At 55.2% G+C, this 57671-nt stretch carries 41 protein-coding genes, 3 tRNA genes and 1 CRISPR repeat array (1 of these 45 running past the window's edge); of the genes, 31 read left to right on the top strand and 13 right to left on the bottom strand.

The window, feature by feature from the left end; translation table 11 throughout:
• Nucleotides 1-325 carry the 5' portion of a DUF1349 domain-containing protein gene (locus IAD09_01895; protein HIT80985.1) on the bottom strand. Its footprint begins 269 nt before the window's first position, so only the first 325 of its 594 coding nucleotides appear in the window; it begins with the start codon at nucleotides 323-325; its stop codon lies beyond the left edge, outside the window.
• Between the two features lie 117 nt (nucleotides 326-442).
• Entirely contained in the window at nucleotides 443-1015 is a 573-nt protein-coding gene (locus IAD09_01890) for a manganese efflux pump (GenBank protein ID HIT80984.1), read from the bottom strand.
• Between the two features lie 401 nt (nucleotides 1016-1416).
• Between IAD09_01890 and IAD09_01885 the strand changes: the two genes are divergently transcribed.
• The gene (locus IAD09_01885; protein HIT80983.1) at nucleotides 1417-2058 is read left to right on the top strand and encodes an HAD family phosphatase; all 642 of its coding nucleotides are present in this window, start codon (nucleotides 1417-1419) and stop codon (nucleotides 2056-2058) included.
• A 70-nt stretch (nucleotides 2059-2128) separates the two neighbouring features.
• On the opposite strand, the gene IAD09_01880 is transcribed toward IAD09_01885, so the two are convergent.
• From IAD09_01880 to IAD09_01865, 4 genes are all read right to left on the bottom strand, one after another.
• Nucleotides 2129-2764 (bottom strand): trimeric intracellular cation channel family protein, encoded by a 636-nt coding sequence (locus IAD09_01880; GenBank protein HIT80982.1) that lies wholly within the window; start codon nucleotides 2762-2764, stop codon nucleotides 2129-2131.
• Nucleotides 2765-2781: 17 nt separating this feature from the next.
• Complete coding sequence (locus IAD09_01875; protein ID HIT80981.1) at nucleotides 2782-3918, bottom strand: N-acetyltransferase; 1137 nt, start codon at nucleotides 3916-3918, stop codon at nucleotides 2782-2784.
• A gap of 156 nt (nucleotides 3919-4074) precedes the next feature.
• Complete coding sequence (locus tag IAD09_01870) at nucleotides 4075-4971, bottom strand: radical SAM protein (GenBank protein ID HIT80980.1); 897 nt, start codon at nucleotides 4969-4971, stop codon at nucleotides 4075-4077.
• A gap of 2 nt (nucleotides 4972-4973) precedes the next feature.
• Nucleotides 4974-5975, bottom strand: a complete 1002-nt coding sequence (locus tag IAD09_01865; protein ID HIT80979.1) for a prenyltransferase — start codon at nucleotides 5973-5975, stop codon at nucleotides 4974-4976.
• A 297-nt stretch (nucleotides 5976-6272) separates the two neighbouring features.
• Here IAD09_01865 and pckA point away from each other — a divergent pair, with 297 nt between their 5' ends.
• Nucleotides 6273-7874: a phosphoenolpyruvate carboxykinase (ATP) gene (pckA, locus tag IAD09_01860; protein HIT80978.1), complete on the top strand. Its 1602-nt coding sequence runs from the start codon at nucleotides 6273-6275 to the stop codon at nucleotides 7872-7874.
• 172 nt (nucleotides 7875-8046) lie between these two features.
• Complete coding sequence (gene eno / locus IAD09_01855) at nucleotides 8047-9324, top strand: phosphopyruvate hydratase (GenBank protein ID HIT80977.1); 1278 nt, start codon at nucleotides 8047-8049, stop codon at nucleotides 9322-9324.
• 164 nt (nucleotides 9325-9488) lie between these two features.
• Here eno and IAD09_01850 read toward each other — a convergent pair whose 3' ends face one another.
• Together IAD09_01850 and IAD09_01845 are read right to left on the bottom strand one after the other, a co-directional pair.
• Entirely contained in the window at nucleotides 9489-10103 is a 615-nt protein-coding gene (locus IAD09_01850) for an epoxyqueuosine reductase QueH (GenBank protein ID HIT80976.1), read from the bottom strand.
• 84 nt (nucleotides 10104-10187) lie between these two features.
• Nucleotides 10188-12701, bottom strand: coding sequence for a hypothetical protein (locus tag IAD09_01845; GenBank protein ID HIT80975.1), 2514 nt, complete (start codon nucleotides 12699-12701; stop codon nucleotides 10188-10190).
• A gap of 273 nt (nucleotides 12702-12974) precedes the next feature.
• On the opposite strand from IAD09_01845, the gene cas9 reads away from it, so the two are divergent.
• From cas9 to cas2, 3 genes are read left to right on the top strand one after another with little or no spacing between them, the layout of a single operon-like run.
• Nucleotides 12975-16394, top strand: coding sequence for a type II CRISPR RNA-guided endonuclease Cas9 (gene cas9, locus IAD09_01840; protein ID HIT80974.1), 3420 nt, complete (start codon nucleotides 12975-12977; stop codon nucleotides 16392-16394).
• Nucleotides 16391-17320 (top strand): type II CRISPR-associated endonuclease Cas1, encoded by a 930-nt coding sequence (gene cas1, locus IAD09_01835; protein ID HIT80973.1) that lies wholly within the window; start codon nucleotides 16391-16393, stop codon nucleotides 17318-17320. The genes cas9 and cas1 overlap by 4 nt, the downstream gene beginning before the upstream one ends.
• 35 nt (nucleotides 17321-17355) lie before the next feature.
• Complete coding sequence (gene cas2 / locus IAD09_01830; protein HIT80972.1) at nucleotides 17356-17661, top strand: CRISPR-associated endonuclease Cas2; 306 nt, start codon at nucleotides 17356-17358, stop codon at nucleotides 17659-17661.
• Nucleotides 17662-17769: 108 nt separating this feature from the next.
• Nucleotides 17770-19121: a CRISPR direct-repeat array (repeat unit 47 nt; unit sequence GCTGTATTCGGTAGAACAAAGATACAATTTTGAAAGCAATTTACAAC).
• Between the two features lie 188 nt (nucleotides 19122-19309).
• On the opposite strand, the gene IAD09_01825 is transcribed toward cas2, so the two are convergent.
• Nucleotides 19310-19381 (bottom strand) — tRNA-Arg (locus IAD09_01825).
• Nucleotides 19382-19548: 167 nt separating this feature from the next.
• On the bottom strand, nucleotides 19549-20274 hold the full coding sequence (gene recO / locus IAD09_01820) for a DNA repair protein RecO (protein HIT80971.1): 726 nt from the start codon (nucleotides 20272-20274) through the stop codon (nucleotides 19549-19551).
• A 161-nt stretch (nucleotides 20275-20435) separates the two neighbouring features.
• On the opposite strand from recO, the gene IAD09_01815 reads away from it, so the two are divergent.
• From IAD09_01815 to IAD09_01780, 8 genes are all read left to right on the top strand, one after another.
• Nucleotides 20436-20510, top strand: a tRNA-Glu gene (locus tag IAD09_01815).
• 35 nt (nucleotides 20511-20545) lie between these two features.
• Nucleotides 20546-20797, top strand: a complete 252-nt coding sequence (locus IAD09_01810; protein HIT80970.1) for a 30S ribosomal protein S20 — start codon at nucleotides 20546-20548, stop codon at nucleotides 20795-20797.
• A gap of 62 nt (nucleotides 20798-20859) precedes the next feature.
• A tRNA-Glu gene (locus IAD09_01805) sits at nucleotides 20860-20931 on the top strand.
• A 301-nt stretch (nucleotides 20932-21232) separates the two neighbouring features.
• The gene (gene gyrB, locus IAD09_01800; protein HIT80969.1) at nucleotides 21233-23200 is read left to right on the top strand and encodes a DNA topoisomerase (ATP-hydrolyzing) subunit B; all 1968 of its coding nucleotides are present in this window, start codon (nucleotides 21233-21235) and stop codon (nucleotides 23198-23200) included.
• A 273-nt stretch (nucleotides 23201-23473) separates the two neighbouring features.
• Nucleotides 23474-25735 (top strand): ribonuclease R, encoded by a 2262-nt coding sequence (gene rnr / locus IAD09_01795; protein HIT80968.1) that lies wholly within the window; start codon nucleotides 23474-23476, stop codon nucleotides 25733-25735.
• Between the two features lie 31 nt (nucleotides 25736-25766).
• Nucleotides 25767-27620: a type IIA DNA topoisomerase subunit B gene (locus tag IAD09_01790; GenBank protein ID HIT80967.1), complete on the top strand. Its 1854-nt coding sequence runs from the start codon at nucleotides 25767-25769 to the stop codon at nucleotides 27618-27620.
• Entirely contained in the window at nucleotides 27607-28083 is a 477-nt protein-coding gene (gene coaD, locus IAD09_01785) for a pantetheine-phosphate adenylyltransferase (protein ID HIT80966.1), read from the top strand. The genes IAD09_01790 and coaD overlap by 14 nt, the downstream gene beginning before the upstream one ends.
• Nucleotides 28084-28095: 12 nt before the next feature.
• A complete protein-coding gene (locus IAD09_01780) occupies nucleotides 28096-29748 on the top strand; it encodes a S41 family peptidase (protein ID HIT80965.1) in 1653 nt (550 codons plus the stop codon).
• A gap of 124 nt (nucleotides 29749-29872) precedes the next feature.
• On the opposite strand, the gene IAD09_01775 is transcribed toward IAD09_01780, so the two are convergent.
• The gene (locus IAD09_01775) at nucleotides 29873-30145 is read right to left on the bottom strand and encodes an HU family DNA-binding protein (protein ID HIT80964.1); all 273 of its coding nucleotides are present in this window, start codon (nucleotides 30143-30145) and stop codon (nucleotides 29873-29875) included.
• A gap of 269 nt (nucleotides 30146-30414) precedes the next feature.
• Between IAD09_01775 and IAD09_01770 the strand changes: the two genes are divergently transcribed.
• From IAD09_01770 to IAD09_01700, 15 genes are all read left to right on the top strand, one after another.
• Entirely contained in the window at nucleotides 30415-31125 is a 711-nt protein-coding gene (locus IAD09_01770) for a rhomboid family intramembrane serine protease (protein HIT80963.1), read from the top strand.
• The gene (locus IAD09_01765; GenBank protein HIT80962.1) at nucleotides 31112-31999 is read left to right on the top strand and encodes a rhomboid family intramembrane serine protease; all 888 of its coding nucleotides are present in this window, start codon (nucleotides 31112-31114) and stop codon (nucleotides 31997-31999) included. The genes IAD09_01770 and IAD09_01765 overlap by 14 nt, the downstream gene beginning before the upstream one ends.
• Nucleotides 31944-33116, top strand: a complete 1173-nt coding sequence (locus IAD09_01760; protein HIT80961.1) for an endonuclease/exonuclease/phosphatase family protein — start codon at nucleotides 31944-31946, stop codon at nucleotides 33114-33116. The genes IAD09_01765 and IAD09_01760 overlap by 56 nt, the downstream gene beginning before the upstream one ends.
• A 125-nt stretch (nucleotides 33117-33241) precedes the next feature.
• The gene (locus IAD09_01755; GenBank protein ID HIT80960.1) at nucleotides 33242-33904 is read left to right on the top strand and encodes a succinate dehydrogenase cytochrome b subunit; all 663 of its coding nucleotides are present in this window, start codon (nucleotides 33242-33244) and stop codon (nucleotides 33902-33904) included.
• 56 nt (nucleotides 33905-33960) lie between these two features.
• Nucleotides 33961-35955, top strand: a complete 1995-nt coding sequence (locus tag IAD09_01750; protein ID HIT80959.1) for a fumarate reductase/succinate dehydrogenase flavoprotein subunit — start codon at nucleotides 33961-33963, stop codon at nucleotides 35953-35955.
• An 18-nt stretch (nucleotides 35956-35973) separates the two neighbouring features.
• Entirely contained in the window at nucleotides 35974-36729 is a 756-nt protein-coding gene (locus IAD09_01745) for a succinate dehydrogenase/fumarate reductase iron-sulfur subunit (GenBank protein HIT80958.1), read from the top strand.
• 212 nt (nucleotides 36730-36941) lie between these two features.
• Nucleotides 36942-39332, top strand: a complete 2391-nt coding sequence (locus tag IAD09_01740; GenBank protein HIT80957.1) for a TonB-dependent receptor — start codon at nucleotides 36942-36944, stop codon at nucleotides 39330-39332.
• Between the two features lie 47 nt (nucleotides 39333-39379).
• A complete protein-coding gene (locus IAD09_01735; GenBank protein HIT80956.1) occupies nucleotides 39380-40825 on the top strand; it encodes a DUF4374 domain-containing protein in 1446 nt (481 codons plus the stop codon).
• Nucleotides 40826-40913: 88 nt separating this feature from the next.
• Nucleotides 40914-42095, top strand: coding sequence for a PepSY domain-containing protein (locus IAD09_01730; GenBank protein ID HIT80955.1), 1182 nt, complete (start codon nucleotides 40914-40916; stop codon nucleotides 42093-42095).
• A 160-nt stretch (nucleotides 42096-42255) separates the two neighbouring features.
• Nucleotides 42256-43152 (top strand): serine acetyltransferase, encoded by an 897-nt coding sequence (locus IAD09_01725; GenBank protein HIT80954.1) that lies wholly within the window; start codon nucleotides 42256-42258, stop codon nucleotides 43150-43152.
• Entirely contained in the window at nucleotides 43152-44792 is a 1641-nt protein-coding gene (locus IAD09_01720) for an RNA methyltransferase (GenBank protein ID HIT80953.1), read from the top strand. Before IAD09_01725 ends, IAD09_01720 begins: the two co-directional genes overlap by 1 nt.
• 12 nt (nucleotides 44793-44804) lie before the next feature.
• Entirely contained in the window at nucleotides 44805-46958 is a 2154-nt protein-coding gene (locus IAD09_01715) for a DPP IV N-terminal domain-containing protein (GenBank protein HIT80952.1), read from the top strand.
• 19 nt (nucleotides 46959-46977) lie between these two features.
• A complete protein-coding gene (gene purD / locus IAD09_01710) occupies nucleotides 46978-48246 on the top strand; it encodes a phosphoribosylamine--glycine ligase (protein ID HIT80951.1) in 1269 nt (422 codons plus the stop codon).
• Between the two features lie 23 nt (nucleotides 48247-48269).
• A complete protein-coding gene (locus IAD09_01705) occupies nucleotides 48270-49253 on the top strand; it encodes a hypothetical protein (protein ID HIT80950.1) in 984 nt (327 codons plus the stop codon).
• Nucleotides 49241-49690 (top strand): DedA family protein, encoded by a 450-nt coding sequence (locus tag IAD09_01700; protein ID HIT80949.1) that lies wholly within the window; start codon nucleotides 49241-49243, stop codon nucleotides 49688-49690. The genes IAD09_01705 and IAD09_01700 overlap by 13 nt, the downstream gene beginning before the upstream one ends.
• A 556-nt stretch (nucleotides 49691-50246) precedes the next feature.
• Here the strand turns inward: IAD09_01700 and secDF are convergent.
• Nucleotides 50247-53171, bottom strand: a complete 2925-nt coding sequence (gene secDF, locus IAD09_01695; GenBank protein ID HIT80948.1) for a protein translocase subunit SecDF — start codon at nucleotides 53169-53171, stop codon at nucleotides 50247-50249.
• A gap of 195 nt (nucleotides 53172-53366) precedes the next feature.
• Between secDF and IAD09_01690 the strand changes: the two genes are divergently transcribed.
• Nucleotides 53367-55310, top strand: a complete 1944-nt coding sequence (locus IAD09_01690) for an Ig-like domain-containing protein (GenBank protein HIT80947.1) — start codon at nucleotides 53367-53369, stop codon at nucleotides 55308-55310.
• Between the two features lie 123 nt (nucleotides 55311-55433).
• Nucleotides 55434-57122: a sulfate permease gene (sulP, locus tag IAD09_01685; protein HIT80946.1), complete on the top strand. Its 1689-nt coding sequence runs from the start codon at nucleotides 55434-55436 to the stop codon at nucleotides 57120-57122.
• A gap of 87 nt (nucleotides 57123-57209) precedes the next feature.
• Here sulP and IAD09_01680 read toward each other — a convergent pair.
• Nucleotides 57210-57671: hypothetical protein (locus IAD09_01680; GenBank protein ID HIT80945.1), on the bottom strand; the 462-nt coding region annotated here is incomplete at its 5' end.

Genomic DNA, 57671 nt, shown 5'->3' with positions numbered 1-57671 from the left:
TCACCACGCTGCCAAGCCGCTGGAAGCGGTCGTTTTCGTACTCGACCGAGGCTTTTATCCAGTTATCGCTATCCAAGTAGACGGCAATGCCGCACTGGTCGAACAGGACAGAGGTATTGAAAACCGTCTTGACCGTAAACGAGAAATATTTCTGTGTCGTCTTCATCTGCAACACGGGAGCATTGTCGTTCCGGAATCCGTAATAGGTCCGCTGCCAAAGGTCGGTATGAGGTTCGGTCTCTATCGTAATGAGCGCATCTGAGATAGAGTAGCGTCGAGGTTCATGTATCCAATAGAGGTTTTCTTGGGTAAATGTTTTCACGATAATAGTTTTTTAAGGAATAACATAAATTGGGGGCAGGAACTATCCAAAATGAGAAACGCCACCCAATATCCTTCTCGGGGGAAGAATAACTCTTCCACTCACACAAACGGACGACAATCAGGCCGAGAGGTGCTCGATGAGGACTTTGAGTCCGATGGCGAAGAGTATGATGCCGCCGAGCAGGTCGGCATGGATTTTCCGGGCATAACTGCCGCACTTCACGCCAAGTGAAACGCCCACGAGCGACATCAGAAACGACACCAGCCCGATGACGCCCAACGGATAGGGCAGGTCGCGCCAGTCGCTCATGCCCACGCACACAAACGATATGCCCACGGCCAAGGCGTCGATGCTGGTGGCGACGGCCATCATGAGTATCACTTTGAGGCTGGCGGGGTCGAAATGCTTTTCGTCTTCGGCCTTGAACGACTCGACAATCATGCGTATGCCCAGGAAAGCCAGTATCCCGAAGGCTATCCAGTGGTCGACACTCTCTATCAAGTGACGGAAATAACGGGTTCCCAACCAGCCGAGAAAGGGATTGAGGGCTTGAAACAGACCGAAAAAGAAAGCCATCGTCAACATGGGTTTCCATCGGAGTTTTCCCCAAATGATTCCGCTCGTAATCGACACGACAAAACAATCCATCGCCAGCCCTACGGCCAACGCCCAAATTTCTATTTCTGTCATAATGTAGTGTTCAAAAAAAATAAACGACAACCCGACAAGGACTTCCGCACAAAGGGTATAGTATCGCAGGATTGCCCGTACAAAGGTAAGCGATAGAGGTCTTGCCTGCAACTTTTGGCGGGAGAGATTATCGGGTCAAGGCTATATTACTCGTGCCCGATATGCTCTTTCCCACGCCGGGAAAAAGGGAATGTCCGCGATAAAGATAAAAAATTCGCGGGAGCCGAGACATCATAAAGGGGGGGCTTGGGTCCCCGATTGCGTCGGGAATGGAGGCACAAGAAAGGCATTCGGCCGAAGAAAACGGGCCGGCCGTGACATAAACAAAAAATCGGACGTATCTTTGCCGGGTAAAAACCGTTTTTCGACAAGTACAATTTCAGAACCCCTCCACACGCCGTATGATAAAAACTCTTATTTTCGATTTCGGTGGCGTCATCGCCACCCTCAGCCGCGAAAATGCCGTAGCGGCCTTTGCCCGCTTGGGACTCACCGACGCCGACACTCGACTCGACAAGTACCACCAGTCGGGCATCTTTCAGGAACTGGAAGAGGGCAAGCTCGATGAGGCCGGTTTCCGGGCCGAACTGGGTCGTCTCTGCGGCCGGGAACTGACGTTTGAAGAGGTCAAGAGCGCTTGGCTGGGATTTTTTGTCGAGGTGCCGACCGCCATTCTCGATTATCTCGAAACACTGAAAAAGCGGTATCGCATACTTATCCTGAGCAACACCAACCCCTATGTGATGTCTTGGGCTTGCAGCGCCGACTTCTCTCCCTCGGGAAAATCGCTCACCGACTACGCCGACCGCCTCTACCTCTCCTACCAAATAGGGTACACCAAACCGGCTCCCGAAATCTTCAAGCACCTCATCACAGCCGAAGGACTGCGTCCCGAAGAGGCGCTCTTTGTCGACGACGGCGCGTCGAACATAGCGCGAGGGGAAGAATTGGGGTTCCAGACCTTCTGCCCGGCAAACGGGAGCGACTGGCGTGCGAATTTGGCTACACGACTCGATGCCGACCGCGCAAAAACGTCGGAATAAAAAAGGGGAAGATGCGGCCTTGGGCCCGATCCGGCAAGGGTGTCGGGACAGAGGGAGAGGGTGACGAGAGTCAGTTTTCCTTTCTGTCTTCGCCGCCGGTTTCGCCCGAGAGGACAGGAAGACATATCTGGTACTTCACCGCGAGAATGCGGGTGACAAAGACCCCGACACCGCCCACAATCTGGCAGATGTACGGCTCCATGCCCAACAGGTCGAAGAACCAGTAAAACACCCCGCCCACGACACAGGCCATGGCATAAATTTCCTTTCGGAAAATCAGCGGGATTTCATTGATAAACACGTCGCGCAACACACCTCCGGCAGCACCGGTGATGCTGCCCATGATAATCGCCACCCAAAACGGGTACCCGGCCGTGAGGCTCTTGCCCACGCCGACCACCGTGAAGAGGGCCAAACCGATGGTATCGAAAATAAAGAACGTGATGTCGAGACGCACCAGCCGTTTTTCAAAGACAATGACCCACACCAACGCCAATGCCGTACAGATGAGATACATGGGATTCTCCATCCACGCCGGTGTAACATCGAGCAACAGGTCGCGTATCGTACCGCCGCCAATGGCCGTGACAAACCCCACGACATAAGCGCCAAACCAGTCGAACCGCTTGGCCGAGGCCAACCGTATGCCACTGATGGCAAAGGCAAATGTCCCGATAAAATCGAGAATCTGTACGAATGTAGGCATCAACATAGGGCAGGCCGCTAAATATCCTTGGCATAAGCACGGCGGCGCTTGTGCTGCTGCTGCTCAAAATATTGCCACTGTTGTTGCACCTTGTTGTTGGTGACAATTTCGGGATTACTCTCGGCATATTTGAAGCCGTCCTTGATAAAGTTGGGCAGAATATCGTCGAAGAGCAGGGCATTGGCTCCCAGGTTCTGATAGTTGGGGTGTATGGCCACCAAGAGCAAATCGACAATGTCGTTCTTCCCTTTCATGGCTTTGAGCAGATGGATAAATCCGAAGGGGAACAAGCGGCCTTTGGCTTTCTGCAATGCCCGACTCATCGAGGGCATGGCAATGCCCACACCTATCAACTCGTCTTTCTCGTTGACGATGAGCGAGAGGTGTTTAAGGCTCACAATCGGGATATACATCTTCACATAGTGCTCGATTTGCCGGGGCGTGAGCGTCGAGTAACCATACAGGTTCTTGTAAGCCTCGTTGATGAGCTCGAAAATCTGGCGGCCATAATCACGGGCCAACTTATGGATATTGGTATATTCCTTGATGATGCTGCGCAGATGATATTTCTGGCGCACGATTTCGGCAATGCGGGCATGCTTTTCCGACATGGTAGGGGGAACCGTGAGCTTGAACTCCACCCATTCGCATTCGGGGGTGAAACCGCGGCGCTCGATGTGGTCGACATAGTAGGGATAGTTGTAGATGGTCACCATGGTACCCAACTGGTCATATCCCTCGACGAGCAGCCCTTCGGGGTCCATGTCGGTAAATCCCAGCGGGCCCACCAGCCGATTCATGCCTTTGCCGCGCGCCCACGCCTCCACGGCATCGAAAAGGGCATCGCTCACACGGGCATCGTCGACAAAATCGACAAAGCCGAAACGGGCTTCGGACTTTCCGGTCTTCTTATTGAGGTTGTGATTGATGATACCCGTTATGCGACCCACCGGTTTCTTTCCTTCATAGGCCATGTAATGCACCGCTTCGCAAAAATCATAGGCCGGATTCTTGGCCGGTGTAAAAGTATCGAGTTCATCGACAATCAACGGTGGAACCTTGTAGGGATTGTTTTTATAGAGGTCGATATTGAACTGCACATATTTTTTCAGGGCGCGACGTCCCGTTATTTCACGAATCGTTATGGGTTCCATGCATACATTATTTTAGGCTGGCAAAAATAGCAAAAAAAGCAAACATAATGTCAAAAAACCTAATAAAATTTAAAAAGTGAAGGCCAAAGTACAAAGCGCCAGATGCCGGACGTCCAAGCCTCGATTTCCTGAATCAAGCAGACGCCCTTCCTCGGGTCACAAGCGAAGTTTGAGACCGGCCAAGACCGTATCGGGACGCAGGTTGAAGACGGCGTTCATCTCGCCGGCCATGCAGAGCCCGCAATCGTCGCAAATGCCGAGTTCTTCGCCGGCACAGTTCGCACGTCGATGGTCGGCATAGATAAAGTTGGTCACCCAGCAACGCCGCTTGAAGCGGTTGTGCTTCATTAGCCGCAGGCCCGAGACCGAGTTCATGACAGGATAACCCTGCCGCTTCATGGCGATGACGGTGTCGATGACGGCCTCGCGCTGTGCCTGCGTAATCATGAGATTCTCGGCGTCGGGGAAAGGGGTATAGAAATTGATGGAGATGCTCTCTATGGCGGGATTCTCCTTGACATAGCGTATCGTGTCGGCAACCGACTCCCAGTTGTACTTGTTCACCACCATGTTCACGCTCAGATGCGGGTGACCGCAGGCCGCAATATTTTTTTCGAGACGGGCAAAAGTGCCCTCGCCGCGTATCGTCTCGTGATACTTGCCATACCCGTCGAGACTCACCCAAATGCTGTCGGCCCGCACACCGGAGAAAGGCAACTGGGCATTGGTGGTAATCGTGGCCGAGAAAAAGCCCACCTCACGGGCCAGGTCGAGAAGGTCGTTGATGCGATAATCGCCATCGCGCCACAACATCACCTCGCCCCCCTCGAAGTCGACAAAACGGGAACCCAAACCGTAGGCATATTCCAATTCGCGACGCACTTCCTCATAGGACATGGTGTGCGGATTGGAACGGGCATAGACCGAGCAGTGCTTGCACGCCAGGTTGCAACGGTCGGTAATGAAAAGCACGGTTTGCAACGGCCGTTTCCGGCCCAAGAACCTGGCGCCGAAAAACCACCGGGCCAAATAGAACATCTGCGAGAGTTTCATCATCAAGCGGTTATTTGAAGAATTACATTTGCAAGCAACAGAAGCAACGCGAAAAAAGAAATCAGGTTACGAGCCATCAGCCAGCGGTACATAAACCAGTCGATGCCGGCTGCACGATAGGCATCGAAACGCCCCATAGGACCATACCACCAGCGCAGTCGCAGAGCGTCGTGACGGCCGGCCGTGAAACGGCAAATCGAGCGCCACAGGGTAACGGCCATCGGCAACAGGAGAAGGACGCAAAGGTATGCCCACGGCAGGACGCCCGCCGCCACGCCGGCCAGCACCAGCACAAAGGGAAAGAAGTTGAAGACCGCCGATGCGACCCGGCGAGCCCGGGGGGTCTTCAACAACGCGGCCAAGGTCGTCTTTCCCATGCGGGTATCGGCTTGCAGGTCGAGCACCGAATGCGAATAGAGGATATTGGTCACCAAAAAGCCCACGGCCACACCTACCAACACGAGCTCGACATCGACGACACCACATGCGGCACATTGCATGCCGGCCATGAGGAGCGGGCCAAAGATGAGCCCGATGAGCAATTCGCCATATCCGTAATAGCCCAACTGTAAAGGCTTTCCCGAATAAGAGATGCCCAAAACCACCGCAATCAAAGCAATGACAAGGGGCGTTTCGCCCCGCATGGCCACGATGACCACTCCCGCGGCAACAGCACAAGCGAAGAATACGGCAATGGCTCCCACGAGTTCCCTCACCGAAGCCAGCCCCAAGGTAAGATAGGGGTACTTCGCCACCCGGGCCCGTACACCGTCGGCCGCCAATCGGAGACGTTTTTCCCCGCTCCCCTCCCGGTAATCGAAATAATCGTCGAGAAGATTCATGCCCAGGTGCACGCATATCACACCAAATAAAGCGACACAGGAGAGCCCCCACGAAAACGACTCATGGGTCCACGACATACTCACGGCCAAAAGTGCAGGCAGGAGACTCTGCGGCAAGGAGATGTGCCGCGCGTTTTTTATCCAGAAAGCGACTTTGTTCATAAGGGGGGGGGCGAATGTACAAAAAAAGTATCGTATCCCCACCATCGACTCACAAAGTTTCACACAGCCCGCCTCGGGCAAGGAGACGCGACAGGCGATTGTCGCCCCCCGAAAGGAGGCGGATTTTGGCAGGTAAAGAGAGCAATTCGCGACAACAAAAACAAAAAATATCCTTGATTAGAGAAAAATTTCCTTAATATGACGATTCCGTATTGGAAAATAGATTACCTTTGTAGTCGATTTAGAAGAAAGAAATCGAATTTAAAATTTTCATAGGTCAAATTAATTTTAACAGCAATGAAATTGGACTTAACAAAGTATGGAATTGAAGGTGTAAAAGAGATTATCCACAACCCTTCGTATGACGAACTTTTCGCCGAAGAGACCAAACCGGGTCTTGAAGGTTATGAAAAAGGACAGGTTACCGAACTGGGCGCAGTAAACGTAATGACCGGTATCTACACCGGACGTTCGCCCAAAGACAAATTCCTCGTTATGGACGAAACCAGCAAAAATACCGTTTGGTGGACGTCTGACGAATACAAAAACGACAACAAACCCGTTACCGAAAAGGCTTGGGCTACCCTGAAAGAACTCGCCGTAAAAGAACTCTCCAACAAAAAACTCTATGTGGTAGACTGCTATTGCGGCGCCAACGAAGCTACCCGCCTGAAAGTGCGCTTCATCATGGAAGTAGCATGGCAGGCTCACTTCGTGACCAACATGTTTATCCGTCCCGCCAAAGAAGAGTTGGAAAACTTCGAGCCCGATTTCGTTGTTTACAACGCATCGAAAGCCAAAGTAGAGAACTATAAAGAACTCGGCCTCAACTCCGAGACCGCCGTTGTCTTCAACCTCACCACCAAAGAGCAGGTAATCCTCAACACCTGGTACGGCGGCGAAATGAAGAAAGGCATGTTCTCGATGATGAACTACTTCAACCCCCTGCGCGGCATCGCCTCGATGCACTGCTCGGCCAACACCGACATGGAAGAGAAGAGCTCGGCCATCTTCTTCGGTCTCTCGGGAACCGGTAAAACCACTCTTTCGACCGACCCCAAACGTAAACTCATCGGCGACGACGAGCACGGCTGGGACAACGAAGGCGTGTTCAACTACGAAGGCGGTTGCTATGCCAAGGTCATCAACCTCGACAAAGAGAGCGAGCCCGATATCTACAACGCCATCAAACGTGACGCCCTCCTCGAAAACGTTACGGTCGATGCCAACGGCAAAATCGATTTCGCCGACAAGAGCGTAACCGAGAACACCCGCGTTTCCTACCCCATCTACCACATCGAAAACATCGTTAAGCCCGTATCGAAAGGCCCGCACGCCAAACAAGTCATCTTCCTCTCGGCCGATGCCTTCGGCGTACTGCCCCCCGTTTCGATTCTGACTCCCGAACAAGCTCAATACTACTTCCTCTCGGGCTTCACCGCCAAACTGGCCGGTACCGAGCGTGGTATCACCGAGCCTACCCCCACCTTCTCGGCTTGCTTCGGTGCCGCCTTCCTTTCGCTGCACCCCACCAAATATGCCGAAGAACTCGTGAAGAAGATGAACATGACCGGTGCCAAGGCTTACCTCGTGAACACCGGCTGGAACGGTACCGGAAAACGTATCTCGATTCGCGACACCCGCGGTATCATCGACGCTATCCTCGACGGTTCCATCGAAAAGGCTCCGACCAAAACGATTCCCTACTTCGACTTCACCGTACCCACCGAGTTGCCGGGTGTTGACCCCAAAATCCTCGACCCGCGCGACACCTATGCCAACGCATCGGATTGGGACGTTAAAGCTCAGGATTTGGCCGGACGCTTCATCAAGAACTTCGCCAAATTCACCGGAAACGAAGCCGGAAAAGCTCTCGTGGCTGCCGGCCCGAAACTCTGATAAAAGAGATTCCCCATACCAAGGGCTGTGCTACAAAGCACAGCCCTTTTTATTTCTGCCAAGAGGAGAAAGCTCGGTCGCCAAAGGGCACAACACCCCTCAACTTCACTGCCGGGAACAAACATTCGGGGGCGCCGACTGTTATATCGGTAAGCGATAAATTTTTTATGTCATGAAAATCCAAAAAATCAAGAGCCGGGAAATACTCGATTCCCGGGGAAACCCGACCGTCGAGGTCGAGGTGTATGGCGAAAATGGGGTGATGGGGCGTGCATCGGTGCCCTCAGGAGCTTCGACCGGCAGCAACGAAGCCCTCGAACTGCGCGACGGAGACAACCGCCGTTACGGAGGGAAAGGGGTGGAACAGGCCGTGGCCAACGTCAACGGAGAGATTGCCGATGCCCTCGAAGGGTGTTGCCTCTTCGACCAAATGGGTATCGACCAGCGCATGGTCGAGCTCGACGGCACCCCCAACAAATCGCGACTGGGTGCCAACGCCATATTGGGCGTTTCACTGGCCACAGCCCGTGCCGCAGCCGCAGCCTGCGGACGTCCGCTCTATGCCTACATCGGAGGCATCGACAGCCATGTGCTGCCGGTACCCATGATGAACATCGTCAACGGGGGCTCCCACTCCGACGCCCCCATCGCCTTTCAGGAGTTTATGATAAGGCCGGTCGGAGCCCCGACCTTGCGCGAGGGGGTGCGCATGGGAGCCGAGACCTTCCACGCGCTGAAATCGACGCTCCACGACCGCGGTCTGAGCACGGCCGTAGGCGATGAAGGCGGATTCGCCCCGGCATTCCGGAGTACCGAAGATGCCATCGAAACAATCCTGGACGCCATAGAGCGTGCAGGATACCGCCCCGGCACCGACATGAAGTTGGCCCTCGACTGTGCCGCAACAGAATTTTACCACGACGGGCTCTACGACTACACGCGCTTCGAAGGCAAGAAGGGCGCCAAACGCACCCCGCAAGAACAGGCCGAATACCTGCACACGCTCATCTCACACTACCCCATCGACTCCATCGAAGATGGCATGAGCGAGAACGACTGGAAAGGCTGGCAACTCCTCACCGGCCTCATCGGCGACCGCTGCCAACTGGTGGGCGACGACCTGTTTGTCACCAACGTCACCTATCTCGAACGCGGCATACGCGAGCATTGCGGCAACGCCATTCTCGTGAAGGTAAACCAGATAGGCACGCTCACCGAGACCTTGCGCGCCGTGGAGATGGCACAGCGCAACGGCTACAACGCGGTCATCTCTCACCGCTCGGGCGAGACCGAAGACACCACCATCGCCGACATCGCCGTCGCCACCAACGCAGGACAGATAAAAACCGGTTCGCTCTCGCGCACCTACCGGCTGGCCAAGTACAACCGCCTGCTGCGCATCGAAGAAGAGTTGCAAGGCAATGCCACCTACGGATACCGTCGGTTGTAAAAGCGGGAACGGCGTGCCTCCGCACAGGAGACAGGGGTCGCGGCGGTCCCGAATTTGAGACCTCCCCGGCCGCAACCCTCCCGACATTCCTTCCACACAATAAGAAGAAGAGCCGAAAAATTCCTATTTCGGCTCATCTTCTTATTGTAATAAAACGGGAGAGATTACTTCTTGTCGGGTGAGATTGTCGGGTGATGCTCCGCCGCGCTGCGCATGCTGTATTCGCAGCCGCAATAGGTCTGATTGTAGAAGTCATAGGCGGCAATCAACTCGCGACGCCGCTCCTGCAAACCGCCCCGGCGCCAGTTCTGCTCCCAGAACACGACGCCCGGCACCTCGCCGGCCACCACGCGGCCGGCCATGTTGATTTGGTTCAGGTCTTTCCAGCGCGACGAAGCCAGGGTCGTCGTAAAGAGCGCGAACCCGTGGTCGGCCGCATATCGGGCCGCCCGACGCAGACGGGTGGTAAAACAACGCAGACAGCGGGCTCCCCGCTCGGGTTCCCCTTCGAGACCGCACATCTCGGCCACCCAGCCGTCGTGGTCGTAGTCGTCGTCGACAAAATCGAGCCCCAGCCGCCGGGCATGACGTATGCACTCGGTCTTGCGCCGCTCATACTCCTCGCGCGGATAAATATTGGGGTTGCAGAAAAAGAGGGTGGGGCGCACCCCGTTGTCGAGCAGGCACTCGACAATCGCCGACGAACACGGCGCGCAACAGCAGTGCAGCAGCACCTCCCGGGCATCGCCCGGCACTTCGAGATGAATCACAGGTTTCATGCCGCAAAAGTAATCATTTCTTTGCTCGGTTGTCATTGAAAAGCAGAACTACTGTCCACAGAAGCGGCGCCATGGGGCCATCGCTCACTCGCAGCAGCCGGGCACGCCGTCGGACGAAAGGGTCTCGGCCGAGATTCTCAGACGGGTCTCGGAACTGTTGTTGTAGAACGATACCCAGGCACGGCCCGTCGAGTCGGTCTTCACGTCAGGGTCCCAATAAAGGGTGCGGCGGAAGTCGCTCTCGTCGGGCAAAACACCCACACCGTAATCGACATGGAAAAATTCTTTCGGGACGGAGTATCCCTGCAACGTCGTGGCCCGATACCCTTTTTTATAGTTCTTGCGCTCTTGGGGCGGATAGGCATACAGACGAATCGCCACGTTTGTGGCATGCTCGACAATTTCCATCTTCTTCACGTCATCGAGCGAAATCTTGTCCAAGTCCCAATAATCCTTATCGAAATAATAATATCCGTCACTCCCGTACTGATAAAAAGCGAAGTAGGCTCTTTTGCCTTTGTACCAATACTGGGGAGTTGCCGTGTAGCCGTCTTTGGACCATTCATACGAAATGGTGAAAAACGGATTTATCTGTTCGAGGAAAGCCGGGAAATCATCGGTATAGTGGCGCACCTGCGAGTCGATGAGTTTGTCTTCTTCCTCGGCAACGACATATTCGACAGACGCGCGACGGTCAAGCCCCCGCACACGCAAGGCATTCACGTCGACCTCGGAGAGTTGATACACGATAGCATCATCATCAAGGTCGCTATTGTCGACGGTATCGACAGGGAAGGATCTCACCTGAATCTCTTCGAGCGGGTTCATCACCGTATCGGGCAGCGTCGTCATCAGCGGCGGATAGGCCAAGGCGGGAGGCGAGAAACTCCGGTCGAGCTCTATGCCATAGGGTTTGTTCTTTTTCTTGCCCCGACGATTTGTTATTTGGGTTTGCAGCACCAGGTTACTGCTTTCCCATATATCGCTGTCGGAGAGGAAAACAAATCCGCCGTCCTCATCGGTAAAGGCTTTTCCATGCCGACTGGTTACGGGCGAATAGATCCACACCGATACCTCTACACCGGCTTTGGCTTTTGCCCCGAAAAGGTGGTAATCATATACATTTCCCTTGACCACGATACCCTCCTCGACAAAATGCTCAGGCTCGAAAGGTTCCACTCCGGCCTGCTGGCGCCACTCGTAGCGGCGCCAGCCCTGCACCAGCATGAGCAGGTCGAGGTCTTCGCGGTGGCGGCGGTCGTCGGCCTCGAAATAGTAGGGAATGTCTTCGATGTAGCCTTTGAGGTCCGACTCCAACAGGAGATTGCTCACCACCTGGCTCTGGTAATAGGTGGGCACCTCGGTGGCATAATCGCGCACCGACAGGGAGAAGTCGCCCTCGACGGGATTGCCCCGCTCATCGCACATCGTAAAACCGAGGTTCACGCGCTCCATCGGCGCATAAAGAGGTTTCAGCGAATCGACCGTAATGACGATTTGCCGGTCGCCCCGGTGGAAGGCCAGCCGCTCGGCCAGGACTTCGCCCTGCGAGGTGAAAAGGGTGATTTGTTGTACCCCGGGCTGGAAATTCGCCTTCGGGAGCGCGAGCGACACGAGCGTGTCGCGCCGCATGTCGACCAGCTCAAACGCATGCGCCAGTCCGCGGCAAGCCACCATCAGTCCCACAAACTCCCCCTCGACCGCGGCACTGCGGCGCAGGGTGAGCGACATCTCTTCGCCATTCAGGTTATCGACCGTCATCGTATATCCTTGGGGCTTGGCCGCCGGCAAGGTAAACTGTTTCTGCGAACGGCCATCGGAAATCTTCACTTTACAGGGCTCGTTGCCGGGAGTGACGACAAAACGTCCCATGCCGTTGTGTTGCGTGGTAAACGTCGTCAGCACACGGTCATTGCTGTCGTAAACGCCGCCCGAGAGAGCCACGCCCCGCCCCAGCTTGTCGGTCGCCTTGAAGGCAACCACCGAGGGCAGCCCCTCTACCAGCACGCCTCCCTCGGGGTAGAACGAGAGGTTGAGGTCGTCCATGCCGGACTGCTTCGCACGATAGTTGGGAAGCCTGAACGAACGGGCATACTGGGTGATTCTGTGGTTATACTCGCCGTCTGTCTCCGGACGGTCAAAAACGGGAAAGACCCGCGAAAATACCGTACCTTCCCAGTTGAGCATGGCCCGTGTATAGGCCCGCACCTCATAGAATCCGCCGATGAGCGTCGACCCGGCGAGCAGGAACTCACCGTGGCACTTGCCATCGACAATTTTCAGCTTCTTGGTCTCGACAACGCGCCCTTCGGGGGTCAGCAGCTCGACATAGAGCACCCGGCTCATCTCGGTAGGACGCAACTGGGGCGCCGCCACCACATAAGCCTTGAACCACATGGTCTCACCGAGAAAATAACCCGTGTTGTCGAAGTGCAGATAGACCTTCTCCTGCACATTATAGCGACCGAAGTGATTATACGCCTCGACCAGTCGGGCCATGGCCGACAGCACACTGTCGGGGAAAGCCGACTGTGCCGAAGCCGACAAGGACGAAATAACAAGTAACGTCAGAATCCAAGAAAAACGCCGAAAATTCATAGGCAAACATTTTTCTTAAAGAAAAGAAAAAAATTTTACATTTTACACCTAAACTCCTCGAATTTATAAAATATTAATAATAAAAAGCGAGGGACACTGCAAGCAGCGCCCCCACTCAGAATGTTTTCACAACGGAATAATCCTTATTGTGAATTGCTTCAAAATTGTTTTCAAATATAGGTATATTAATTTATATTTCCAAACAAACAGCACCAGTATTTTGCATTTTATGCTATTCTTCGTATATTTGAGAAGAATATTTATCAATAAACCATGAAAAACATATTAGGACTGGATCTTGGCTCAGGCAGTATCGGGTGGGCCGTTATCAAAGAAGACGAAAACAACCGTGTCATTTTGGGATTAGGCTCCCGCATCATACCCCTGTCGGTCGACGACGCCACCCAATTTACCCAAGGGAAAAGCATTACCAAGAATGCCGACCGAACGGCAAACCGCACCCAAAGGAAGGGATACGACCGCCATCAGTTGCGCCGGAAGGCCCTCACTCAATATCTTCACCAGTTGGGCATGACACCCGACGAAACACTCATAAAGCTGCCTCAACAGGAGCTGTGGGCTCTACGGGCCAAAGCGGCAACCGAAGAGATAAGCCTCCCCGAATTGGGGAGGGTGCTCTACCACCTCAACCAAAAGCGCGGATACAAATCGGGGAAGGCCGATTTTCAGGACAAAAAAAGTTCGGCATATCTCTCGGCCGTGAGCGACCGCTACAAAGAGTTGCAGGAGTGCGGCCTCACCATCGGACAGAAATTCCACGCCGAACTGAAAGCCGACCCCACTTATCGCTGCAAAGACAGGGTCTATCCCCGACAAGCCTACATCGAAGAGTTTGACCGCATCATGGCCTGCCAGCGCCGCTACCACGACACGCTCACCGACGAGCACATCGACAACCTGCGCAACCGCATCATCTATTACCAGCGTCCCCTGAAATCGTGCAAGCACCTGGTGGGCAAATGCACCCTGGCACAGATGGTCTATACATTGCCCGACGGCTCGACAAAATCCCGACCGGTAAAAGTCGCCCCTAAAAGTTCGCCGCTCTTCCAGATCTGCAAGATATGGGAGAGCATCAACCACCTCACCCTGCAACGCGGACGGGAAACCCTGGAAATAACCCCGGCACAGCGACAAGCCCTCTTCTCGCACATGAACAACAACGAGAAGTTGAAACTCACCGACCTGCAAAAGATACTGGGCATCACCAAACGCGACGGCTGGTGGGCCGGCGAGTCGATGAAGGCCGGCCTGCAAGGCAACACCACGGTTGTCGCCCTGCAAAAGATTCTAAAATCCCACCCCGATGCCGAAGCATTGCTGCGCTTCGACCTGCATATCCGCACGGTAGAGATGGCCGACCCCGACACCGGCGAAATAGCCTCGCAACTCGTCGTCGACCCGGCCTTCGAGCAAGAGCCCCTGTACCAGCTTTGGCACACGCTCTACTCGGTGAGCGACATCGATACCCTCGACCGCATCTTGGAAAAGAAATTTCACATCGACGACGCCGCCATACGCGGAGAACTGATAAAACTCGATTTCACCAAAGCCGGCTACGGCAACCTGTCGAGCATCGCCATGCGGCGCATACTGCCCTACCTGCGGCAAGGCTATGTCTACTCCGATGCCTGTTTCATGGCCGGCTACAATCACAGCCAGTCGCTCACCCGCGAAGAGAACCTGACCCGGGAGTTAGCAACGCATCTGACCCCTCTGGCCAAAGGCGAACTGCGACAGCCCATCGTCGAGAAAATTCTCAACCAGATGGTCAACGTCGTCAATGCCCTCGTCGACCGATACGGGCCTTTCGACGAGATACGCGTAGAGCTGGCTCGGGAACTGCAACAGAGCCGGGAAAAACGGGAAAAAACTTACAAAAACATTCTGAATCGCCAAAAAGAGAACGAAAAAGCCGCACAGCGAATCATCGAGGAGGGAGTAACCCCCACTCGTGCCGGCATACAGAAATACCAGCTATACGAGGAGAGCCATCACCGATGCATCTACTGCGGTAAAGACATCAGCCTGAAAGCCTTTCTGTCGGGCTACGACACCGAGGTCGAACACATCATTCCCCGCTCGCTCTACTTCGACGACAGTTTCAACAACAAAGTGTGCGCCTGCCGTGCCTGCAACCAGGTGAAAAACAACCGCACCGCCTACGACTACATGAGCAGTCTGCCCGACAACCAGTTCCAAGACTATCTTTCGCGCATAAAAGAGATGCTTGAAAAACAGGAGATCTCCAAAGATAAATACAAGTATCTACTCATGCCCGAAGCGGAAATTCCGCAAGACTTTCTCAACCGACAGATGCGCGAGAGCCAATACATTTCGCGCAAGGCCCTTGCCATGCTGCACGAGATATGCCACCATGCCTATGCCACCAGCGGCTCGGTAACCGCCTTCCTGCGTCGGGTATGGGGGTGGGACACCGTCTTGCACGACCTCAACATAGAGCGATACCGCGCCGGTAACCTTACCGAAATGCGCACCATCAACAACCGCCCTACGGAGTGCATCAAAGATTGGACCAAGCGGCTCGACCACCGGCACCACGCCATCGACGCCCTGGCCGTGGCCTGCACCCGCCAGGGATACATACAACGCATCAACACCCTTGCCTCTCACAAAGACGAGAACCTGTCGCTCGAACGCTACATACAGCAACAACCCCACTTCTCCCATGCCGAAGTCTCTGCCGCCGTCGCGAAAATACTCGTCTCGTTCAAAGCCGGCAAACGGGTAGCTACCCCCGGGAAACGCTACATCTACCGCGGAGGCCGGCGCATCTTGGTCCAAGAAGGCATCGTCGTGCCCCGCGGAGCCCTGAGCGAACAAAGCATCTACGGGAAAATATCACAATACACCAAAAACAAAAAAGGGAAGGTCTCCTTCCGCGAAGAATACGTCTTTAAATATCCCGTCGAAGGCATCGACGCCAAAACGGTGGGCAGCGTGGTCGACGCCGGCATACGGCGGCTCCTGCAACAACGACTCGACGAGTATGGAGGCAACGCCAAGAAAGCCTTCGCCACCCCCGTCTACACGGCCAACGGATTTCCTATCCGCACCGTGCGCTGCTTTACCGGCCTCAAAGCCGTCGCCCCGGTACGATACAATGCGTCGGGAGAGGCCATCGGTTTCGTCAAGCCGGGCAACAACCACCACATCGCCATCTATGCCGACCGCGACGGCAACCTGCACGAGCATGTCGTTACCTTCTGGCACGCTGTCGAGCGCAAGATACATCGGCTGCCTGTCGTCATCGAACACCCCGATGCCGTGTGGGATTCACTGCCCGACGGGCTGTCGGAGGAGTTCATGCAACAGCTGCCCGACGCCACCTGGCAACTGCAACTCTCGATGCAACAAAACGAAATGTTTATACTCGGTATGCCCGACGATCTCTATGCCGACGCCATGGAAAACCGTGACCATGCCCTGCTGAGCCGCTACCTCTACCGGGTACAAAATATTGCAACAAACGATTACAATTTTCGCCTTCATATCGAAACCTCTGTCGACGATAAATACAATGGGGATGGGAACAAAAAATTGTCTCAACAAATGGGAAAATTAATACGTATACGAAGTATACGTGCTTTATATACGCAGAATCCCCACAAAGTGCGCATCTCCGCCATCGGCGAAATCGACGAAGCATGATAAAGAAGACCCTCTACTTTGGAAACCCGGCCTACCTGAGCCTCCAAAACGGCCAACTGGTGCTGCGCCTGCCCGAGGTCGAGAAAAACGACTCGATACCCTCAGCCTGGAAACAACATGCCGAGCGCACCATTCCCGTAGAAGACATCGGGGTGGTGCTGCTCGACCACCGGCACATCACCATCACCCAAGCCCTGCTCGCCGCCCTGCTCGACAACAACTGCGCCCTCATCACCTGCGACGACAGCCACTTGCCCACCGGCCTCATGCTCCCACTGTGTGGCAATGCCACTCAGAGCGAACGCTTCCGCGACCAGATAGAGGCTTCAATCCCCCTGCGCAAGCAGTTGTGGCAACAGACCATACAAGCCAAAATCGCCAATCAGGCCGCACTCCTGCACCGCCGCGGCGTCGAAAACCGCAACATGCTGCGATGGGTTACCGAGGTGCGCAGCGGTGATGCCGACAACCTCGAAGCCCGTGCCGCCGTCTATTACTGGGCCAACCTGTTCCCGCAGATACCCGCCTTCCGACGCAAGCGCGACGGAGTGCCGCCCAACAACCTGCTCAATTACGGATATGCCATACTGCGCGCCGTCGTGGCCCGGTCGCTGGTAGGCAGCGGGCTGTTGCCCACCCTGGGCATTCATCACCACAACCGCTACAACGCCTACTGCCTGGCCGACGACATCATGGAGCCTTACCGCCCCTATGTCGACGACGCAATATGCCGACTGCTCGACGAACGGACAGAAATCAACACCCTGTCGACCGCGACCAAAACCCGGTTGCTCACGTTGCCCACCACCGAAGTAACCATTGGCGGGCAACGCAGTCCGCTCATGATTGCCGTAGCCCAAACAACCGCATCGCTCTACAAATGCTTCTCGGGCGAATGCCGTAAAATCATCTACCCCGAAATGTGAACCGAGAACTCGACCGTTTCAGCGAATACCGTATCATGTGGGTACTTGTGTTTTTTGACCTGCCGACCGATACCAAGAAAGAGCGGAAAGCCTACGCCGACTTCCGCAAGAAACTTCTGCGCGACGGCTTCACCATGTTTCAGTTCTCCATTTATGTGCGCCACTGCCCCAGCCGTGAAAATGCCGAGGTGCATATAAAACGGGTAAAAATGTTTCTCCCACCACAAGGCGAGGTGGGCATATTGTGCATTACCGACAAACAGTTTGGCATGATGGAGATATTCTCAGCCCGAAAAATCATTCCCCCCAACGCCCCGGGGCAACAACTCGAACTTTTCTGAAAACCAAAAAGGCACCTTCCTTGCAAGGAAGGTGCCTTTTTATCGAATACTTTTTCTTTTCTAAATCTCCCCGTAAACAGCTGGGAAATAGCGCACTACACACATCGAGCTGTATTCGGTAGAACAAAGATACAATTTTGAAAGCAATTTACAACTTCCGTAATTACCATTATTATCCTGAATAAGCTGTATTCGGTAGAACAAAGATACAATTTTGAAAGCAATTTACAACAAAATTGAAGATGCTGATAAGTATGTCTTCGCTGTATTCGGTAGAACAAAGATACAATTTTGAAAGCAATTTACAACTAACTCTGCCGCTCAACAACGTCAACGTTTGCTGTATTCGGTAGAACAAAGATACAATTTTGAAAGCAATTTACAACACCTGACGAAGCAGAACCAGAACTGCCACCGCTGTATTCGGTAGAACAAAGATACAATTTTGAAAGCAATTTACAACGCGTGCCCAGGCACTTCGTAATATGTACTAGCTGTATTCGGTAGAACAAAGATACAATTTTGAAAGCAATTTACAACATACTCCGTATTGCTTCGAGCGTTATCAACGCTGTATTCGGTAGAACAAAGATACAATTTTGAAAGCAATTTACAACGCAGAGCCTGTTCGTCTTTCCAATGGCTGTGCTGTATTCGGTAGAACAAAGATACAATTTTGAAAGCAATTTACAACACGGGAGGTGCGCTCGCCACCTTCCTCCGGCTGTATTCGGTAGAACAAAGATACAATTTTGAAAGCAATTTACAACTTTCACATAAGCGCAAGCTTTTACAATTCGCTGTATTCGGTAGAACAAAGATACAATTTTGAAAGCAATTTACAACGTAAAGACAGTCTCATCGATTCGTTCACTTGCTGTATTCGGTAGAACAAAGATACAATTTTGAAAGCAATTTACAACGCAAATTTGCCAACTCGGAAAACTTCGGAAGCTGTATTCGGTAGAACAAAGATACAATTTTGAAAGCAATTTACAACTTAAACAGATATTGCATCCCTTACAACGAAGCTGTATTCGGTAGAACAAAGATACAATTTTGAAAGCAATTTACAACTTCTCGTCGTAGAGGTGGTAGAGCCATGAGCTGTATTCGGTAGAACAAAGATACAATTTTGAAAGCAATTTACAACGACATACGACGAATAAAGAAACTATCACCGGCTGTATTCGGTAGAACAAAGATACAATTTTGAAAGCAATTTACAACTGCAGGGTATAGCCTTTGAGCACCCCGGCGGCTGTATTCGGTAGAACAAAGATACAATTTTGAAAGCAATTTACAACTAAGCGTGTACGACTTCCGCGCCTTATTGTGCTGTATTCGGTAGAACAAAGATACAATTTTGAAAGCAATTTACAACCTGAATCATTAAAGGCTGATGCAAAGTCTGCTGTATTCGGTAGAACAAAGATATAAATTTGAAAGCAATTTACAACTTCTTCCGGCGTGATTCTCACCCTATTGATGCTGCATTCTGTAGAACAATGATACGAAGTCTTTATTGCATGGTCGACACATTTCAACACCCCTGCTTTAAGGAGTATGAACGATTATATCAAGAAGTGATGCGCCCGCGCAGACAATAAAATTGCCTGCCGACACGCCGCATCGGCAGGCAAGGGAGTACTCTCGCCGGGAATCGAACCCGGATTTAAAGTTTAGGAAACTTCCGTTCTATCCGTTGAACTACAAGAGCAGAAGCGATTCATGCGACAAAGGTAGGACTTTTGACATACTTTTCCAAATTTCGGCCGGCCGACTTGCTCACGGCGAAACGCAGGGAAAAGGCCGACACGGCGGAGGCGACTCCGGCACGAGAAGGGGCGTGTGGGCCCCGCGCGACCGATGGACAGCGGGCCGGCATCAGTCGAAGAGCTGCTGCATGACTTCGAGCGAACGTATCTCGGGCAGGTCGGGCTGGTGCAGGCGGTAGTAGTCGATGATGTGTTGGAGCACGGCACGCCGCTCGTCGCGCGAGAAACGGAAGAGGCTCATGTTGTGCGTGTTCATGCGCATGAGCCGGGCAAACGCCGAAGCCTCGTCGGGCAGCAGGAAATGGGGGTGCGCAGGAGCCCGGGTGACGAAAACGCCGTCGAGCATGTCGAAAAAAGCCCCTTCGGCATATTGCTCGGTGTTGGGCAGGAAACCCAAAAAGCCCGAAAGGCGGAGCAGGAACCAAAGGTGGAAATTGGCCTTCCCCTCTTCCATCAAGTCGAAGAGACGTATCGACTGGGTGAGGAAGTCGAAAAACGGAGGATTGGCCTCGGGCTCCCGAAACAGGCGGGTGAGCACCTCGGAGAGGAACAAAGCCACGGCCGTCTTCACCGGGTCGCCGTAGATGTGGTTCCACACCTCGACGGGACGCACGTCGCGCAAACGGAATATATCCTGGCCGGGACGCGCCTCGGAGTCGATTTCGAGATAAGAGAATGGGGCGAAAAGAGGGCGCAGGGCCCGCGACCGCCGGCCGTGCGACTGGGGCAAAAGATAAGCGGCGCGCCCGAACTGCGCGGTATAGACCTGCACGATCGACATCTTGTCGTTGTAGGCGACCGTGTGCAACACGATACCCCGGGTTTTTACTTGCATATTGGCGTAAAAAAGTGCCGTTAGAAGACACAAATTTGGGACAAAAAAAGGAGAAAGGCAATTTTTTCTCCAAATATTTTGCCAATTCAAAAAACAGCTCTATATTTGCACTCGCATTTTCGGAAACCCTCCTCTTTCATTGATAGGGATTTACGGAAAACGGCCCATTCGTCTATCGGCTAGGACGCAAGATTTTCATTCTTGAAAGAGGGGTTCGATTCCCCTATGGGCTACCAATCAGAAACAAAAAAAATTAAAGGAGATTTATTGAATGGCAAATCATCAATCATCCATCAAGAGAATCAGACAGACGCAAACCAGAAACTTGCGCAACAGATACTACGCTAAAACCGCCCGCAACGCCGTGCGCAAACTCCGCGCCATGACCGTGAAGGACGATGCCACCGCATTGTACCGCCAAGTTTCGTCGATGCTCGACAAGTTGGCTAAGAGAAATGTGATCCACAAAAACAAAGCCAGCAACTTGAAGTCGAAACTGGCTTTGCACATCAACAAGCTCTGATACCGCAGGCACCTCCGTGGTGAGGTTGCACGCCGGCCGCTTCGCACCGAGGCGGTAATCATGGCCCATTCGTCTATCGGCTAGGACGCAAGATTTTCATTCTTGAAAGAGGGGTTCGATTCCCCTATGGGCTACCCAGCGTTGAGGAAATCCTCAACGCTTTTTTCGTATCGGCACCTCGGCACAATAGCCCCGCCTCCCCGCACACGGCCGCACCCGACACAATCTGTCACGCCACCCGGCTTTTTCCCGCAATTCTCCCTCATCAACACATCGAAAAGATTGCTAAAAATTTCCCCACACCGAGTTTTTTTATTATCTTTGTCGTGAGGTTTTCCGCCTTTGCGGCCCGACTCCGCCACCCTGCAAGAGACGGCCGTTGCCAACCTTGCAGGACAGGAAAACACCATCAAACAGAATTAACACAGCAAATATATGTCAGAAGAAAACAACAAGCAGAATGCCAGCTACTCGGCCGACAGCATACAGGTGCTCGAAGGGCTCGAAGCCGTAAGAAAACGTCCCGCCATGTATATCGGCGACATCAGCATCAAAGGACTGCACCACCTGGTATATGAGGTGGTCGACAACTCCATCGACGAGGCATTGGCCGGCTACTGTACCCACATCGAAGTTTTCATCAACCCCGACAACTCCATCACCGTCACCGACAACGGCCGCGGCATACCGGTCGACATGCATGAGAAAGAGCACAAGTCGGCACTCGAAGTCGTCCTGACGGTATTGCACGCCGGTGGAAAATTCGACAAAGGCTCCTACAAGGTATCGGGAGGTCTGCACGGTGTAGGCGTATCGTGCGTCAACGCCTTGTCGACCTATCTGCGCGCCGAGGTGCACCGCAACGGGAAAATCTACATGCAGGAATACTCGTGCGGCAAACCCCTCCACGGGGTCGAGGTCATCGGCGAAGCGAACAACACCGGCACGACCATCACCTTCAAACCCGACGGCAGCATCTTCACCGACACGACCTATCAATACGAAATCCTGCAAAACCGTCTGCGCGAGCTGGCCTACCTCAACAAGGGTATCACCATCACCTTCACCGACCTGCGCGAGCAAGACGAGAACGGCAATCCGCGGAAAGAGACATTCCACTCCGACGAAGGGGTGAAAGAGTTTGTGCGTTTCCTCAACCGCAACAACGACCCGCTCATCAACGACGTCATCTATCTCAACACCGAGAAACAAGGCGTTCCCATCGAATGCGCCATCATGTATAACACGGGTTACCGCGAAAACCTGCACTCCTACGTCAACAACATCAACACCATCGAGGGAGGAACGCACGAAGCCGGCTTTCGCACCGCCCTCACCCGCGTGCTGAAAAAATATGCCGAAGACACGAGCGCCAAAGCCCTCGAAAAAGCCAAGGTAGAGATTTCGGGCGAAGATTTCAGAGAAGGACTTATCGCCGTCATCTCGGTCAAAGTCGCCGAGCCGCAATTCGAAGGGCAGACCAAGACCAAATTGGGCAACAACGAAGTGAGCGGTGCCGTGAACCAAGCCGTGGGCGAAGCCCTCACCAACTACCTCGAAGAGCACCCCAAAGAGGCCAAGCTCATCGTCGACAAAGTGATTCTCGCCGCAACCGCGCGCATCGCCGCCCGCAAAGCCCGCGAGTCGGTGCAACGCAAGAACCCCATGAGTGGCGGCGGACTGCCCGGCAAACTGGCCGACTGCTCATCGCGCAACCCCGAAGAGTGCGAGATATTCCTCGTCGAGGGAGACTCGGCCGGCGGATCGGCCAAGCAAGGACGCAGCCGTGCCACCCAAGCCATCTTGCCCTTGCGAGGAAAAATCCTCAACGTAGAGAAAGCCATGTGGCACAAGGCTTTTGAGAGCGACGAAGTAAACAACATCATCACCGCGTTGGGCGTGCGCTTCGGTGTCGACGGCGAAGACAACAGCAAAAAGGCCAACATCGAAAAACTCCGTTATCACAAAATCATCATCATGACCGATGCCGATGTCGATGGCAGCCACATCGACACCCTCATCATGACCCTCTTCTACCGCTATATGCCCGAAATCATCGAAGCCGGACACCTCTACATCGCCAACCCGCCCCTCTACCTGTGCAGCAAAGGCAACATCAAGGAGTATTGCTACACCGAAGAGGCCCGTCAGGCATTCATACAAAAATATGGCGAAGGGTCGGAGTCGGGAATCCACACCCAACGCTACAAAGGTCTGGGTGAAATGAACCCCGAACAGCTGTGGGAAACGACGATGAATCCCGAAACCCGCATACTCAAACAGGTGACCATCAACAACGCCGCCGACGTCGACTACATCTTCTCGATGCTCATGGGCGAAGATGTCGGGCCACGCCGGGAATTTATCGAAAAGAACGCCACATACGCCAATATCGACGCATAGGTCGGGCGCGCAAAACCCTTCACGCCCCACTATCGAGGCAGAAACGAGCAGCCCGGCCGCCTTGCGACGACCGGGCTGTCTGCTAAAAAGAGACCCCGCACGCCGCACACGGTGCAAGCACGACGGCCAAGCCCCGGAAACAGAAACCGGGCTTCTACCCCCAAAGAGGTTTGCGCCAAGCGCCACAAAGCACACCGATGCCAAAAACATAAAGCCAAGAATATTCCCGGAAAGGGAAATTTGCACAACCAACCACCAACAACGCCAACAGCCATGGTCAAACATCGCAAACTACGCCCCGAAGTCAAAGCCACCAAGCCCTTTGCCGAGCACATCAGGGACCTGTTCAACGAAAACTTCCGCACGGTCTACAACCCCCGACAGATAGCCCGACGGGTGGGCGCCAAAAACGAGATGCAGAAACGCGAAGTCGTCGTGCTGTTGGACAACATGGTAAAGGAAGGGTTCCTCCTGCAAGAAGGGCCGGGACGCTACCGCCGCAACGTGGCCGACCTCTTCCTCACCGGCACGTTCGTGCGCAACCACCACCGGCTCTCAATCACCCCCGACAACGGAGGCGACCCCATCGCCGTGAGCGAGAGCAACGCCCGCCACGCCCTCTCGGGCGACTCGGTCGAGTATCTGCTCATCAACCGAGGCAAATACAGCGGCGAAGCCGAAGTCACCGACATCACCCGACGCAACGGTGCCCAGCAAATCGTGGGACGGGTCGAAAAAATCGGCCCCCGCGAAACGGTGCTGTGGGTCGACAGCCGCACATTCGACCACTGCGTCTATGTCCCGGCACGCCTCACACACGGCGCGCAGGAAGGCGAAAAAGTCGTGGTGCGCCTCACCGACTGGCCCATGTATAACGCCAGTCCACAAGGCGAAATCACGGAAATACTCGGCAAGAGCGGCGAGAACGACACCGAGATGCACGCCATTCTCGCCGAGTTTGGCCTCCCCACCCGTTACCCCGAAGAGCTCGAACAGTTGGCCGACAAAATCGAAGAGACAATCCCGGCCGACGAAATAGCCCGACGCGAAGACTTCCGCAGCATCACGACATTCACCATCGACCCGGCCGACGCCAAAGACTTCGACGACGCCCTCTCCCTGCGCCAACTCCCCGACGGAGACTGGGAAGTGGGCGTGCACATCGCCGATGTGACCCACTACGTCAAAGAAGGAAGCCCCATCGACCAGGAAGCCTACCAGCGAGCCACCTCGGTCTACCTGGTCGACCGCACGGTGCCCATGCTCCCCGAACGGCTCTGCAACCACATCTGCTCGCTGCGCCCCGACGAAGAGAAACTCTGCTTCTCGGTCATCTTCACCCTCGACGACAACGGCAAGGTGAAACAATCGCACATCGCCCGCACGGTAATCCGCTCCGACCGCCGTTTCGCCTACGAGGAGGCACAACAGGTCATCGAAACGGGACAAGGCGACTGCGCCCGGGAGATACTCACGCTCAACCGTCTGGCAGCAGCCCTGCGCAAACAGCGTTTTGCCCACGGAGCCATCGACTTCGACCGCCAGGAAATGAAATTTGTCATCGACGAGAAAGGACGCCCCATCAGCGTCTACAACAAAGTGTCGAAAGAGGCCAACAAACTCATCGAGGAATTCATGCTGCTGGCCAACCGCACGGTGGCCGAAACGATAGGTCGCGTCCCCAAAGGGAAAACGCCGAAACCATTTGTCTACCGCGTGCACGACAACCCCGACCCCGAGAAGATGGCCACCCTGTCGGAGTTTGTGCGCCGGCTGGGACTGCAACTCAAAGCCTCGGGTACCCGGGCGGAAATCACCGACTCCATCAATCAGATGCTCAGCGAGATACACAACCGTCCCGAAGAAAACCTCATCTCGACCCTCACCATACGCACCATGGCCAAGGCCGTCTACACGACCGACAACATCGGGCACTACGGATTGGCATTTGACTACTACACCCATTTCACCTCTCCCATACGCCGCTACCCCGACATGATGGTGCACCGCCTGCTCGAACGCTACCTCAACCAAGGTCGCGCCGTCGACAAAGAGAAACTCGAAGAGAAATGCGAACACGCCTCCGACATGGAACAGCTGGCGGCCAATGCCGAGCGCGCCTCCATCAAATACAAGCAGGCCGAGTTCCTCAGCGAACGGTTGGGACAGGTCTATGACGGCACCATCTCGGGCATCTCCGACCGCGGGCTGTATGTCGAAATCGACGAGAACAAATGCGAAGGGCTTATTCCCATGCGCGACCTCGACGACGACTATTACGAGTTCGACGAGAAAAACTACCGCTTGGTCGGTCACCGCACCCGCCGGCAATACTGCCTCGGCGACCCGCTGCGCATCGTCATTGCCCGCGTCGACATGGAGCGCCGGCAAATCGACTTCGCCCTCGAAGAACGCGCCCTCTCCCACACCACCGCCACGTCACCGACCCGCACGCCGAAGCCGAAACCCGGCAAAGGACTCTCGCCGAAAAACTTCGGGCTGAAAATGGCTCGCCGACACAAACGCCGCAAATAAACAAAGACACCCCACATTAATCGCATACACCATGGCAGAAGACACCAAAGACGGAATCGAATACGGCTCAGACAGCATACGCACCCTCGACTGGAAAGAACACATACGCCGGCGTCCCGGCATGTATATCGGGAAACTCGGCGACGGCACGCACGCCGACGACGGCATCTATGTGCTGCTCAAAGAGGTCATCGACAACACCATCGACGAGTATATGATGGGCTATGGCAAACAGGTCATCGTCGACATCGAAGACGACCGCGTGTCGGTGCGCGACTACGGACGGGGAATCCCCCTCGACAAAGTGGTCGACGTCTCCTCCAAGATGAACACCGGCGCCAAGTACGACTCCAAGGCATTCAAGAAATCGGTCGGCCTCAACGGTGTGGGCATCAAGGCCGTGAACGCCCTCTCGTCGGAATTCCGCATCGAGTCTTACCGCGACGGCGAATGCAAAAGCGTCACCTATGCCTGCGGCAACAAAGTCGAAGAGAGCGCCATCATCCCTACCGACCAGAACAACGGAACCTGGGTGTGCTTCAAACCCGACGACACGATATTCGTCGACTACAAATACCGCGAAGAGTTTGTCGTCGCCCTCATCAAGAACTACACCTACCTCAACTCGGGTCTCACCTTCATCTACAACGGCGTGCGGTACACGTCGAAAAACGGCCTCGTCGACCTGCTCAACGAGAAGATGACCGCCACCCCTCTCTACCCGATGATACACCTCAAAGGCGACGACATCGAAGTGGTCATCACCCACAACGACCAGTATGGCGAGGAGTTCTACTCGTTTGTCAACGGCCAACATACGATACTGGGGGGCACCCACCTGTCGGCCTTCAAAGAGGCGGTGTCGCGCACCATAAAGGAGTTTTTCTCCAAGAACTTCGAATATGCCGACATTCGCAACGGCATGGTAGCCGCCATCAGCATCAAGGTCGAGGAACCGGTCTTCGAGTCGCAGACCAAGACCAAACTCAGTTCGCGCGACATGGGACCCGACGGCCCCACGGTGAACAAGTTCATCGGCGACTTCCTGAAAAAAGAACTCGACAACTACCTCCACCGCAACAACGAGACCAAAGAGATTCTCCTCAAAAAGATACAAGACTCCGAAAAAGAGCGCAAAGCCATCGCCGGCGTCTCGAAGATTGCCCGTGAACGGGCCAAGAAGGCCAACCTCCACAACCGCAAACTGCAAGACTGCCGCATACACTACAACGACCCCAAAGGCGACCTGCGCGACGAGACCTGCATCTTCATCACCGAGGGCGACTCGGCCTCGGGCTCGATAGGCAAGAGCCGCAACGCCGACACGCAAGCCATTTTCAGCCTGCGGGGCAAACCGCTTAACAGTTACGGGCAGACCCGCGAGGTAGTCTACGAGAACGAGGAGTTCAACCTGCTGCAAGCCGCCCTCAATGTCGAAGACGGTATCGAGGGGTTGCGCTACAACAAGGTGATCATCGCCACCGATGCCGACGACGACGGCATGCACATCAGGCTGCTCACGCTCACCTTCCTGCTGCAATTCTTCCCCGACCTCATCAAGAAAGGACACGTCTACATCTTGCAAACGCCGCTCTTCCGCGTGCGCGACAAGAAAGAAACCCGCTACTGCTACACCGACCAGGAACGCATCGAGGCCATCAGATATTTCGGCGAGAACGCCGAAATCACCCGTTTCAAAGGGCTCGGAGAGATTTCTCCCGATGAGTTCAAAGAGTTCATCGGCGAGAATATCCGGCTCGACCAGGTCACCCTGCGCAAAGAAGACTCGGTGAAAGAGCTACTCGAATTTTACATGGGGAAAAACACCATGGAACGACAGAATTTCATTATCGATAACCTGATTGTAGACGATGAAGACCTCTGAAAAAACAGCCTTTTATCCGGGCACATTCGACCCCTTCACGCTGGGCCACGAATCGGTGACGCGGCGCGCCTTGCAAATCTTCGACAAAGTCATCGTCGCCATCGGCATCAACGATGCCAAGCGCTGCCTCTTCACGCCGGGACAACGTGTGGAGATGCTGCAAAAACTGTTTGCCGACGAACCCCGCGTCGAAGTCATCACCTACGACAACCTCACCGTCATCGAGGCAAAAAAACGGGAAGCGACCGCCATCTTGCGGGGCATACGTTCCGTCGCCGACTTCGAATACGAGAAGACCATCGCCGACCTCAACCGCGATATCTCGGGCATCGAAACGCTCCTGCTCTTCACCGAGCCGCAATATGCCCACATCAGTTCCTCGGTCGTGCGCGAATTGCTGCGCTTCAACCAACCGGTGAAACAGTTCATACCCCAAAACCTCGTTCTCCCCGACCTCCGCTAACCCCACCGACCCATGAAAAGGCTCACGACACTCCTGCTGCTCCCCCTCCTGCTGCTGACGGGGACGGCAATGGCACAAACCCCGAAAGAAAACGACCGACGCGCATCGACCGAGAATCGTCGCGAGGAACAACCCCGCCGCTTCAATGCGCTCAACAAGATAAACATGGTGGCAGCCGCCGTCTCGCGTCTTTATGTCGACGTGGTCGACGAAGACACCCTCGCCGAAAAGACCATCGCCGCCATGCTCAAACAACTCGACCCCCACTCGACCTACCTGCCACCCCATGAAGCGAAGCAGACGCTCGAAACCCTGTCGGGCCGCTTCGACGGCATCGGGGTGCAGATAAACATGCTCAACGACACGCTGCTCGTCGTGCAGACCATCGTCGGCGGACCTTCGGAAAAAGCGGGCATCTTGCCCGGCGACCGCATCGTGACGGTCGACGACACCCTCGTGGCCGGCGTGAAACGTCCCATCAACGACATCATCACCATGCTGCGGGGCAAGCGGGGCAGCAAAGTCTCGGTAGGTGTCGTGCGGCGCGGCGTAAGCGAACCGATAACATTCAAAATCACCCGCGATAAAATCCCGGTAAACAGCATCGACGCCACCTACATGCTCGACGACTCGACAGGCTACATCAGGCTGAGCCGCTTTGCCGAAAAAAGCGCCGAAGAGATGGAAAAAGCGGTGAAATCGCTCCGCAAGGAGGGTATGCGCCGCCTCATTCTCGACCTGCAAGGCAACGGTGGCGGCTATCTCAACGTCGCCGTCGCCATCGCCGACATGTTCCTCGACAAAGACCAACTCATCGTCTACACCGAAGGACGCAACACCCGCCGGGCCCAAGAGAAAGCCTCGGGCAAACCCCTCCTTCCCGACGAACGGGTCGTGGTGATGGTCGATGAATTGTCGGCCTCGGCCAGCGAAATACTGGCCGGCGCGCTCCAAGACTGGGACCGCGCCGTGGTCGTAGGCCGTCGCACGTTTGGCAAGGGGTTGGTACAACGCCCCATCACCCTGCCCGACCAGTCGCTGCTGCGCCTCACCGTGGCCCGCTACCACACGCCCACCGGCCGCTGCATTCAACGCCCTTATGTCAAAGGCGAGAGCGAAGCATACGAACAGGATTTGAATGAGCGGTTCATACATGGCGAACTGATGAATGCCGACAGTATTCACTTCACCGACTCACTCACTTACAAGACTTTGCGCACCGGACGCACGGTCTATGGCGGCGGAGGCATCATGCCCGATGTATTCGTGGGCCTCGACACCACACGCTACACCGCCTACCATCGCCAACTCCTGCGCAGCGGCGTGCTGAACCGCAGCGTCTATACCTACCTCGACAGCCACCGCAAGGAGTTGAACGCCAAGTACCGGCGCGTGCAACGGTTTATCGACCAATATGTCATCGACGACGACCTGTTGAAATTGCTCGACGAACTGGCCGCCCGGTCGGGCATCACGCCCAAAGACGCCGCCGAGAGAGAGCAAGCCATGCCCCTCATCGCCACACATCTCAAAGCCTTGCTGGCCCGAGACCTCTACAACGACGCATCGGCGTTCTACAAGATTTACAACCCGACCGACCCGACCTATCTCAAAGCGGTTGAAATCATTAGGACCGAGGCATACCCCTCCTTGCTGGGCGAATAAGCACGGCCGCGACGTGCAGGCCATTACCGCTCGTCGGGGCCTATCTCTCACCCGGCTACACGAAAAAAGAAAAAACCTCTTCCCCGCGGGGAAGAGGTTTTTTCTTTTTCAATCCGTAAAACAATTATTTTACTTTGTCGGCCAATTCTGCACCGGCTTTGAATTTTACCACTTTCTTAGCCGGAATGGTGATGGTCTGTTTGGTAGCGGGATTGATACCGGTTCTTGCACTTTTCTCGCTGACAGAGAAAGTTCCGAAACCAATCAAAGCGATTTTTTCACCTTTTGCCAACTCTTCCGATACGGTAGCAACAAATGCTTCCAACGCCTTTTTGGTGTCGGTCTTGGCCAAGCCGGCTTTTTCTGCAACAGCAGCAATCAAATCTGTTTTGTTCATAATGTTTATTGTTAGTATTAAAATATGGTTTATCTTCTTCCTTTCTTCTATCCCGACAAGGGGAAAGAGCATCAACTTGTGGACAAATGTATAATTAAAAAACAAAAAAACAAAGGTTTAGGTCAAAAAAAAGACAAAAATATTTATCCTTTTCCCATTCTGTCCTTTTTTTATCTTTTCGGCAAAGAAATATTCCTTATTTTTGTGTCGCATAAAACTTTTCAACCCGAAACAGCCGTTATTGTTCGGCACACCATAAATAAACCCACATGATTGAAAACCGGTCAAATTTTCTCAGCAGCATTCCGCCTGTCACCAAAAACCTGATTATTATCAACTTGTTGCTATGGCTGGCAACCATTGTCTTCAAGAAAACCCTCGGTATCGACCTGGTCGAATACATGGGGCTGCACTACTTCCAGGCCGAACGTTTCAACGCCGCACAGATGGTGACCTACATGTTCATGCACGACCCCTATTCGTTCGGGCATGTATTCTTCAACATGTTCTCGGTCTTCATTTTCGGCCGCACGCTCGAAATGGTGTGGGGCGGGAAACGTTTCCTTGTCTTTTACATCATCACCGGCCTCGGCGCCGGGCTGATACAGGAAATCACCTGGTACCTCTCCCTGCATGAAGCCATTGCCCATACCGAAGCCGCCATCGGCTGGGAGCACACGCAAATGATGCTCAACAACATCATCACCATCGGAGCCTCGGGTGCCGTGTTCGGCATTTTGCTGGCCTTCGGCATGCTGTTCCCCAACGCCGAGCTCTTCCTGATGTTTATCCCTATCCCCATCAAGGCCAAATATTTCGTCATCGGCTACGGACTCATCGAGCTCTTCCTGGGTATTCGCAGCAGCAGCGGCGGCGGTGACAACATCGCCCACTTTGCCCACCTGGGCGGCATGCTCTTCGGCCTCATACTCATTCTCTACTGGCGCAAGAAAGGAGGCAGCCGCAATGGGTATTTTTGATGACCTGCGCCTGAAATACAACACGGGGCAACTGCCGATAAAGTTTATCTTCATCAACGTCGGCCTGTTCCTTGTCGTGCGGCTCTCCGACATCATCTGCACCTTGATGGGCAGTCCGTTCTCGGTAGCGCCCTATCTCGAACTGCCGTCCGACCCCACCCTCCTGCTGCATCGGCCCTACACGGTCATCAGCTACATGTTTTTCCAGTATGACCTGCTGCACCTGCTCTTCAACATGCTGTGGCTCTACTGGTTCGGGCAGCTCTTCCTCCTGTTTTTCAACGCCAAGCAGTTTGGCGGGGTCTATATCCTGGGCGGGTTGAGCGGAGCCGTGCTCTACCTGGCGGCCTACAACCTGCTGCCCTATTTCGCCGCCAGCCGAGGCATGCTGCTGGGCGCATCGGCCGCCGTACTGGGCGTCGTGTTTGCCGTGTCGGCCTACGCCCCCGACTATAAAATAAGGCTGTTCCTGCTGGGCAATGTCTCGCTCAAATACATTGCCCTGATCACCGTGCTGCTCGACCTGCTGAGCATCACGTCCCAAAATGCGGGCGGACACATTGCCCACATCGGAGGCGCCCTCTTCGGCTACCTTTTTGCCCGGCAATACAAAACCGGCCGCGACTTGACAAAAAGTTTCAACCGTATGGTCGACCAATTTGTTCTTCTCTTCAAACCGGGAACCCCAAGCAGCCGCCCGTTCAAAAAGAGCCGCCCAAACCGCACAAGGAATGTCAGCGACGAAGAATATTTGCGACGCCGGCAAGAGAAAACGGTCGAAATAGACCGCATTCTCGACAAAATAAAACAATCGGGATATGAATCACTCTCACGGGACGAAAAACGACAACTCTTCGAAGCCGGGAAAAAATAAGAAAAAGGGCGTAAAGATTTTTTCGGCCGCCTACCGGATACTGGCTCTGAGCATCAACCTCGTCGCGGGCGGGCTGCTGCTCGTAGCCGCATACAGCGACCTGATTCCGCCCGACCGTTTTGCACCGGCACTCTTCTTCACGCTGGCCTATCCCTTATTCTTTTTCCTCGAAGTGTCGCTCCTGCTGCTGCAACTCTTCATTCGTCCACGGAAATATGCCCTTCTTCCCGTGATTTTCCTGCTGCTTTCATTCGGGTCGGCCCGCAACTACTTTCCCGTGCACATAAACTGGGGAAGCCCCAAGGAGGGAATCACCCTGCTCACCTACAACATACAGAGTTTCGGCCAGGCCGCATCGACCAGCGGCGGGAAGAGCAACACGATTCTCGACCTGCTGCGCGACAGCGAGGCCGATATCATCTGCCTGCAAGAATACAGCAACCAACCGACCAAAAGGCAACAGCTCACCCAAAGAGGCATAGAACGGGTGCTGTCGGAATACCCCTACCACCACGTCTACAAACCCAGCCTCTACCACACGGGCATCGCCTGCTACTCGAAATACCCTATCAAGAAGGTCGAGACCATCTCTTTCGACGAATCAAGCAACCGGGCCTGCCTCTACCAGTTCTCCATCGACGGGAAGCCGCTCACGCTCATCAACTGCCATCTCGAATCGAACCATCTCGAACACAAAGACCGGGAACTGTATGAGCAGATAGCCAAACACCCGACCCAATCGACCGACCTCCTGCCCCAAGCCAAAAACCAACTCCTGAAAAAACTGGCCCGCGCAGGTGCCATGCGCGCCAAGCAAGCCCGTGCCATACGCGCGTTTGCCGAGGAGATACCGGGCGCCGTCGTCATCTGCGGCGACTTCAACGACACGCCCCAGTCCTATGCCTACCGCAAGATACGCGGCGATTTCGGCGATGCGTATGTGTCGACGGGATTCGGCCCGGGCATCACCTACCACGAGTCGGGAATGTGGTTCCGCATCGACCACATTCTGCACAACGACGCCCTGCGGGCGACCGACAGCCGCATCATACACAAAAGCTACTCCGACCACTACCCCGTAATGGCAACCTTGCAATGGAATCAACGGTCAGATTAGCGAAATTTTTCCTTAATATTTGCATACATATCGACATTCCATTAATTTTGCAAGCCGAAAAGAGATGTTTTCAATAGGCAATACATTATAAGACAAATATTAACTCAAAAAAAATCTCAAATCTTATGTGGTTATTAAACTCATCAATCGGGAAAAAGGTGGTGATGAGCCTCACCGGTCTTTTTCTTATCTTGTTCCTGACATTCCACATGTCGATGAACTTGGTGGCCATCTTCTCGGAAGAGGGCTACAACGCGGTGTGTGAATTCTTGGGAGCCAACTGGTATGCCTTGGCAGGTACCGCCGTCATCGCAGCCGGTGCAGTACTGCACATTCTCTTTGCCTTGTGGCTGACCTACATCAACCGTCGGGCCCGCGGAAAAGACCGTTACAAAGTGACCGAAAGACCCAAAGATGTCGAATGGGCCTCCCAGAACATGCTTGTATTGGGCATCATCGTCGTATTGGGCATCGCATTGCACTTGTACCAATTCTGGTTCAAAATGCAGTTCAACGAAATCACCGGCATTCTGCCCGAAGTGAACCCCCACGACGGATACGGTCTCATCGTCGAGACGCTCGGCAACCCCATCGTGGCCGTCATCTACCTGGTATGGTTCGTGGCCATCTGGTTCCACCTCACCCACGGTTTTTGGAGCGCCATTCAGACGCTGGGCTGGAACAACAAAATCTGGCTGTCGCGCTGGAAATGCATCTCCAACATCTACACGACCATTCTCTGCCTCGGATTTGCTGTGGTAGCCATCTATTTCGGTTTCATAGCATAACGTAACATCATCTAATCATATTGACTATGGCTAAAACAGATATAACCCCCGAAGCTATGGAGGCTAAAACCCAACAGGAAGCCCCGCAAGCTGCAACCCAACCGGCTGCAAAAAAAATCGACTCCAAAATTCCCGAAGGCCCCTTGGCCGAAAAGTGGACCAACTATAAAAGCCACCAGAAACTGGTGAACCCCGCCAACAAACGCCGCCTCGACATCATCGTCGTAGGTACCGGCCTGGCCGGCGCATCGGCTGCCGCATCGCTCGGTGAAATGGGATTCAACGTGCTGAGTTTCTGCATTCAAGACTCTCCCCGCCGCGCCCACTCCATCGCTGCACAAGGAGGTATCAATGCCGCCAAGAACTACCAGAACGACGGCGACAGCGTGTACCGCCTCTTCTACGACACCATCAAGGGCGGCGACTACCGCGCCCGCGAAGCCAACGTTTACCGTCTGGCCGAAGTGTCAAACTCCATCATCGACCAATGCGTGGCACAAGGCGTACCCTTCGCCCGTGAATACGGCGGATTGCTCGACAACCGTTCGTTCGGTGGTGCCCAAGTGTCGCGTACTTTCTATGCCAAAGGACAGACCGGCCAGCAACTGTTGCTCGGCGCCTACTCGGCATTGAGCCGCCAAGTGAAGAAAGGCACCGTGAAACTCTTCCCCCGCCACGAAATGCTCGACCTCGTCATCATCGACGGCCGTGCCCGCGGTATCATTGCCCGCAACCTCATCACCGGTAAGATAGAGCGCTATGCCGCCCACGCCGTGGTCATCGCCACCGGTGGTTACGGCCGCACCTTCTTCCTCTCGACCAACGCCATGGGCTCGAACGGCTCGGCAGCCATGCAATGCTATCGCAAAGGCGCCTACTTCGCCAACCCCGCCTTCGCACAGATTCACCCGACCTGCATTCCCGTACACGGCGAATTCCAGTCGAAACTCACCCTCATGTCGGAGTCGCTCCGCAACGACGGCCGCATCTGGGTACCCAAGAAAAAAGAAGACGCCGAAGCCATTCGCGCCGGCAAACTGAAACCCACCGACATCAAGGAAGAAGACCGCGACTACTACTTGGAGCGCCGCTACCCGGCCTTCGGTAACCTCGTGCCCCGCGACGTGGCCTCGCGTGCCGCCAAAGAGCGTTGCGACGCCGGCTACGGCATCGGTTCGACCGGCTTGGCCGTATATCTCGACTTTGCCTCGGCCATCGAACGCCTCGGTGAAGACGTGGTTCGCGCCCGCTATGGCAACCTCTTCCAGATGTACGAAAAAATCGTAGACGAGAACCCCTATAAGACCCCGATGAAAATCTACCCGGCCATTCACTACACGATGGGCGGTATTTGGGTCGATTACGAACTGAGCACCTCCATTCCCGGCCTCTTCGCCATCGGTGAAGCCAACTTCTCCGACCACGGAGCCAACCGTCTGGGAGCATCGGCCCTGATGCAAGGTCTCGCCGATGGATATTTCGTATTGCCCTATACGATACAGAACTACCTCTCCGACCAAATCACCGTGCCCCGTTTCAGCACCAGCCTACCCGAGTTTGTGCAAGCCGAGAAAGACGTAAACGCCCGCATCGCCAAACTGATGAACATCAAGGGTAAACGTTCGGTCGACTCCATTCACAAAGAGCTCGGCCACATCATGTGGGAATTCGTGGGTATGGGCCGCACCAAAGAGGGTCTCGAAATCGCCCTTGAAAAAATCAAGGAGGTGAAGAAAGAGTTCTGGACCAACGTGCATATCCCCGGCGAAGCCAACACGCTCAACGTCGAGCTGGAAAAAGCCCTGCGTCTGGCCGACTTCATCGAGATAGGCCACCTCATGGCCCTCGATGCCCTCAACCGCAACGAGTCGTGCGGCGGACACTTCCGTGAGGAATACCAGACCCCCGATGGAGAGGCTCTGCGTCAGGACGACAAATATATGTATGTAAGTTGCTGGGAGTACCAAGGCGACGACAAAGAACCCGTCATGTATAAAGAGGAGTTGAAATACGAAGCCATCAAGGTACAACAACGTAATTACAAACAATAATCTTATAGGCATACGATTATGGAAAAAAATATCAACATAACGCTCCGAATCTGGCGTCAGAAAGGCCCCAAAGAAAAAGGCGCTTTCAAAGAGTATTCGCTCCAAAACATCTCCACCGAGAGTTCGTTCCTCGAAATGCTCGACGTTCTCAACGAACAACTCATCAACAACGGTGAAGACCCCGTCGTTTTCGACCACGACTGCCGCGAAGGTATCTGCGGCATGTGCTCGCTCTACATCAACGGACACCCCCACGGGCCCGACGAAGATGTAACGACCTGCCAGCTGCACATGCGTAAGTTCAACGACGGCGATGTCATCACGGTAGAGCCGTGGCGTTCGGCCGGGTTCCCGGTCATTCGCGACCTGATGGTCGACCGCAGCGCCTTCGACAAAATCATGCAAGCCGGCGGTTACATCTCGGTCAACACCGGCGGTGTTCCCGATGCCAATGCCATACCCATTCCCAAAGCCAACGCCGATGAGGCCATGGACGCCGCTACCTGCATCGGTTGCGGAGCCTGCGTAGCCGCCTGCAAAAACGGCTCGGCCATGCTCTTCGTCTCGGCCAAGGTGAGCCAGCTCGCCCTGCTGCCCCAAGGCCGCATCGAAGCCGCCCGCCGCGCCAAGGCCATGCTCTCGAAGATGGACGAACTGGGATTTGGCAACTGCACCAACACCGGCGCCTGCGAAGCCGAATGCCCCAAAAACATCTCGATTACCAACATCGCCCGCCTCAACCGCGAGTTTATCAAGGCCAAACTGAAAGACTAATTTCTCCGCGCGGACAAGCGCTCTGCTCTCCGCCAAACATACGTCTTAAATCCCGACACAGAAATGTGCCGGGATTTTTTATTACGGTCGTTCACCTGCCTTTCATAAAATAGAGGTAGCCGCACGACAAGAAACCCCCTTTTTTCGGTATTGTCGCAGCAGGGCATAATACAGAAATTTGCAGTGATTTTTACAAGATTATATCATTGCAAATGAAGGCAAAAAAACTCTGTTTTCTCTTTTTCTTTTTTTTAGCCACCACACCTGTTTTCTGCGAAATAAAAGGAATGCTCTCGGGGCGCGTCGTCACCCGCGGCAACGAAGCCGTCACCTTTGCCACCGCCCACCTCAAAGGCTCTGGCCGTGGCAGCCAAACCGACAAAGAGGGGATTTTCCGCATCAAAGCGCCGGTCGGGAAATACACGCTGATTGTCACCGCACTCGGCTACAAGACAGTAGAGCGGGAGGTCGAAATCGTCGATGGAAAGAGGGTAAAACTCGACATCGTCGTCGAGCCCGAAGTCAAGGCGTTGCGCGAAGTTGCCGTAACCGGCACCAACGGGGTGAGCCGCATCAACCGCTCGGCCTACAACGCCGTGGCCATCGACGCCAAGGGGCTGCACAACACGACCCGCGACCTGGCCGGCACGCTGGCCAAAGTACCCGGCGTGAAGGTGCGCGAATCGGGCGGCGTGGGGTCGAGTACCGCCATCACGCTCGACGGGTTCAGCGGGAAACACGTCAAGGTATTCATCGACGGCGTACCGCAAGAGGGGGTGGGCAGCTCGTTCGGGCTGAACAACATTCCCATCAACTTTGCCGACCGCATCGAAGTTTATAAAGGGGTAGTGCCGGTAGGGTTCGGCACCGATGCCTTGGGGGGAGTCATCAACATCGTCACCAACCGCCAACGCCGGCGCTGGCATGTCGATGCCTCCTACTCCTACGGCTCGTTCAACACCCACAAGTCGCACATCGACTTCGGGCAACGGCTCGACAACGGCTTCGTCTATGAACTCACGGCATTCCAGAACTACTCCGACAACAACTACCGGGTCGACGCCCCGATAAAATATTTCAAGGACGACGGCACCACCGACTTCGATACCGAGAAGACCCAACGTGTGAAGCGGTTTCACGACACCTACCACAACGAAGCCGTCGTGGCGAAAATCGGCGTCGAAAACAAATCCTGGGCCGACCGACTGCTCGTCGGTTTCACCTACTCCAACATGTACCAGGAGATACAGACGGGCGTGCGCCAAAAGACCGTCTTCGGCGAGAAACACCGCCGGGGACACTCGTTCATGCCTTCGCTCGAATACAGCAAGCGCGACCTCTTCACGCCGGGCCTCGATGTCGTATTCACGGCCAACTACAACCGCAATGCCACCTTCAACGTCGACACCGCCCGTTACGAATACAACTGGCTCGGTGAGAAAAAGGTGATGAACTCCCGCGGCGAGCAGTCGTACCAACACACCCGCTCGGACAACAACAACGGCAACGCGACCCTCACACTCAACTACCGCATCGGCTCGATGCACCTGCTCACGTTCAACAACGTGTGGAACGCCTTCCGTCGTGACAACACCTCGCTGCTGGCCGAAGAGGAGGCTACCGACGCCATCGCCAAGGAGACCCGCAAGAACATCGCCGGCCTCTCCTACCGCCTCTCCCCTTCGAAACACTGGAACCTGTCGCTCTTCGGGAAACATTACCGGCAGCAGGTGGCCGGCCCCATGGCCGTCGACGACAACGCCAGCGACTATGTGCGCACCAGCCGCACCAGCAACAGCTGGGGATATGGCGTGGCCGGCACCTATTTTATTGTCAGTAAGTTACAAGCCAAAGCCTCATATGAGAGAGCCTGCCGGCTGCCCACCATCGAAGAGCTCTTCGGCGACGAAGACCTGGAAAGCGGCGAAGTAACCCTGCGACCCGAGAAGAGCCACAACGTCAATCTCAACCTGAGCTACAACCCGACCTTCGGCATGCACACCCTCTACCTCGAAGCGGGATTCGTCTACCGCAACACCAGCGACTACATTCAGCGCAACATACAAGACCTGAGCGGCGGCAAAGAGAACGCCACCTACATCAACTACGGCAAAGTCCTGACGCAAGGGGTCAACCTCTCGGCCCGGTACAGTTTCGACAAATGGCTCAGTCTCGGAGGCAACTTCACTCAGATGGACGTGCGCGACAACGAGAAGTACCAAATAGGCAGCACAGGCAAACAGGTCGAAAACATCGCCTACCGCTCGCGCATGCCCAACGTGCCCTATCTTTTTGCCGACAGCGACATCAACCTCTACTGGCACGACTTGTTCGGGAAAGGCAACCTGCTCACGGTAACCTACGAAAACCTCTATCTGCACAGTTTCTCCTACTACTCGCAGGCCGTGGGGAAAAAGAGCAACTTCGTCGTGCCCGACCAGTTCTCGCACAACCTGACGCTCACTTACAGTCTACGGAACGGGCGGTACAACTTCTCCTTCGAATGCCGCAACCTCACCGACGAACGGCTGTACGACAATTTCAGTCTGCAAAAAGCCGGGCGGGCCTTTTACGGCAAAGTACGCATCTGCTTCGGCAACTGACTTTCGGACATCATACACAAACATCATAAACTTTTAATTTCTGAAAAATGAGAAAGAACTTTTTGTTTGCCGGACTTCTCGCACTCGCTGCGGCCGGCATGGCTTCCTGCTCCGACGACGACGGAGGAAACGACAGCAACAACGGCGCCCTGGGCACGCTCACCGAGGCATCGAAAGGTAATTATGTGATTGCGGCCACGGTAGAGGCATCGGGCAACTCGACCAACGTCCTGCTCACGGCCGACCGGCTCGACGACCCTTCCTGCAAGGTATCGGCCACTACACAAGGGTTGGTCAATGAGGGTGCCTCCTACTGGATTTTCTACAACGACCAGATGCTCTATGCCCTCAACTATCACCAGGGCAATGCGGGGACGACTCAATCATTCACGCTCGATGCCGCCTTCGACATGAACAAGCGGGCCAAGGAGTATGAACTGAAACGCTTCACCACCTACGGCCTCTACAACCAGTATATCATGACCACCTCGTCGGGCGACGGCCCCACGGAGTGGAACGACGAGAACGGCTACACCCCCAAATCGTTCCTCATTTCGTATCTCGACGTGAACAACGAGAACGTCACCTCAAACGACACCGGGAACCCGGCCTACCTCTCGGAAAACTTCCTCGGCAACGGCGAGTATGTAACGCTGGCCGGTCTCGAACAGGTGGGCGACGCGGTCTATGCGGCCGCTGTGCCCATGGGACTGAGCCAATATGGCTGCATGCAGAAAGACGACAACGGCAACCCCCACAAGTGGGTGCGCAAGGACGGCGACTACGCCTCGCTCATCAAGACCGAGTCGGGTGGCAGCGGCAGCGGCGCCTACGACAAGGACGAACTGCAATGGACCCAGTATCCCGACGAATGCTGGGTGGCCATCTTCGACGACAACACGCTCACCGGCAAGAAACTCATCAAGACCGACAAGATAAGCTACGCCTGCGGCCGCAACAGATCGCAATACTACCAAATGTTGTGGAAGGCCGACGACGGCTATGTCTATGTCTTTTCGCCGAGCTACGCCAAGACCATGGCCAGCGAACTGCAACAAACCTCGCTGCCGGCCGGCGTGGTGCGCATCAACACCGCCACACAGGAGTTCGACGAGAGCTACTACCACGCCCTCACCGACGACAACGGCCGGGAGGCGGCCTTCCTGCGCAGCTGGTTCATTGCCGACGACTACTTCCTGCTGCTGATGTATGACAAGGAAATCACCGCCTCGGACAAGACGGCCAACCGCCTGGCCATCTTCAAAGGGTCGACCGGCTCGCTGACCTTCGTCTCGGGACTGCCCTCGACCGACCGCATTTCGGGATTCGGCAACACCCCCTTTATCGAGAACGGCAACGCCTACATCGCCGTCACCACCACCGACGACTATCCGGCCATCTACAAAATCGACCCGGTCTCGGCTTCGGCCTCGAAAGGAATCACCATCGTCGCCACCCAAGTGAGCGGTGTAGGGAAACTGGCGGTGCAATAAACCTTCGAACGGAGAAAAACATTTATCCTCAAAACAAGAGCCTGCCGGGCGTCAAGACCCGGCAAGGCTCTCCTGAACGACTATGCGCATGAGAAAAATCTTTCGCCACCTGCATCTATGGCTCTCGGTCCCCTTCGGATTGATCATCACGTTGATATGTTTCTCGGGAGCCATGTTGGTCTTCGAGACCGAAATCACGCAACTCTGCCGCCCCGACCTTTATTACGTCGAGGAAGTGAAGGCCGCGCCGCTGCCGGCCGACCGGCTCATGGAGATGGCGGCGGCCAAGCTGCCCGATGGCACCGAAGCCACGGGGCTCACCGTCCAAGCCGACCCGCGGCGCAGTTGGCAGGTATCGCTCTCGCAACCCCGCCGCGCCTCGCTCTCTATCGACCCCTATACGGGCGAAGTGCTGGGGCGGAACGAACGGACGCCGTTTTTCTCGGTCATGTTCAGGCTGCACCGCTGGCTGCTCGACAGCGCCCGCCCCGACGGAGGGCTCTTCGTGGGGAAACTCATCGTCGGCGTGAGTACGCTGCTCTTTGTCGTCATACTCGTATCGGGCATCGTCGTCTGGTGGCCCAGAAACCGCAAAGCGCTGACGAACAGTCTCAAAATACCCCTCCGAAAAGGTGCGGCGCGATTCCAATATGGTCTGCACGTCGCCGGAGGCATGTACACGCTGGTATTCCTGCTGGTCATGGCCCTGACGGGACTGACCTGGTCGTTCTCGTGGTACCGCGACGGGGTCTACAAAATTTTCGGTGCCGACGCATCGCAAAATCAAACACACGCGTCATCGGCCAACCGAGAGAAAGACACCGCCTCAGAGAGCGCAAAGGAGGTTTCCAGGAATCGGCGGGCAGAAGCCGACGGGCAAAGCCGGCGTCCCGGCGCCCGCACAACGACCTATGCCCACTGGCAACAGGTCTATGAGGAGCTGTCGGCGCAAAACAAAGGTTTCGAACAAATCACCATCGGCGACGGCAACGCCTCGGTCTCCTGGGGAAAGTGGGGCAACCAACGGGCGGCCGACCGCTATGCCTTCGACCCGGAAAGTGGTGAAATCACCTCCATCACACGCTACAAAGAGAGTCCCCGCACCAGCAAACTGCGCGGTTGGCTCTACACCCTGCATGTGGGGAGCTGGGGAGGCATGCCCACCCGCATTCTCTATTTCATCGCCGCCCTCGTCGGTGCCACCCTACCCTTGACCGGCTATTATCTGTGGATAAAACGGCTCCTGCGCCGGAAAAGCGGCCGGCAATAAGCGGCATGCCGCATCTTCCACCTGACCGACCCGCCCGGGAAACCCGAGGCGGGCCGGTCTTTTTTGAGGAAACAACGTATTACTTTCCCGGCGCAAAGCCGGCGATTGTCGGTAAATTGTCTTATCTTTGTCTCCTTAATCAGCATTGCACCTTACCGACATGACCTCTCACACCCATATCATCGCCGATGTCGTGGAGCAACTCTCCTACCGCGACCCCCAGAGCAAGCTGAGCTATCACGGCTCCGATGAGCAGCGCATGCCCTCGATAGAGAAACTCGATGAAATCATCGGGCTTTGCCGCAAGCTCCTCTTTCCCGGCTACTTCGGTCTCTCGGGACTCAACGGCCTCACCATCGGTTACCACCTCGGCACCGCCGCCGAGCGACTCTATATCCTGCTGGCCGACCAAGTCTTTTCGGTACTCCACTTCGACAATTCCGAAACCTGCGACGCGTCTTCGCTGGCCGAGCTGCATCGGACAGCCGAGGGACACGCCGCCCGATTCATCGAAGCACTGCCCGAGCTGCGCCGCCTGCTGTCGACCGACGTCATCGCCACCTACAACGGCGACCCCGCCGCCGAGAGCTATGGAGAGGTGATTTACTGCTACCCGGCCATACGGGCCATGATCAACTATCGTGTCGCCCACCAAATGCATCAGCAGGGAATCCCCCTTATCCCGCGTATCCTCACCGAGATGGCCCACTCCGAGACCGGCATCGACATACACCCCGCTGCCACCATCGGTGAATACTTTTCGATAGACCACGGTACCGGTGTCGTCATCGGCGCCACCGCCATCATCGGCAAGAACGTGAAACTCTACCAAGGAGTGACCCTCGGTGCCAAGAGCTTCCCCCTCGACGACGAAGGCAACCCCATCAAAGGCATACCCCGCCACCCGATTCTCGAAGACGATGTCATCATCTACTCCAACGCTACCATTCTCGGCCGCATCACGATAGGCCGTGGAGCCACCATCGGCGGCAACATCTGGGTCACCGAAGATGTCGCCCCCAATGCCCGCATTGTACAAAGTAAAGCCCGAAAATAATGGAATCTTCCACCACATTCATCGCAAAAACCTTTCAAGGTCTCGAAGAAGTTCTTGCCTCAGAAATTGCCGCCCTCGGCGGAGAAAACATCGAAACAGGACGCCGCATGGTGTCGTTCACCGGCGACAAGGAGTTGCTCTACAAGACCAACCTCCACTGCCGCACCGCCTTGCGCATTCTCAAACCGATACACACCTTCACGGCCGGCGACACCGACGAGCTCTATGCCCAGGTCAAAGCCTTCGACTGGACACAGTATCTCACTCCCGAGATGACCTTCTCCATCGACCCGGTGGTCTACTCCGACGAATTCCGCCACTCCAAGTTCGTGACCTACCGCGCCAAAGACGCCATCGCCGACTTCTTCAACGAGAAATACGGCAAACGCCCCTCGGTGCGGCTGAGCAACGCCGACATACTCATCAACCTGCACATCAGCCAGACCACCTGCACCCTCTCGCTCGACAGCTCGGGCGAATCGCTCCACCGCCGCGGATACCGCGTGGCACAGACCGAAGCCCCGCTCAACGAAGTGCTCGCCGCCGGCCTGTTGCTGCTGGCCGGCTGGGACGGCAGCCGCGACTTCATCGACCCCATGTGCGGCTCGGGAACCCTCCTCATCGAGGCCGCCCTCATCGCCACGGGAACGCCGGCCGGCATCTACCGCAAGGACTTCGCCTTCAAACACTGGAACGACTTCGACGAGGAGCTCTTCGACCGCCTCTACAACGACGAGAGCCACGAACGCCCCTTCACCCACAAAATCTACGGCAGCGACATCTCTCCCGCCGCCACCGAGATAGCCCTGGCCAACATCAAGAACGCCGGCATGAGCCGCTACATCGACCTCTCGACCAAGCCCATGCAACAATATGCCGAAGGCGACATCACCCCGGGCGGACTCCTGGTGACCAACCCTCCCTACGGCGAACGCATCACCAGCGACGACCTCATGGGGCTCTACACCATGATAGGATCACAACTGAAACACGTTTTCAAAGGGTTCGACGCCTGGGTGCTCAGCTACCGCAACGAATGCTTCGACCACATCGGGCTCAAAGCCGCCGCCCGTCTGCCCATGATGAACGGCGCCCTCGAATGCGAGTTCCGCAAATATGAAATCTTCGACGGGAAATACAACGACTTCAAGCGCGAAACCGGCGGATTCAAGAAACCGGCCGCAACCGAAGGCGACGAAAAATTCCGCACTTTCGACGACCGTAAGCCGTTCAACAACAATGGAAAACGGGGAAAAGAACGACCCGGGAAATTCTACGCGTTCGACGATCGCAAGCCGCAACGCGAGAAAGACGAAACACGCAGCGAGAAGCCGCAACGCGAACGTCGCAACGGTCGCCCCTTCGCCGGCAAAGCCGGCAGCGAGAACCGGGACGGCTACCGCCGGGAGCGCCCCTTCGGGAAAGCGGAGGGAAACGAGCCGACGAATACCAACCGACTCCCCGACAGTTACTTCGACGACGACGAAATAAAAATATCGCGCTACCGCCGCAACCGTCCCCACGGCGACGAAGCCATACGCAGCTACGTCATCGGACGCAAACCCTCCATCGGCAATCCCGACGAGAAAAAAGACGCCCCCCAAAACGGCAAAAGCCTCAGACCGCGCAAGAAAAAATAATCCGACGCCATCATGAAACGCCATCTCATTGTTCTGTTCACGCTATTGCTCGCCATGAACACCGCCGCACAAGACAAACAACTTACCGCCCAGGATTTGATTCCCGGCGGGAAAAACACCTATCGCTTCGTGCCCAAAGGTCTGCGACAGCTCACCTTTGTCGGCGACAACTACCTCTTTGCCCAAGGCGACACCCTGCTCATCACCCGTCCGGGAAGCAACCGGCACCAACCGTGGCTTACCCTCTCCCGGCTGAACAAGGGTCTCGAAGAGGTCGGCCTGAAAGCCGTGAAATCAATGCCCGCCTTCTCCATCGAAGAGCGCGACGGCACCCCGCGGCTCGGCCTGTGGCTGCAATCGTCGTTCCTGCTCTTCAACCCCGAGACCGACCGGGTCGATTACCGTATACCCTACCGCAGGGGCGACACCAACTTCGCCTTTGAACCCCATCAAAAGCGACTGGCCGCGACACAAGGTCGCGACCTCGTGGTCATCGACAGCGACAGCAACCGCACGGTCATCGCCCACGACGACAACGAAGCCGTGTCGTTCGGCGCCTCCAACGTGCACCGCAACGAGTTCGGCATAAGCAAAGGCATCTTCTGGTCGCCGCGAGGCAACGCCGTAGCCTTCTACCGCATGGACGAGAGCCGGGTAACCAACTATCCGCTCGTCGACATATCGGCCCGCACGGCCGCCCTCAAAGCCATCAAATATCCCATGGCGGGCATGGCCAGCCATGAGGTGAAAGTGGGCATCTGCCACCTCGCCTCGGGCGACACCGTATACCTGCGCACCCCCGGAGAGAAAGACCAGTACCTGACCAACATCACCTGGTCGCCCGACGAGTCGTGCATCTACCTGCAACGCCTCAACCGCGGCCAGGACACCTGCCGCCTCGAAGCCTACGACGCCTCGACGGGACGCCTGTTGCGCACCCTCTGCACCGAGACTTCGGAGAAGTATGTCGAGCCGCAACACCCCATCTTCTTCCTGCCCGGCCACGACGACCGCTTTGTGCTGCTCTCGCGCCGCGACGGATACCACCACCTCTACCTCTACAACACCGAGGGACGCCTGCTCCGTCAGCTGACCTCGGGTGCATGGGAAGTGCTCTCGGCCACCCCGTCGCCCGACGGGAAGTCGATTTTCATCACCTCGACCGAGGCTTCTCCGCTCGAAACAAACCTCTACAAAGTCTCCGTCGCCTCGGGTCGACGCACACGGCTCACCCCGCAAAGCGGCGTGCACAATGTGCGGTTGAGCCGTTCGGGTCGCTATGCCATCGACCTCTTTGCCAATCACGAGACACCGCGCATCACCCAGCTCGTCAACACCGCCAGCGGCAAGACCGAGACGCTCCTCACGGCCGAGAATCCCTACAAGGGATATGACCTGCCCAGTGTCATCTGCGGCACGCTGACAGCGGCCGACGACACGACCACGCTCTACTACCGCGTCACCCGTCCGCCCCACTTCGACCCCGAAAAGAAATATCCCGTCATCGTCTACGTCTACGGCGGCCCGCACGCCCAGATGGTAACCGACCGCTTCCTTTGGGGCGCCTCGGGCAACGACCTGCTCATGGCCACACGCGGCTATGTCGTCTTCACCCTCGACAACCGGGGCTCGGCCAACCGCGGCCTGCCTTTCGAAGACGTGACCCACCACCGCCTGGGCGAGGAAGAGATGGCCGACCAGATGCGCGGCATCGCCTGGTTGCAGGCACAGCCGTGGTGCGACACCACACGCATCGGCGTACACGGGTGGAGCTTCGGCGGCTTCATGACCACCAACCTCATGCTCACCCACGGCGACGTCTTCAAAGCGGGTGTGGCCGGCGGCCCCGTCATCGACTGGAAATACTACGAGGTGATGTATGGCGAACGCTACATGGGCTCCCCGCAGAAAAACCCCGAAGGCTACAAAGACTCGAACCTCAACCTCAAAGCGGGCAACCTCACCGGGCACCTCCTGCTCATACACTGCGACACCGACCCCGTCGTGGTGTGGCAACACAGCCTCTCGTTCCTGAAAAGCTGCATTCAGGCGGGCACCTACCCCGATTACTTCGTCTATCCGGGACACGCCCACAACGTCATCGGCCCCGAACGGGTGCACCTCTATGAAAAAGTAATCCGCTACTTCGACGATTATCTGAAATAATTTATAAAACATATTTGTCATGAATATTCTGTTATTAGGCTCAGGCGGCCGCGAAAACGCCTTGGCATGGAAAATAGCCCAAAGTCCCCGCGTGGAGAATCTATACATCGCCCCGGGCAACGCCGGAACCGCCCGCATCGGGAAGAACGTCGCTCTCTCGGCCACCGACTTCCCGGCCCTCAAAGAGTTTGCACTCGCCCACGCCATCGACATGGTGGTGGTAGGGCCCGAAGATCCGCTCGTGAAAGGAGTCTATGACTTCTTCAAGAACGACGCGCAACTGGCCTCGATACCCGTCATCGGCCCCTCGGCCTCGGGAGCCCGCCTCGAAGGGAGCAAAGACTTTGCCAAAGCCTTCATGATGCGCCACCACATACCCACCGCCCGTTATGAGAGCTTCACCGCCGAGAACATCGACAAAGCCTATGCCTTCCTCGAAACCCTCGAAGCCCCCTATGTGCTCAAAGCCGACGGCCTCGCCGCCGGAAAAGGGGTGCTCATACTCCCCACGCTCGAAGAGGCCAAGGCCGAGCTCAAAGAGATGCTCTCGGGCATGTTCGGCGAAGCCAGCCGCACGGTCGTCATCGAGGAGTTCCTCTCGGGTATCGAATGTTCGGTCTTCGTCCTCACCGACGGCAAGAGCTATAAAATCCTGCCCGAAGCCAAAGACTACAAACGCATCGGCGAGGGTGACACCGGCCTCAACACCGGCGGCATGGGTGCCGTATCGCCCGTACCGTTTGCCGACGCCACTTTCATGAAGAAGGTCGAAGAGCGCATCGTCGTGCCCACCATCAACGGATTGAAGGAGGAGGGTATCGACTACAAGGGATTTATCTTCCTCGGCCTCATCAACGTGAAAAACGAACCGATGGTCATCGAATACAACGTGCGCATGGGCGACCCCGAGACCGAAGCCGTCATGCTGCGCATCAAAAGCGACCTCGTGGAACTGCTCGAAGGCGTGGCCCAAGGCGACCTCGACCGTCGCGTGCTCGACGTCGACCCGCGCTCGGCCGTCACCGTGATGCTGGTATCGGGCGGATACCCCGGAGCCTATGAGAAAGGAAAGGTCATCACCGGCATCGACGACGTGACCGACAGCATCGTGTTCCACGCCGGAACGGCCGAGAAAGAGGGTCACATCGTCACCAACGGCGGCCGCGTCATCGCCGTCAGCTCCTACGGAAAAGACAAGGACGATGCCCTGCAACGCTCGTTTGCCAACGCCTCGAAAATCCATTTCGAGAAGAAATATTTCCGTTCCGACATCGGATTCGACCTCTAACCACGACTCACCGGGTTGCACTCATGACCTTATCGACCGAGAAACTCCTTTCTGCCATCGACAGCCGTCGCACCGTCCCCATCACCTGGGGCACGGTGTGGCTGTTGTCACTGGTAGCCCTCGTGATGCGGGAGCCCGACAGATCGGTCGTCGGTACCCTGCCGGCCGACACGCCGCTGTGGCAGTCGCGGGTCATTATCTATCTCCTGCACAGCGCGGCCACGCTGCTGAGTTGCATATTGCTCATACACCTCAACAACACCTGCAACCTCATGCAGCGGCGCACTTGGCTTCCCGCCACCACCCTGCTGTTTCTCAACCTCTGCAACCCTGCTTTTGCCGACCGTCTCAATACCGCCTTGCTCCTGTCGCCGCTGCTCGTCGTGTGGCTCTACCTGCTCTTTACCTCTTACCAGAAAGAGGGGCGCGAAGCCGCCTATGGCATAGGGCTGCTCACAACGGCCTGCACCTTGCTTTGGCCGCCGGCAGCCGCAATGATTGTCGCCCTCGGCACAGGACTGGCCTACATGCAGGAGCTGACCTGGAAATCGGCGACAGCCTTCCTGCTGGGTATCGCTACGCCGGTATGGCTGCTTTTCGTGGCAAATATCATCTTCGACCTGCACATCTATTACACCTTCGACCAGTTTGTGTCGTATATTCCCGGCCTGCCCTACTCGTTGCAAGTCGACGACCCGACCGCACTGACGGGATATGGCATTGCCGCCCTCATCGGTGTGAGCTGTTGCCTGTCGGGCAGTTACCTCATCACCCGCCACAAGATACAGATATGGCGCAGCAACCGTTTCCTGCTGTTGCTGCTCCTCTTTATACTGGCCGCTGCCCTGCTCAACCCCGACCGCACGGCCGACTTCCTGCCGTGGATACACATCGTCACGGCGCAAGCCTCGGCCTATTATCTCATTCACGCCCGCAACCGCTACGCACCCTGGCAAGCCTGCGTGGTTGTCGCCGCTTACCTGCTGCTTTATATATGGAATTTCTGACCACACTGAGTGAGTGGGGCTACATAGGTCTCTTCATCGCCGCATTCCTGGCGGGAAGCGTGCTCCCGTTCAGCTCCGAAGTCGTACTGGGACTGCTCATCGCCGCCGGATACGACGCCATCGGCTGCACCGTGGCAGCCTCCCTGGGCAACTGGCTGGGAGGCATCACCTGCTACTACATAGGCCGACTGGGAAAAACCGAATGGATAGAGAAATACCTGAAACTCTCTCACGAGAAACTCGAAAAAACGCAGCGTTTCCTGCAAGGGAAAGGTTCGCTCATGGGCTTTTTCTCTTTTGTTCCCGGCATCGGCGATGCCATCGTCGTGGCCTTGGGCCTCATGAGAGCCAATCTGCTTGGCGTCTCGCTCTCGATGCTGCTGGGTAAAGGCATTCGCTACTACCTCATCGCCATCGGCGTGGAATGGGTTTTCTGAGCATCGAGCCCGGCCCCATTTTCCGACAGACATATTCCCGTCACACTTCCGCTTCACCCGACAAAAGAGGGGTTTGGACGCATGCTGTCCAAAATGCCACAAGCAACCATTGCCTTCCTATACGGTGCGGCAATCCGACAATCAAAAGGAAAAATGATTCGGCTACCTCGCGGCCATTTCCCGCCGCAGGAGATTCCCTCTATCGTCGTTTTCAAGGCGGGGTATGAATCCGTCCCGTCGAACGAGAATCCGTCGATGTCACAAAAGAATCCCGTGTACCACAACCGGCAAAAAACATTTCTCAAGGACGGCACAGCGGTCAAACAACGGTCGGCATTCGTCGACCCCGCAAACCCGTCGGCATATCAAATCCCGCATCAAAGGCGGGCGAAAAGAGCTTCGCCTGCCGTCTATCACTTATACCTACCACGAGAAGGACGACAGCCTGTCGTAAAATCCACCTTGGGGCTATCAAAGCCTCCAAAGCATAAATATCCTCCCAAAAAAGAAGCCTCGGAAAAATTTCCGAGGCTTCTTTTCATATAAGAGCTTTGCATCAAGCGGCTTCGGAAGCCATCGCTTTTGCAAATTTTTTCTTCATCATTTCATAGGCAATGGGCACGGCAACAAACAAGGTCGAATAGGTACCGATAATCACACCGAGCAACATGGCGAAAGAGAAACTGCGGATAGAATCACCACCCAAAATAAAGATGGAGAGCAGCACAAGAGCCGTACTCAACGAGGTGCTGATGGTACGCGAAAGGGTACTGTTAAGTGCTTCATTGATGACAAGCCAACGGTCACGTTTGGGATAAATACCGATAACCTCCCGCACACGGTCGAACACAACCACCTTGTCGTTCACCGAGTAACCGATGTTGGTAAGAATGGCGGCAATGAAGGTCTGGTCGATTTCCATCGAGAAGGGAAGCAATCCGTTGAAGAGCGAATAAACCAACAGAATAATCACGGTATCGAATGCCAAAGAAGCAAGCGTACCGACACTGAATGCCAAGTCGCGGAACCGTACCAACACATAAAGAGCGATGGCCAAGAGGGAAAGGACAACAGCCCAAACGGCACCGACAGTGATATCCTCGGCGATACTCGGACCTACTTTCTGTATACTCATCACATTCTCCGTCACGAAAGCTTCTTGCGATTTGCCGCCCACCTCATCTTTGAGACCGTTATATATCAATGTAAGAATCTCTTGGTCGACCGTGTCGCTCGACTCATTGATGCGGTAATTGGTCGAGATGCGCACCTGGTTGCTTCCACCGATGGTGATGACGGTAGGAATATTATCTACAAACTGAGGTTTGAGAAGGTCGGCAATCTCCTGGGTGTTAACCGGCTTGTCAAAACGGACGATATAATTGCGGCCGCCCGAGAACTCAATACCTTTTTCAAGACCGCGCAAAGCAAAAGAGACACAACCGATAAGCACCAAAACCAAACTCAGTATATAGGCTTTTTTGCGGAACCCGAGGAAATTGATTTGCGGGTTGAGCAGCATATTGCGGGTCAAAGGCGTGGTAAAGGAAAGTTTCTTGAACCAATTCTTGTCGAGACCTCTCTCATAGAACAAACGTGTCATGAACACGGCCGTGAAGAAAGAGCAGACGATACCGATAAGCGTCGTGGTGGCAAAACCTTTGATGGGTCCCGAGCCGAAATAGAACAGGATGATAGCGGTGATGACCGACGTCAAGTTGGAGTCGAAAATGGCCGAGAAAGCGTTTTTATAACCATCGGCAATGGCGTTTCTCAAACTCTTTCCGGCTCGCAATTCCTCCTTGGTGCGCTCATAAATAAGCACATTGGCATCGACAGCGACACCCAGCGATAGAATCAAACCGGCAATACCCGAAAGGGTGAGCACGGCTTGGAACGAAGCCAAAATACCTATCGTGAAGAACATGTTCAAAATAAGCGCCACGTTGGCCACCAAACCGGGAACAACGCCATAGACACAGATCATGTAAATCATGAGCAGGACAAGGGCGAAGATAAACGAGAAAACACCGCTACGAATAGCTTCCTGACCCAAAGAGGGTCCCACGATGTCTTCTTGCACGATTTTCACGCTGGCCGCCATTTTTCCGGTCTTCAACACATTGGCCAGGTCTTTGGCCTCCTCGGGAGTAAAACCGCCCGAAATTTGAGACGAACCGTTGGGAATTTCGGTGTTGACAACAGGGAACGAATATACATGGTCATCGAGAACCACAGCCACGCACCGGCCGATGTTTTCGCGGGTGAGCTGAGCCCAAATCTTGGTACCCTCGGCATTCATCGACATGCTCACGACGGGAGCATTGGTCAGGGGGTCGAAGTCTTCACGGGCATCGTTGATGACATCGCCTTCCAGAGCAGGACGGCCTCCGGTGCTCGATTTGAGGGCTACCAGTTGATAGTATTGTTCTTTTTCGTCGATCGATTTCACCGTCCAGCAGAAATGAAGGTTGGTGGGAAGCATCTCACGCACCTGCGGCAGAGCGAGGTAAGCGCTCACGGCAGCCGTGTCGCGATAATGGGCATAACCGACACCCGGGCTGGCCACGGGTTGTCCGTTCTGTGCAATAGCAGGTTGCAAGCGCGAGAAGAGCGGATTCTGACGTTTCCACAATTCCATCTCTTCGCTTTCGCCGGTGAGCTCAGAAAGGTCGCCTTCGGTGGTTTTCTCTTCGGCAACGACAGGCTCGCCATTGTTTTCCATGCGGGCAATCAAGTCGTTGGCGGCAGCCAAGCGAGAGTAGATTTCGTTGAAGTTATAGGTTTCCCAGAATTCGAGGTTGGCACTGCCTTGGAGCAGTTTGCGCACACGCTCGGGTTCTTTCACACCGGGAAGCTCTACGAGAATGCGGCCGTCTTTTTCGAGGCGTTGAATGTTGGGCGATACCACACCGAAGCGGTCGATACGGGTACGCAGCACGTTGAAGGAGTTGTCGATGGCGCTGTTGAGTTCTTCACGCAAGACGGCAACCACTTCGTCATTGGTGGCACTGGGAGCGATTTTCTCTTTGAGTTGATAGGTACTGAAAATCGAGGCCAGACGGATATTGGGGTCAAGTTTCTTATATTCGTCTACGAAGATGACCAAGAAATCGGAATTATCGGCCTGGTTGGCGGTAGCCGCAGCAAGAGCCGCATTGAATTTGGCATCGGGATTGTTGTTGGAAAGCGAACGCAGCACGTCGGCAACCGAAATCTGCAACGTAACGTTCATACCGCCTTTCAAGTCAAGACCGAGACCGACTTCCATTTCATTACACTGTTTCAAGGTGTAATAGCCGAGATAGACTTTCTCGGTAGCCATAGAATCAAGATAATTCTTGTAAACGACAGGGTCCCCGTTGGAAATCTCTTCGGCTTTCTGATTGTAATAGCGAGTTACAAACGAGAAGGAAATGTAGAAGAGGCAGACCAAAGTGAGCAGAACGGCCAAGACCCTTATGAATCCTTTGTTTTGCATTGTGATTATTACTTTTATGTTTTGAAATTATTGTGCAGTTTTCGATTTAAGGTGCAAATATATGGCTTTTTTCGGTTACGGCTGCAAAAATACGAATTTTTGTCATCACCGAAGCCAAAAAGAAGTTATATTTCAAGGAGGAAAGCGCTTTTTCCGCATCTTTGTCTTATCTTTGCCGACAGAATTGTCCCCGACATGAGCCTGCATCGTCACTCACACAACCGGTCGTCACGAGGTATTGCCATCGCCCTTATCATTGCCATCGGGGCGTGCTGTTTCTCGTGTGCCAACATGGGACGTCCCGGCGGAGGCCCCAAAGACGAGACCCCTCCGGTATTGAAGAAGAGCAACCCGCCGATGGGGGCACTCCATTTCAACAAGAACAAAATCACGCTCGAATTCGACGAAATCGTCCAGGTCGAAAACCCCAACGAGAAAATCATCATCTCGCCGCCACAGACCCAAATGCCTCAAATATCGGCCTTGGGACGCATTGTCTCCATCACCCTGAACGATTCGATGAAAGCCAACACGACCTACACCATCGACTGTGGTGATGCCATCGCCGACAACAACGAGAAAAACAAACTGCTCAATTTCAGTTTCCATTTCTCGACAGGCGACCACATCGACACGCTCGAAATGTCGGGAATCCTACTCAATGCCGCCGACCTCGAACCGGTAAGCGACATGCTGGTGGGCATCTACATGCAACCCCACGACACGACATTCACCAACCAACCGTTCCTGCGCATGAGCCGCACCGACGAATACGGTCGGTTCACCGTACGCAACATCGCCGAGGGCACTTACCGCATTTTTGCCTTGAAAGACGGCAACCGCAACTACTTCTTCGACAATGCGACCGAAGACCTGGCCTTCCTCGACACGTCGTTCGTGCCCAGCGTCACCATGGAGTGGCACAACGACACGATATGGGCCGACACCAGCACCATCGACACCATCATCACCTCGCTGCAACCCCACTACTTTCCCGAAGGCATCATACTGCGTTCATTCAACGAGAACTACAAGGCCAGCTACTTCGAGAAATACGACCGCACCGACCGCCACAAGGTAACCCTCTACTTCTCGACCGCACAAGACTCCCTGCCCCGAATCACGCCGCTGGACTTCTCCGGCGACGACTGGTCCATCATCGAGAAGAGCAAGACCAACGACACCATCACCTACTGGTTCAGGGACTCGAACGTCTACAACAAAGACACGTTGCGCATCGTGGCCAGCTACCTCCGCACCGACTCGGCACAGCAACTCTCCCTCTACAACGACACCATGCTGTGGGCCTATCGCGAGAGGAAACGCTCTTCCCGGGAGAAAAAACGCAACAACGACGCCGACACGTTACCGTCCATCGAATTTATGGGGATAGAGATCCGTGGCGGGTCGAACATCGACATCTACGCCTCACCGGCCTACATCTTCACCCAGCCGGTGAAGCATCTCGACCCCGCGGCCATACACCTCGAACAAAAGGTCGACACCCTGTGGGTTCCCGTCCCACCCGATGACTACACCTTCGAGGCCGGGACCGACGCCCCCCGTACCTATCGGCTGAAAACCAAATGGGCTTCGGGCGGAGAATACATTTTCACCCTCGACTCCCTGGCCGCCGAGAGTATCTATGGCAACCCCACGGCCACGATGAAGCACAAGTTCAAGGTAAAAGCCGTCGAAGAATACGCCAACCTCATCGTACGCACCACGGGGGTTACCGACTCGGCCTTCGTGGAGTTGCTCAACAATTCAGACCAACCCATCTACAAAGCCCCGGTAAGAAAAGGAGCCGCCCTCTTCCGCTACATCAATCCCGGCACTTACTACATGCGCCTGTGCCTCGACCGCAACGACAACGGGGTGTGGGACACCGGAAACTACCGCGAGAAGCGCCAGCCCGAGGAGATTTTCTACTACCCGGGAAGCCTCTCCCTGCGGGCCAACTGGGACGTAGACCAGGTATGGGACGTCTATGCCACGCCGCTCGCCGAACAGAAACCTTACGAAATCATCAAGAACAAACCGAAGGAGACCAAGAGCGAAGAGGAGACCCAACCGCAGGAAGAGACACCCTTCTACTCCAACCAACCCACCCTCATCGGCAATCAGACCCGACGCTAACAACACCAAACAGCCCGGTCTCTTCATGTATAAGCCGACGCGTTTATGCACAAAAATTTACACAAATAGCGCACTTTTTAAAAAAAGCACTACCTTTGCGGCTTCAATTTTTTTTAAGGTAACATGAAGATTGATTTTCAGCCTAAATTACTTGTAGGCCTGCGCCACTATTCGCGCGAAAAATTCATCGCCGACCTCATGGCCGGTATCATTGTGGGCATCGTGGCGCTGCCGCTTGCCATCGCATTCGGTATCGCCTCGGGCGTCACCCCCGAAAAAGGTCTCATCACCGCCATCGTCGGCGGCTTCATCGTCTCGGCACTGGGCGGCAGCTCGGTGCAGATAGGCGGCCCCACCGGCGCATTCATCGTCATCGTATTCGGTATCATACAGGGTTACGGCCTCGAAGGTCTCGCCATCGCCACGGCACTGGCGGGTGCCATGCTGATCATGATGGGACTCTTCCGCCTGGGCGGTATCATCAAGTTTATTCCCTACCCCATTGTCGTGGGCTTCACCAGCGGTATCGCCCTCACCATCTTCACCACGCAGGTCAAAGACCTGCTGGGCCTCACCATCGACAAGCTCCCGGCCGACTGCCTCTCGCAGTGGGCCGTCTACTTCCGGCACCTCGACACCATCAACCCGCTGTCGCTCTTCATCGGCGTGGCCAGCATTCTCATCATCGCCGTCATGCCCAAAATATCACGCAAGATACCGGGGTCGCTGGTAGCCATCATCATCATGACGGTCGTTGCCTATCTCATGAAAGAGGTGTGGGGCATCACCGGCATCGAGACCATCGGCGACCGGTTCGACATCAGCAACGAGATACCCGACCCGCAGCCGCTCCACCTCGACATGGCCACCATCAACCAGCTGCTCTCGCCGGCCTTCACCATCGCCATCTTGTGCGCCATCGAGTCGCTGCTCTCGGCCACCGTGGCCGACGGTGCCGTGGGTGAACACCACAACTCCAACACCGAACTCATCGGCCAAGGCGTCGCCAACATCGTGGTGCCCTTCTTCGGCGGCATTCCCGTGACGGGAGCCATCGCCCGCACCATGACCAACATCAACAACGGCGGCCGCACCCCCGTGGCCGGCATCATACATGCCGTGGTACTGCTGGCCATCTTCCTGCTGCTCATGCCCCTCATCGAGTTGGTACCCATGGCCTGTCTGGCCGGCGTACTCGTCATCGTGGCCTACAACATGAGCGGCTGGCGCACCGTGCGTTCGCTGCTGAAAAACCCCAAATCCGATGTGGCCATTCTCGCCACGACATTCATTCTCACCGTCGTTTTCAACCTCACCATCGCCATCGAGATAGGTCTGCTGCTGGCCGTGCTGCTCTTCCTGCGCCGCGTGTCGGAGAATGTGCAGATTTCGGTATTGAAAGATGAGCTCGACGTGGCCCAGGGCACCGAGATGACCCAGCACGAGACGCTGAACATCGCCAAAGGCGTGGAGGTATATGAAATCAACGGCCCGTTCTTCTTCGGCGTGGCCACGAAGTTCGACGAAGTGATGCGCGAGATGGGCGACAAACCGGTAGTGCGCATCATTCGCATGCGCAGAGTACCGTTTATCGACTCCACCGGCCTGCACAACCTGCAAATCCTCGTCGAGTCGTCGCACCGTGAGGGCATACGGGTCATACTCTCGGGGGTCAACCCCTCGGTGCAGGAGACGCTCTACAAGTCGGGGCTCAACAAAATCATCGGCAACGAAAACATCTGCGACCACATATCCAAGGCCGTAGAAAAGGCCAACGCCCTCGTCGAGCTCAACGAGAAACTGAAACAATAATCTCCTCCCAATAAAAAAAGTAACGGCTGTCTCCCTGCGGAGACAGCCGTTATTATTATCGGTGGGTCAACCATCGGAAAAACGATTCTAATCCTGCCGAACTTCTCCGCGCGGAAGATGCTCCAATAGAATAGTACAATCCGTTTTTTTACGAACCTTAAAAAGGGCATCGTCGCTGCTGACCCGCAAATAATTGAAATCGGGTATGATTATAAACCCTCCATTTCCGTAGTGAGAATTCTCCCAAGAATATATCCACTTGTCCCAATAAACGGTCCGGCCTTTTTTGTCCTTAAAGATGATCACATCTTGCATAATACCGAACGAGTCCATCACATCTTGCATACAGGCATCGGCAATAACGCCGAACGATGCCATCACCTCTTCCGAACAACCGTTCTCATAATAATACATCGTGTCCCACTGAAACGGGGTGAGACGAGACAGGTCGACTATGGTATCGCTTGTATTCCAGCCGGCCAACATCATTCGGTCGAAATGGCTGTACTCGTCCTTGTTACACCGCATGAGAAAAAGCAATATAATCAC

This window comes from Candidatus Caccoplasma merdavium, assembly GCA_018715595.1.
In the GTDB taxonomy this organism is placed as follows: domain Bacteria; phylum Bacteroidota; class Bacteroidia; order Bacteroidales; family UBA11471; genus Caccoplasma; species Caccoplasma merdavium.
This window is presented reverse-complemented; position numbering and strand designations above follow the sequence as displayed.

Bases quoted from the DNA above. Each gene is read 5' to 3' on its own strand.
- IAD09_01765 (HIT80962.1), top strand. From the start codon at position 31,112: ATGGGTATTTTTGATGACCTGCGCCTGAAATACAACACGGGGCAACTG.
- purD (HIT80951.1), top strand. From the start codon at position 46,978: ATGAATATTCTGTTATTAGGCTCAGGCGGCCGCGAAAACGCCTTGGCA.
- IAD09_01730 (HIT80955.1), top strand. From the start codon at position 40,914: ATGAGAAAAATCTTTCGCCACCTGCATCTATGGCTCTCGGTCCCCTTC.
- IAD09_01780 (HIT80965.1), top strand. From the start codon at position 28,096: ATGAAAAGGCTCACGACACTCCTGCTGCTCCCCCTCCTGCTGCTGACG.
- recO (HIT80971.1), bottom strand. From the start codon at position 20,274: ATGCAAGTAAAAACCCGGGGTATCGTGTTGCACACGGTCGCCTACAAC.
- IAD09_01700 (HIT80949.1), top strand. From the start codon at position 49,241: ATGGAATTTCTGACCACACTGAGTGAGTGGGGCTACATAGGTCTCTTC.
- pckA (HIT80978.1), top strand. From the start codon at position 6,273: ATGAAATTGGACTTAACAAAGTATGGAATTGAAGGTGTAAAAGAGATT.
- IAD09_01875 (HIT80981.1), bottom strand. From the start codon at position 3,918: ATGGAACCCATAACGATTCGTGAAATAACGGGACGTCGCGCCCTGAAA.
- IAD09_01790 (HIT80967.1), top strand. From the start codon at position 25,767: ATGGCAGAAGACACCAAAGACGGAATCGAATACGGCTCAGACAGCATA.
- IAD09_01810 (HIT80970.1), top strand. From the start codon at position 20,546: ATGGCAAATCATCAATCATCCATCAAGAGAATCAGACAGACGCAAACC.
- IAD09_01890 (HIT80984.1), bottom strand. From the start codon at position 1,015: ATGACAGAAATAGAAATTTGGGCGTTGGCCGTAGGGCTGGCGATGGAT.
- gyrB (HIT80969.1), top strand. From the start codon at position 21,233: ATGTCAGAAGAAAACAACAAGCAGAATGCCAGCTACTCGGCCGACAGC.
- IAD09_01775 (HIT80964.1), bottom strand. From the start codon at position 30,145: ATGAACAAAACAGATTTGATTGCTGCTGTTGCAGAAAAAGCCGGCTTG.
- IAD09_01745 (HIT80958.1), top strand. From the start codon at position 35,974: ATGGAAAAAAATATCAACATAACGCTCCGAATCTGGCGTCAGAAAGGC.
- IAD09_01865 (HIT80979.1), bottom strand. From the start codon at position 5,975: ATGAACAAAGTCGCTTTCTGGATAAAAAACGCGCGGCACATCTCCTTG.
- IAD09_01735 (HIT80956.1), top strand. From the start codon at position 39,380: ATGAGAAAGAACTTTTTGTTTGCCGGACTTCTCGCACTCGCTGCGGCC.
- IAD09_01715 (HIT80952.1), top strand. From the start codon at position 44,805: ATGAAACGCCATCTCATTGTTCTGTTCACGCTATTGCTCGCCATGAAC.
- IAD09_01880 (HIT80982.1), bottom strand. From the start codon at position 2,764: ATGCCTACATTCGTACAGATTCTCGATTTTATCGGGACATTTGCCTTT.
- eno (HIT80977.1), top strand. From the start codon at position 8,047: ATGAAAATCCAAAAAATCAAGAGCCGGGAAATACTCGATTCCCGGGGA.
- cas2 (HIT80972.1), top strand. From the start codon at position 17,356: ATGTGGGTACTTGTGTTTTTTGACCTGCCGACCGATACCAAGAAAGAG.
- IAD09_01740 (HIT80957.1), top strand. From the start codon at position 36,942: ATGAAGGCAAAAAAACTCTGTTTTCTCTTTTTCTTTTTTTTAGCCACC.
- rnr (HIT80968.1), top strand. From the start codon at position 23,474: ATGGTCAAACATCGCAAACTACGCCCCGAAGTCAAAGCCACCAAGCCC.
- cas9 (HIT80974.1), top strand. From the start codon at position 12,975: ATGAAAAACATATTAGGACTGGATCTTGGCTCAGGCAGTATCGGGTGG.
- sulP (HIT80946.1), top strand. From the start codon at position 55,434: ATGAAGATTGATTTTCAGCCTAAATTACTTGTAGGCCTGCGCCACTAT.
- IAD09_01885 (HIT80983.1), top strand. From the start codon at position 1,417: ATGATAAAAACTCTTATTTTCGATTTCGGTGGCGTCATCGCCACCCTC.
- IAD09_01690 (HIT80947.1), top strand. From the start codon at position 53,367: ATGAGCCTGCATCGTCACTCACACAACCGGTCGTCACGAGGTATTGCC.
- coaD (HIT80966.1), top strand. From the start codon at position 27,607: ATGAAGACCTCTGAAAAAACAGCCTTTTATCCGGGCACATTCGACCCC.
- IAD09_01845 (HIT80975.1), bottom strand. From the start codon at position 12,701: ATGAATTTTCGGCGTTTTTCTTGGATTCTGACGTTACTTGTTATTTCG.
- cas1 (HIT80973.1), top strand. From the start codon at position 16,391: ATGATAAAGAAGACCCTCTACTTTGGAAACCCGGCCTACCTGAGCCTC.
- IAD09_01870 (HIT80980.1), bottom strand. From the start codon at position 4,971: ATGAAACTCTCGCAGATGTTCTATTTGGCCCGGTGGTTTTTCGGCGCC.
- IAD09_01770 (HIT80963.1), top strand. From the start codon at position 30,415: ATGATTGAAAACCGGTCAAATTTTCTCAGCAGCATTCCGCCTGTCACC.
- IAD09_01755 (HIT80960.1), top strand. From the start codon at position 33,242: ATGTGGTTATTAAACTCATCAATCGGGAAAAAGGTGGTGATGAGCCTC.
- IAD09_01705 (HIT80950.1), top strand. From the start codon at position 48,270: ATGACCTTATCGACCGAGAAACTCCTTTCTGCCATCGACAGCCGTCGC.
- IAD09_01720 (HIT80953.1), top strand. From the start codon at position 43,152: ATGGAATCTTCCACCACATTCATCGCAAAAACCTTTCAAGGTCTCGAA.
- IAD09_01850 (HIT80976.1), bottom strand. From the start codon at position 10,103: ATGAAACCTGTGATTCATCTCGAAGTGCCGGGCGATGCCCGGGAGGTG.
- IAD09_01750 (HIT80959.1), top strand. From the start codon at position 33,961: ATGGAGGCTAAAACCCAACAGGAAGCCCCGCAAGCTGCAACCCAACCG.
- IAD09_01725 (HIT80954.1), top strand. From the start codon at position 42,256: ATGACCTCTCACACCCATATCATCGCCGATGTCGTGGAGCAACTCTCC.
- secDF (HIT80948.1), bottom strand. From the start codon at position 53,171: ATGCAAAACAAAGGATTCATAAGGGTCTTGGCCGTTCTGCTCACTTTG.
- IAD09_01760 (HIT80961.1), top strand. From the start codon at position 31,944: ATGAATCACTCTCACGGGACGAAAAACGACAACTCTTCGAAGCCGGGA.